The organism is Streptomyces vulcanius (assembly GCF_042653945.1).
Lineage (GTDB): Bacteria > Actinomycetota > Actinomycetes > Streptomycetales > Streptomycetaceae > Streptomyces > Streptomyces mangrovi.
Window position 1 is genome coordinate 57,672 of sequence record NZ_JBHSFK010000008.1, and the last position, 57,671, is coordinate 115,342.

Genomic DNA, 57,671 nt, shown 5'->3' on the forward strand with positions numbered 1-57,671 from the left:
GCCCATTTCATGCACCCGCATTCGAGAGCCGACCAGTCGGATCCCGGCGATGTCCGTCCAAACCGCGGTCGAATCACCGATATCTCAGCCGGTGATAATATTCGCGAAAAAGATCCGCCAGACTGTGAAAAATCCGGGGCTTCGGGGGATTCGCAAGCCACCGCTGATAGAAGTCATCCTGCTCCGTCACGCTGCCAATATCACTAAGACTCGCCGGGTCGAATATCCAAGCCTTCTTTCTTGCCCCCCGGTTCGGCTCGAGTAGGTATACGAATTCCCCTTGAGACATATCGCTCAGCATGCCGGACGGGCGCGCGTTCACCATTGACCCCACACACAAAGGTTGGTAACCATCCGCATACAGGGAAATTCGGAGGCTCCTTAGCGCATCAAACCAGTTGGAACCGGACCCGCACCGCTCGACGCCCGCAACATCGTGGGTGACGATGCTGAAGGTGTCTCCGCCGACGCAGTGGAAAACCCAGACGGTTGACCGGCCGTCTGCCCCCACCACCGGAAGGTCCACTGACTCTTTCATCGTTTGCCCTCAAAGTTCGGATTGTAGACCCAGTCACCCGACGGCATTAGCCCACGATATGGACGAGCTCGGTAGATGTACTTTGGATCGATTCTGCCGACGTAGGCTATCTCGTACTCTCCACGGAACACTGATTGATTGCCGAGGGTGGCATTGACATCAATGCCACCCTCGGGTGACCGGATCTCGTACATCCAGCCGTCCCAAATACCCTTCTGCTTGTCGACCGTGAACCCGGCAGCCGAGGTGCGGCGGGTTGAGGTGCTGACGACGTTCGCAGACTGCTTGTACCACACGTAGTCCTTGAGGGTTGCTGTGCCGCCCTTGGCATCGAATCCCTCACTGAAGATGTGGTCCGGTCCCCGATCGGCCCCCCGCTCACCTCGGTAGACCTTCTTGGGAGTGCTGGTCCTGATGGGCTTGCCTGGTACACCGGTGTCGATGTCGCTGGGCTTGGCTGCGGCTGCTTCGGCTTTCTCGGCCTGTCCTTGGGCGTTGGCGCGTTTGAGCGCGGCCAGGTCCGCCACGTCGGAGGCCGCCTCGTCGACGGCCTTGGCACCCGCCCCCGCCGCGGCGGCCGCGTCGCCTTCGACGATTCCCTCGGCCGCTCCTTCGGCGTCGCCCACGACACCGCGTTCCGCCGCTCCGAGGCCGCCGCCTTCGAGACCGCCGCCCGACACGACACCGCCGGCCGTCTCACAGGACGCGTCGTGGTCCGGACCGCCTCCGCTCAGCCAGAACTCGCAGTTGGCCAGGTCATACACCGTCTTCGCGACACTGACGACGATGTCGGTGACGAAGCTGTGCGGGGCAGGGGGGTACGGCCCCGGAGACGGGGGAGCGCCCGGCGAAGGGGACGGAGTCGGCGCCCCTCCGGTGCCGCCGCCAGTGTTGCCGCTGGAGGTGTCGGTGCTGTCGCTGTCCTTCGGCGGCGCGATCGGCGGCTTGTTGCCGTAGGTGCCGTGGTCGCCGCTGCAGTAGACGGGGTAGCAGCTCTCCAGACCGTTCGGGTCGCTGGACGTGGCCGGGTTGTCGCCGGCGTAGGTGTAGCCGCCCATCTGGTTGGGGTCGCCGGACTCGAAGAGCGGATCGGGCGTGAGGAAGCGGCCCAGCATTGGGTCGTAGTTCCGCGCTCCCAGCAGGTCGAGGCCCGTGACCGAGTCGGCCGGCTTGCCCAGGTAGCCGTGGTTCTCGTCCGCCGAGACCCAGGAGGAAGGGCTGGTACCGCGCGCGTTGCCGTACGGGTCGTAGAAGCGGCGGGTGATGGCGAGGGTGGAGGCGTCGACGGCCGTCGTCGCCGTGCCCTGGGAGGTGGCCACCTGATAGGTGACCGACCCCGAACTGGACCGCGTCACCCGCGTCCCGTCCGGCCCCGCGTAGTACCGCAACGCCGTACACGTTTTCGCCGCGACGTCCAGCGTCAGTTGCTCCGCGCCGCCGAAGAGATACAGGACACGCGTCTTGTCGGTACCCCCGACCGACGCGGTCTGCTCCAGCAGGTCGCCGTCGGCGTCGTACAGGTAGGTGCTGGTGCGGCTGGTGGTGCCGGACGGTGTGGTGACCGTCGCCGTGCGGCCCTCGGCGTCGTAGGTGAACGTCTGCGTCTGGCCCGCCGGGAGCGCGCCCGTCGTGACCGTCGTCCAGGTCTGCCCCTTGCCGCCGCAGGTGGTGGCGGTGAGCTGGGTGCTCTTCGTCGCGCTGGCGCTCGGGTCGGTCAGGCAGAGGGTGCTCTTGGCCGCGTTGACCAGGGTGCCGGTCGACGTGACGCGCCACTTCTGGGTGGCGTCGGTGGAGCAGGCCTCCGCGACCACGCCCGCACCGGACGTCGTCGAGTTGGCCGCCGTGTCCAGGCAGAAGCCGGCCGCCTTCACCGTGCCGTCGGTGCCGATGGTCCACTTCTGGGCCGTCGATGTCGAACTGCAGGTGTTGACCTCGACCTTCGCTCCCGAACCGGTCTCCTCCACGCACAGCTTGCCGCCGCCGGTGAGGGTGAAGCCGGTGGTCAGAGGGCCTGTGGTCTTCGTCGCCCTGCTGGCCGTGTCGCCCGCGTTCTTGCCGGTCGTCGCATCCGTGTACGCCGGGGTCTGCGTGGCCGTACCCGTGCCCGGGTTGGTCGTCGTGGTCGCGCCGGCCTGGTCCGGGTGCGTGGCGGCGGTCGTACCGTCCAGCCCCGGGTACGTCGTCGCCTGGGTGGTGTCGGCGAGTGCGTTGCCGCCGGTGTCGTGGTTCACCGTGCCCGTGCGGTCGCCCAGCAGATCGTAGGTGTACGTCTGCCAGTACGGCGCCGGGCCACCGACCGTCTTCGTCTTCACCGGCGCCGCGCTGGTCTGCACGGAGGCCGTGGCACAGCCGCCGACGGCGCCCACCGGTGCGGTGCCGGCGCCGGTGATCCCGGCGGTGTCCGTCCAGGCGGCGGTCAGCCGCTGGAAGGAGTCATAGCTGAAGCACTGCGTGTCGTGGGTGGTGTTGTTCTGGAGGTCGTCCACCGCCGTCAGCTGACCGGCCTGGTCGTAGCGGTAGTTGACGACGGCCAGGGCCGTGGTCGACGTCTGCAGCATGCTGGACGTCTGGGTGGTGCGGCCGGTCGTCGCGTCGTACTGGGCGAAGGTCGCGAGCTCCTTGCCCACGGGGCCGTAGTTGGTCTGCAGGACCCGGCCGAACGGGTCGTGGACCGTGCCGTCCAGGTAGGAGGGGGTGTTGGCGGCGTTGATGTAGCCGCCGAATCCGTCGAGCGCGCCCTGCTGCGTGTAGCCGTAGCCGATGCGCTCGGCGGGCAGGCCACCGTCCGCCTGATACTGGGTGGTCGCCAAGAGGCCGACGTTGGGGGTGTAGGTGGAGCTCAGGGTGTAGGTGACGGTGCCGCCCGCCGTGGCCCCGGGGAAGCCGTCGGCAGCCGGGATGGTGAGGGTGGAGCCCAGCGGCTGGTAGGCGGTGTTGTAGCCGGTGACGGCCTCGGTGTACGCCTTGCCGTTCGCCCCGCCCACGTACCGGGTCGAGGACGTGGGGTAGCCCTTGGCGAGGGTGTCGTAGACCTGGGCGGTCTGCTGCTTGGCCGGGTCGGGCGTCGCCGACCAGGGCGCCGCGTATGTCGCCGTGAGCCGGTTGTCCCAGTCGTAGGCGTACGACATCACCTGGCCGCGCGCGTCGGTGGACTGGAGCAGGTTGCCGAGGACGTCGTACTTGTCGAAGGACGCCGTACCGGTGTTGGGGTCGGTCTGGGAGGCCGGCTCGCCGAGCAGGTCGTAGCCGTACGACCAGGTGTTGCCCGCGGTGTCCTTGACCGTGTCGATCTGTCCGGCGGGCGTGTATGTGTAGCGGGTGGTGGCGTCGGCGGGCGGGACGGCGCCCGCGGTGCCCTGCTTCCACAGCACGGACGTTCCGTTGCCCGCGACGACCGCGACGGTGGAGTCGGCCCGGACCTGGAGGGTGGCACCGGTGGTGGCGGTCAGGCCGGTGCTCCATTTGGAGGCGCCGGCGGTGGTGTACACCGCGAGGTTGCCATCGGTGCCGAACTGGGCGTAGGCGCCCGGGTTTCCGCTCGTGCCGGAGGACCAGACGGTCTTGCCGGTCGCGAGCGCGGCGAGCACCAGGTTGCCGTCGGCCTGCATGGTCAGGCGGACGCTGCCCGAGGTCAGCGAGGTGCCGGACGGGATGATGGTGCCGCCGGCCAGCGTGACCGTCGCACCGGTGTTCTTCACCACCGACTTCACCGTCCGACCGAGGGCGTCCGTGAAGACCGCGGTCGCCCGGCCGCCTGCCGGCGGGGTGGAATCGGTCTCGTCGGCACCCGGGTAGGCGGTGGAGGCGCTCCACTGCTTGATCGCCTGGTGCCACAGGGTGCTCGCGGTGGCGCGGCCCTGACCGTCGTACGTCGTGGTTGTCTCGGCCGGGATCTCGTTCTCGTTGGCCGCGTACAGGGCGGTGGAAGGCGTGTGGTCCGGCTCCGAGTAGGGGGCGTACGACGCGCTCGGCCAGCCGTGGGAGTCGTAGAACGTGTCCGAGATGATCCGGCCGGAGTCGGAGTCGCCGTCGGCGGCCGTCTGGACCTGTCGGGGCTGGAGCATCCCGTCGTAGACGCTGATCGAGGTCGCGTAGGTCCCGTCCTCGCGCAGGGTACGGGTGGTGACGGAGGACGGGTCGCCGGGCTGTGTGATGGTGCCGCCCGGGGCCGGGACCGCGCCGGGGTTGATGGAGTAGGCGAACGTCAGGTCCGCGCTCTGTGTCGCCTTGTCACGGCCGGGCAGCCAGACGGCGGTACGGCGTCCGAGGGCGTCGTAGGTGATGTCGGTGGCGCGGCCGTTGGCGTCGACGTTGCGCAGCGGCTGACCGCGCAGCGGCTCGAGCGTGGAGGTGACCTTCCACTGCTTCTGGTTGGTGGAGACGATGCTGGTGGGGTTGGTGTTGCCACCCGCGCTGCTCCACTTGGGCAGGTAGTCGGTGTGGGTGCCGTTGCCGGTGGCGTCTAGGGCGTCGGTGACGCGGCCCGCGCCGTCGTAGGCGATGCCGCTGGTGGTGCGCCAGTTTTCGGTGCCGTCGGTGGCGAAGCCGGTGGCGATCTGGGTGCCCGTGACGTGCGGGTGGGCGACCGTGCCGTAGGTGCCGAGGGCGGTGATGGCGCCGTCGCCGTCGTAGTAGATCTTCTTGTCGGAGAGCAGGGTGTCGGCGCCGGCTTTGGTGCCGCACGGCCCGGAGACCGTGGTGATGCGGTCCGGGTAGGCGAGCAGCATGGTGTTGTCGGCCGAGGAGGCGGGCGCAGCGTAGTCGGTCGTGCTGCACTTCTCCTGCGCGGTCACGGAGACGTCGCCGTGCGCGTCGACCGTCTGGACGCGGCCCTGGTCGTCGTAGGCCGTGTCGGTGCGGGTGTGCCACCAGGTGGCATCGGCGAGCAGGGCGTAGCCGTGGCTCTGGACAGAGGTGATCCGGCGGGCGGTGAGGTCGGGCAGGGTGGCCTTGTCCGGTTTGGTCTCGCCCGGGTGGTCCTCCTGGGTCCAGGCGGTCCATGAGGTGCGGTCTGTGTGTGCCGTGGTGGCGAAGGCGAACGGGCCGTTGACGGTGGAGGCGTTCACCGAGCCGCCGGAGGCGGTGTAGGTGTCGGACTGCAGGGCGGTTCCGGCGAGTTGGTCGGCATCGGTGACCGTCTCGACGGTCTTTCCGCCGACCGTGGCGCCCACGCTGACCGAGCGGCGGCTGCCGTCGGCCTTGTAGTCGCCGTCCATGCCCTGGAGGTAGGTGGTGGTCAGCTGGGTGACCGGCTCGGGCGCCTTTCCGGTGCGCACGGTGACCGTGCGGAACCCGCGGAACTGGTCCCAGGTGCGGTACTGGTCGTCCGTGAGGTCGGAGTCGTCACGGTGCCAGGCGGGGCCCGAGTAGGCGTACGTGGAGACGTGCGCCTCGGAACCCGCCGGGATCTTGGAGGCGTCCGGGTTGTACTGGGCGGCGATCGTCAGATCGGCGGTGGTGACGCTGTGGACGGTGACCTTGTTGAACCAGTCGGCGATCGGCTTGGAGGCGCCGGGGACCGTCCAGTACACGGGGTAGCAGGAGTTGGTGTTGGCATCGGCGTGCTCGATGTCGAGCGTCTTGCCCGCACACGGGGTCTGGTTGTACTCGACGGTGATCGACTCGCCGGTCTCCGTCTGGACGTTGGAGATCCGCGGCCGGTACAGCGGCGGAGCGGACGGCGAGTCGTCGTCGACCCTGTTGTCGATCTCGGACGTCATCGGTGACCCGGGCGCGCTTCAGGTACCGGTTTCCTGTTTTTGGCGTTTGAAGGCGACGGCCCACGTGCCGGGGTCTTCACGGGATACCACGGCGCCACATCGTCACCGTGGCGGACGTCAGCGGCGACGGCGTGACAGACATGGTGTACCGCACCGACCTGAACTCCCTTGCCGGCGCTGCCGACTCCGCTGATGGAGAGGACAACGTCTACGGCGCCTCGGGCTGGGGCAGCGGCAATACCACCTGCTCATTGACACACCGGACGCCAACGGCGACTCCGTCCCTGATATCTGGACCGTGCACACCAACGGCACCGTACGGTTCTACTCCGGCAGCCGCACGGCCCACCCGGGCTCGGGTACAGAGGTCATCGGAACGGCGAGTTACTGGAAGAACCGGATCGCCATCGGCTGATGGCTCATTCAGGGAGAGCTGAGGAAGAGGGACGGATCACGCCCGTCCCTCTTCTTTCTCACGCCACGGCACACACGGGCTGGCTCATCCTGCCCATCTCGACCGTTGCCAGGTCGGCTTGAGTACACGTCGGCCGAGGTCCGCCGGTCTTGTGCAACCCCACTGCTCACCGGCGCTGGGAAGGCTTCCCTGCTTGCGGCGGGATGAGCTCCACGGGAGGCGAACCAGCAGAGGCCGAGAAGGTGGTTGGACCAGAAGCCGGCCTGCCCCAGCAACGGATCGCCAGGCACCACCGGACAGCAGTCCTACCCCCGAACGAGGAGTAGGTAAACCCGCAATTGTCGAGATGCCACAACAGTCGTTCCCCTGTGTACCGCCAGTTGCGCGACCCGGCCGAGAGCCGGTCTGCACGCTTGGCCACCAAATGGCCACCACACCGATCCGAACCGACCGAGACAGATCGGCAGCGAGGGCAAAGAGGCAGCTCACAACTGGTGCAGAACGGAATCACCACCAACTGTCAACCTCAGACCTACGCATTGCGATGCATAGACCAAGAGCGTCGGACTAGCCCGAATCCCAAGGCCAACAAAACGAAGAAACCCCAGGTCAGAGGCCCGACCTGGGGTTCACCATGGAGCCGCCTTCGGGATTCGAACCCGAGACCTACGCATTACGAGAACGCAAGATCGTTGCCCCAGGTTTCTCTGGCTGTCCCTGTTTTCGCCGTCTATGCAGGTCAACGGGGACAGACGCATCCGGGGCGTGTTGATCGTTCACGGGGTTTCACCGCCCTTCCGGCCCCATCCTGGCCCCAGGGACGTCCTGTCGGCGGGCTGGCCGCACCCCAGCCGGATGGGCCTCCAGTTCGCAGCCGGGCAGCAAAAGGGCGTCCAGCACATCGGCCTTGAGACGCGAAGAGGCCCCGCCCCTGCGCGGGCGGCGTCCTTGACGTTGCAGATGTCCTGTATGGCCGCCTCCTTCACGGCCTGAGAACACCCGGAAATTTGGACCGTGACTCCCGTACCATCTCAACCATGGATGGGGGCTCGTCGTGTGCGATGGACTGAGCGTGCGGAGAGGTGCCCTCGGCACTTGGTGCTCGCCCGCCCGGTTCCAGCGAATCTCCGGAACTGCCGCACACCGAGCAATGTCCATAGCGGGGGAAGCAAGGCTGAGACCCGGCATGACCTACGGCATCGCGCCGCCGGTAGGGATGGTGGCGTCCCCAAGCGCGCTGGGGTACTCGCTCCCGGACGCTTGGCAGACCTGGCCGACAACAGCGTCGCGGCCGAGGCCGGGACCATCGACATCGAGTTCACCTGGGCCGGTGCGGAATCCTGGGTGGCGGTCCTAGACGACGCGCGCGGTATGTCCGAGGCGTCCCTCGTCACCGCGATGACGGTTGCAGCGCGCGGCCCCGCGACCGACAGATCCGCCACCGATCTGGGGGCCTACGGGGTCGGACTCGAGTCCGCGTCCTCCTCGGGCCCGATCAGGCAAGTGGTTTAGACCACAAGCCGGTCAAGGGAAAGAAAACCCAGGTCACGGCGGAGTGAGTCCCAAGTCATATGCCCGGTGCGCCCCCAGGAAGGGAAGGTCGCACCGGGCATGTCGGCTCTTATGAGGCTCTGTCGGCTATCTCGCGCAGAAGGTCCTTGTACTCCGAGTGGCCTCGCACATAGCGGCAGTCACCGCTCTTGGAGTCGACGACAACCCCCGGACTGCCACCGAACCTTGGCCTTCCGTTCGGAGCCGGTGGGCTGACGGTGATCTGAAACAGATAGAGACCGGACCCCAAAATCCCTCGAAAGAGGAATCCCCATCGCAATCCATCGTTTTCGGGAAGATTGCGGGACCTGAATTCTTGTGCAGCCATCGTGGCGGCCTCAATGGTGATCACTGTGCACCCCCCCGTGTGCATGAACTCCCAGCGATCCCAATCAATATCGGCGTATCCGCCTGCCTGCCCGTCAAGGAACTTCACGTTCCCCTCCATGGTTCACCGCGTTGAAGAAGTGGCCTATGCCCCTATGTCCGAACCCTCCTGCCAGGCGAAGACCACTCCTCGTGCTCCGTTGCCTGCCTTGAGCAGCTCGTTCGCGACCCCGGCCGCACCGTTCTCCTGGTACCTGAATGTACTTCCGAAGTAACCTTCCAGAGTCTCGGGAGCCAATATGCCACTGTCCCACGCTTTCACAGGCTTACCCGCGAGCGTGCTGTCGGTCGCGATGGCACATGCTCCGCAGTTGTACCAATTCTTGGGTGCGCCGTGTTCTGCCGAGTTGACGAACTTGAGGGACCCACCCACTGCGACCCCGCCGATTGTCAGACTGCCGCCAGACGCCCCACCGGTCACCGTCTCTGCGATTTTCGCGGCGCAGACCGGGGCCGTGACCAGGCATCCCTCGCCCAGAGCGACGGCCGCCGGGACGCCGACCACGGTGAGAGGCCCGTGCAGAGCCCTTGAGAGGCGCGAAGCGCCATGCCCGGTGCGGACGTCCACGAAGGAACGTCCGCACCGGGGCGGCCACCGGGTTACGGAATGGCCGCGGTGTTCAGTAGCGTCGCCCGCCCACCGGAGCCTTCGATCTCGTCGTGCGGTACCGAAGGGTCACCCGAGAGATTTGTTCTTCTCGGATTGATATAGGTCGACCGCCCAACGCTCTCCATCGAAGAAATCGTCCCAGAAACCCGCCCTCTCCCATTTTTCCGGACCCAATGTGATGTCGCCGCTCGCCGCATGGGAGACAGCCCAGTGCTGTGGCACGCTGCCATCGGTCACCTCGAACAGGCGGGAGTCATAAAGTCCTGGGGTCTCGTCACGGACAGCCTCGACCCGGAACAAGTTCTCTCCGTCCGCTGTGGCAAAGACCTCGAGAACCGGATAATCGTGGTCCTCTCGGAGTCTGCTGGCCCCCCGAGTGATCGGCGCAGAGTACTCGCCAGCCCCCTTGAAACGAACCTTCACTACTGATCACCCCCGACCACACCAGGGAACTTCGCCTTGTAATCATAGTAGAGGACTTCGCCGGTTTCTCTGTTCATATAGAAATGAACCTCAAAATTCATTCCACTGGGAGCCTGATGCCGCTCCGTCGAATACTTACCCCACCGCCCAACTCCGCCTCGGGCCTCGAATTGTTCCACTACTGCGGGATTCTTCATCTGGCTCCCACGCTGGATCATAGTGGAGTTCTTGATGGCCTCTTCAGTAAGAGTCCCGTCCTTGTTGAACATGGAACCGGCTGACTCCAATCGGAGCGTCTCGGCAAGACGGCCGCTGCTCATGACGTTCTGCGCGCTGTCGGCCCCCTTGACTGCCCGGCTCGCGCTTGCAAGCGCAGCGCCCCCACCTACTACCGCGCTTCCGCCGGATGCCCCGCCGGTCACCATCTCCGCGATTTCCGCGGCGCATACCGGGGCCGTGGCCAGGCATCCCTCGCCCAGGGCGACGGCCACCGGGGCGGCGACCACGGTCACCGCTACGGCCGAGACGGCGCCAAGGACGACCTTCTGCCAGGTGGCGAGCTTGCCTGCGTCCGGAATGTCGTTGGCATTCGGATCGTACTGTGGGTTCGTGCCCATGGCCCAGCAGGCGTTGCAGTGGCCGTCGTCCTTCTTGGGCTTGGGATCGGGTCCCTTCTTGAAGACCACCTTGGCCGATTTGACGCCCCCGTCGGTGCGGACGGTGACGGTCATGGTGCCGCTTCCGGTACCGCCGCCCGACTTCTGGTACTGGAACGTCTGGGTGTAGGTCTTCGTATAAGACCACTTCCAACCGCTGCTGCTCTTGGTCCAGGTTTCGGTGCCGCCGTTGCAGGAGCTTGAGGCACCGCCGCACATTCCGTCGGGGCGCAGACCTGTGGGGTCGGCGAGCGTGACGGGCGTGTTGTTGGCGTAGCCGTAGCCGTTGAGGGATTCGTGGTCCTCAGGCGCGAGGACGGGGTCGACGGAGAGGAAGCGTCCGGTGGCCGGGTCGTACTCGCGGGCGCCGACGTGGGTGAGTCCGGTGTCGGCGTCGGCGGGTTTGCCGAGGAAGCCCTTGTCGTCGGGCCAGACCGACGGTGTCGCGCCGCGCGCCTCGCCGAAGGGCTTGGTGTACCGGCGGGTGACGGCCTGCGTGGTGGCGTCCACCGTCATCGAGGCGGTGCCGTGGTGGTCGTCGACCATCCAGGACAGGCCGCTCTCGGTGCGGACGGCGGTGGCGTCGCCGGCCGCGTAGTAGCGCTGGGCGGTGAACTTGTTGGCGGCCGTGTCGTAGTGGAGTTCCTGACCGGCCAGGTAGAGGACGGTCTTGTCAGGACCGCGGCGGATCAGGAGATCACCGTTGGCGTCGTAGAGGTAGTCGGTGGTCTTGGTGCCTTCGGTGAGGCGGGTGAGTTCTCCTTCGATGTCCCAGACGAGGCTCTGCGCAGTGCCGGTGGAGCCGTAGCGCTGGGTGGTGTTGCCCTGCTCGTCGTATGCCAGGGTCTTGGCGGTGCCGCCGTCGACGGTGAGCGAGGTCAGGGTGTGGGGCTGGCCGGTGCCGGAGGCGTTGACGGCGGGGTAGCCGTAGACGGTCGTGGTGTCAGTGGCCTTGTGCTCGGTCTGGGTGTCACGCAGGCCGCCGGGCTTGTAGGTCCAGCTGGTCCAGTACGGGGCCGGCCCGCCGAGGGCGGTCGCCGAGCGGGCGGTGGCGCAGTCGTTGGAGGACGGGGTCCAGGCTTCGGTCAGACGGCGGTAACCGTCGTAGGCGAAGCACTGGGTGTCCTTGCCGTTCGCCTTGTCGGTGATCGACTTGACGTTGCCGGTGGTGTCGTAGACGTAGTCGGCGTCGCTGGTGTAGCCGGTGTTGGTCTGGTCGACGGTGTGGGTGTTGGCCAGGCGGCGGGTGCCGTCCTCGTAGCGGTTGAGGATCTGGAGCTGCTTGGCCCCGGTGGAGGTGCCCAGGCGGGTCTCCTCGATCTCGCCGTACGGGGAGTAGCCGATGTTCTGGACGTAGTCGGTCATGCCTTCGGTGCCGGTGAGCATGCCGAGGTCGTTGTAGCTGTTGGCGACGGTCTCGGCGGGCAGGCCGGCCACCGCGGGCATCGAGGTGGACTGGACGGTGCCGTCCCTGTTGTAGACGGCGGAGGTGGTGAAGGTCTGCGGCGCCTGAGCGTCGGCGACCAAGGGGTCGGTGGCGGCGATGACGGTCTTGGTGCCCTTGGGGCGGCCGAGCGCGTCGTAGCCGGTGACAACCTGGGAGTAGATCTTGCCGGTGGTGCCGCCGACGTAGCGGATCGCGGCGGTCGGCTGTCCCTTGGCGAGGGAGTCGTAGGTGAACTTGGTCAGTTGGTGGGTGTTGTCCTTCGCCTCATCCCAGGTGCCGACCTTGCGGCCGAGCTCGTCGTAGTCGGTGATCAGGGTGCGGGAGACGCCGTTGAGCGTGCTGGTGACCGTCAGCGGCTGGTCTGCGTCGTTGTAGGTGGTGTCGACGCGGCCCTTGTCGGGATCGGTCGAGATGGTCTTGCGGCCACGCAGGTCATAGCCGTAGGTCCACACCGCGCCGTCCGGGCCGGTCAGCTTCTTGAGCTGGCCGCCGGCCGTGTACTCGTACAGCGTGCGTGTGTAGTCGCTGCCGGTCGGTACGGGGCCGCCGTACTCGCGGCGCTCGGTGACCCGGCCGCGGGCGTCGGTGATCGTGAGTGTGCCGGTGCCGCCCTCGGCGGCGGTGACGGTGGTGCGGTCGGCCTGCTCGTCGGTCTTGGTGCGCCACTTCTCCTGGTCGTAGACCCGGAAGATCGATTCGGTAGCGCGCCCGGCGGCGTCGTAGACCGTCTCGGTGGCGGCGGGGACGGAGCCGGGGTAGGTGTTGGCCAGGGTGCCCGAGGGTGCGGTGTTGTCGTGGACCTGGCTGTTGGAGATGTATGCCAGGCCGCGGTCGTCGTAGAGGGTTTCGGAGATCACCCGGCCGCCGTTCGGCGCGGGCACCTGCACCTGGCGGGAGCGCAGCAGGCCGTCGAAGATCTCGTAGGAGCTGTTGTAGGTCTTTCCGTCGGCCTTGAGGGCGTCGGTGCGGACCCAGGTCTCCTTGTCGTTGTTGATGCTGTAGGCGTAGACGATGGTGGCGGCGTCGCCGAGCGTGCGGGAGCGGTCCGGCTTCCAGACCGAGACCAGGCGGCCGAGCGCGTCGAAGGACCACTCGGTGACGTTGAGGTTGGTGTCGGTGGTCTTGGTGGCCGTCCCCCAGGCCGGGTCCACCACGGTGGTGGAGGTGTAGAGCTTGGGGTCGGTGGTGGTCTTGGACGTCAGCGGGCCGTAGCCGGTGTCGTCGGGAGCGTAGCTGGTCTTGACCGTGCTGTTGAGGGCGTTGGTCGCGGTGAGCGGGCGGCCCAGCTTGTCGTAGGTCGAGCCGGAGACCTTCTGGTAGACGGGCGTCTTGTCCACCGGGGCGTAGCTGGCGACCCGGTAGGAGGCGGTGATCTCGCCCAGGGTGGGCGCCACACCGACCGCCTGGCCGTCATAGGCGGTGGTGATGTCGGAGACGACGTCGTCAGGGATCACCGGCGTGCTCGCGCAGGGCACCGAGTAGGTCTCGGTGTGCGAGACCGCATTCACCAGCCAAGCCGTGGTGTTACGGGCGTAGCTGGTCTTCACGCACGTCTCGTCGCCGCTCTTGGCGGCGTCGCCGCTGTCCTCCACGGTCATCGGCATGCCGTACGTGGAGTCGTATGTGGTCTTCTGCTTGACCGTGCGGGTGCCGGTGGAGGCCTTGGTACGGGTGGCGGTCTCCCCGGCCTGGACGATCCAGGAGTCCGTCGTGCCCCAGCCGTAGGTGTGGCTGCCGGTCTTGTGGGACCAGGGGGTGTTGATGGTGCCGCTGAGTTCCTCGGTGCCGTTGTAGGCGATGGTCTCGCGGACGAAGCCGGCGTACTGGCGGGAGTCGTCGATGGCCGTGCCGGTGGAGTCGGTGACCTTCTCCACCCGCGCGGTACCGTCGAGTTCCTTTTCGCCGTTCAGGCCGCGCATGTACAGGGTCGACTTCTTGGAGCGCGGGCCCTCGGAGTCCCCGGAGGTCTGCACCACCTTGCCGTAGCCGCGCCACTGCGACCAGGTGCGGTTGGACGCCTTGGTCAGGCCCTCGTCATCGGCATAGGCCCAGCCGGCGCCGCCCTCGTAGTCGTAGTACGTCTCGCCGGTGTCGCCGTGGCCGTAGGGGTCGTCCTGGAAAACGGAGGTGACCACGTATTTGTGGAACCAGTCGGTGACCGGGGTCGCCCCGGACTGGGACCACTTGACCGGGAAGCAGCGGCGGGTGTTCTTGTCCATGTCCGCCGGCATGCTGGAGCCCCAAATGCAGTCGGGGTCGGAGTAGTTGACGGTGAGGGTCGATCCGGTCTCGGACTTGATGGTGCGCACCCGCCACTTGATGTAGCGCAGGGTGTCCGGGCCGCTGCCCTCGACGTGGTTGGACAGCTGGATACCGCCGAAGACGACCGGCGGCATGGCGGCCGCGGTGGTGTTGGCCTTGCCGGTGTTCTGGATGGACTTCAGCCACAGGCTCGCCGAGGAGGCGTCACCGGTGTCGGGGAAGCTCTGCTCCAGGTGCCAGGTGTCCACATCCCGGCGGGTGGTGCCGGTGCCGGTCCACACCGAGGTGGTGATGTCGGTGAGGCGCTTGCGGGTGAAGAAGGACGGGCCGATCTGAGTGGTGCACTTCGTGCCGGACGCACAGATCATGTCGAAGGGCACGTCGGGCCAGTTGGCCTTGGTGTCCTTGGTCAGGCTGGCGCAGCCGCCCGAGGTGACGCAGCGCTCGGCGTAGGTGAAGCCGACCTGCTGGGCGGCGGGCTTGGCGTAGATCACATCGTTGCGCAGACCGTAGTCGATGCGGTCGAGGTAGCCGCCACGGGTGTAGCCGGTGCCGTTGACCGTGGTGTCGGCATTCTTGGAGTAGTAGTTCGTCTCCCGGCTGTACCAGTAGCTGGAGGCGTTGTTGTGGGTGTCCACGACGTAGTCCAGGTTCCAGCGCCACGCCTGGTTGCAGAAGGAATCGCCGAATCCGGTGGACTTGTAGCAGGGCTCACCGGAGTCGTCACCGAAGACCGGGACGGTCCACACGGAGTTGGTGACCGGGTCGTCGTCGGCGGTGGAAGTGGTGCCCTTGTCGCTCCAGCCGGGCAGGCGGTGCTTGCCGAAGAAGTACTGAGTGCCGGAGGAGTCCGTGACCTTCCAGTACTCGGTGTTGTCGTCGCCGTTGCCGGTGGCGCCCGTCAGGTGCTCGACGCGGGTGCCGTCCTCGTTCTTCAGCTTCCAGGCGCCGCCGGACGCCTGGGACAGGGCGGCGGTGTCGCAGGCCGCCTTGTCGGCGCAGGTGTTGACCAGCTCGACGGCCTTGCCGTTGAGGACCAGAGTGGCATTGGCGTACTTCCAGCACAGGTCGCCCTTGCCGGACTGGCCGTCGTCCTTGCACGAGCCGTACTTGCGCTCGATGTAGGACTCGGTGATCGAGAAGCCTTCACCGATCACGGAGGTCTGGTTGTTCTCCCCGGCCGTGCGGCCGTCCACCGAGGCGGAGTTGTAGGAGATGGATAGGCTCGGGGACGGGCCGGCCGTCGCCGGGGGCACCCGCAGCGGGTAGTTCCAGGTGAAGTCACCCGTACTGCCGCCGCCCTCCCACGTCGCGGTGGGGGACAGCGACGTGGCGCTGTAGTCGCTTCCGCCGCCCGAGCTGTCGGCCGCCGCCGCCAGCAGCATCGGGGTGCCGACCGCGAGAGTGCGGGCGGAGACGGTGCCCGTCAGGGTCTGGGACGCCGCGTCGTTGTCCGCGCCGGCCACCGGGCTCTGGGTGCGGCAGGACTTCCTCTCCGGGGTGGTCAGGGCACACGCCGGCAGCGACACCAGGCTCAGCCGGGGACCGAAGTTGCCGCCGTAGACGTCGTTGAAGGAGGAGTAGTCCAGGGCGACCCGGAGCTTGTCGGTGTCACTGGCGGAGTTCCGGGATGAGGCTGCCACCGGGTCGACGGTGAGCAGAACGCCGTTGACGCCGGCCTTCTTCGCAACCGCTTGAGGGAGGACGCTGAGCGTCACCTTCTCGGCCGGTCCGGTGGCCTTCGCCGCCGTCTTGTTCTTGGCCGACTTGGGTGCCGGGGCAGCGGGCTCCTGGGCCAGCTTGACGCCAAGCCCGCCGACAGTGACCGAGGCACCGCCCTTCACCGGGACTTCGGCGGTGGCCTTCCCGGGCTTCGGCCATGCGGCCTTCTTCAGCCGCTCACGGCTCCTTTGGGAGGCGGGGGCTGCCTTGTCCTTCGGGGCCTTGGACGTGCTGGGCTTGAGCACACCTACCTTGTCGATCTTGGCGTCGGGCCGGTCCTCCAGCTTCTTGCGGGCAGCCGGGGACTGGGCCTGAGCGGTGAAGTCGTAGCCCGACGGCAGCACGACCTGGGGTAGGAGGGACAGAGAGGCGACCAGTGCGCCACGGCCGAGCCAGCGGCGTAGGACCGCCCCTGGCAGGCGCGGGCGGAAGGGTCTTGAAGACACGGTGATCCCCCTGGATTTGGAAATGGGCAGGAGCCGCTCCGGGGCCGGGCCGATACCGGAGCGGAGATCTGGAACGTGCGGGGAGGCCGGGTGGCCGGGCGGAGGTCCCGCCCGGCCACCCGGGAACTGGCTACTGCTCGGTGTTCCAGCGGTCGGCGATCACGCTGGTGGGCGTAGCGCCGGACCAGACGCGGACGCTGTCGATCGTTCCGGGGAAGTAGCGCGTGGCGGTGCCGTCGATCTTTGCGCGGCCCACTTCGAACGCGCCGTTCCCCTGCCACGGAGCGGGGAAGGACACGTCGTCCTCGCTGCCCATGCGTGCGCTGTCGACGTAGAGGATGAGCGAACCCAGCTTCGGGCCGTTGGACGTGTCGACTGCCGTCTGCGCGTCGTACACGACGGTCAGCATGACGGGATCACCGTTGAGAGCAACAGCGCTGACGGCGTCGGACTCATTCTTCGTCCAGGTCGCACCGGTGCCGTCCTTGTCGGGGCGGCCGAAGGTCCAGCGTCCCTGGCTGCTCCCGGAAGGCTGCTCGTACCAGACGCCCCAGGACGACTGGGTCGCCCCTGACTGCCCGAACACCTGCACCGCGTACGACTTGGTCGTGTCGGCGAACTTGGCGGGGTCCAAGGTCACCCAGGCGGTCGCCGTGAACGAGCCGGTGTCGTCCACGATCGGGCCCGTCGCTGAGGCATAGGCAGTGGAGCCGTTCAGTTGCATCGTCTGCCTGGTCGTGCCGGTCTCTCCGGTGTCGGGGTCCGCACCGGTGGTGATCTGGGCCAGCGTTGCCCCGCTGAGGGTCAGAGTGCGGGCGGAGCCGCTGGTGTCCTTGATCGTGGTGCCGGTCGCGTTCACCGTGTCCGTGGCATCCCACTTGGCGACCAGCGCGGGCACCGGATCGCCGGAGCTGCCGTCGCTGCTGTCCTCGTCCTCGAAGCGGGCGTCCTGGAGGACCTCCGAATCGGCGAGCACCCGGGACCACACGTGCACCTCGTCAATGAGCCCGGTGAAGTACTCGACGTAGCCGGTGCTGTTGTGGAACCTCCCGATCTGGAGTGGCCCGGTTGCCGCCCACGGTGTAGTGAAGGCAACGGGAGCCCCTTGCGGGCGGCCGTTCACATACAACTGCACTGTCTGTCCCACAGCGTCATAAACACCGGTGAGGTGCGTCCATACGCCTGCCGCGGGAGCGGCGAGGGAGGTGGAGCGGCTGGCCGTCGGAGCAGCAACGTCACTTTGGTAGCGGGAGAAGGCGAACCGCTTGCTGGTGGCCGAGTAGTGCAGCGCGAAACCCGACAGCGTAGTGGCCTGCTGAGAAACGAAGGTCTGGCTGCGGGAGATATCCGAGAGCCGAACCCAGGCGGAAAGGCTGAACGACTTGGTCGTGTCCACCACCGCCCCGGACGACTGGGCATAGCCTGCGGTGCCGTCCAGCTTCAGGGAAGCCGGCCCTCCACGGCCAGACCCGTTGTACGAAGCCCCTGACCCCGTGGACAGTGCGTGGGGCGTGGCGGCGGTCGTGGAGTCGTTGCCGTCGCCGTCGAAGTGCCACACGCCCGAGGGCTTCGCACCGGGGTTGACGAGGAAGCTGTAGTAGCCGGTGAGGGAGCTGTGGCCGGCCGCGTCGTAGCCCCAGACCTGGACGGTGTTCTCACCGACCTGATCCGGCGTGATGTTCGCCCTGCCGGCCGTGCCCTTCGCAACGGTGATCGGCGCGGACACCGTGCCGCTGTTCAGCCGCCACTTGTAGCTGACGACGTCCGACTGGATGCCGGCCGTGGTGGGGTTGGTGTCGGCAGGCGTGAAGAGGAACGCGCCCGTCACGCCCACACCGTCCGCGGCGGGGTCGGTGGCGGCGGGCTTGTAGCGGCCGTCCGAGCTGGACACCACCGGAGGCGGCGGGGAATCGGTGTCGACCCGGAAGTAGCACCAGGAGGACCAGGCAGAGTCAAGGACGCCTGTCACGCCCCGGTCCGTCTTGTAGTACGCCTGTGTCCTGGCCCGCAGTCTGTAGTCCGTCTGCGGGGCAAGTGCGGAGGACGTGGCGTCACGCACCGCGTTGTCCGCCACCCAGGCGCCGTCGGGAGACACCGCCCACCAGGCGCGGCTGGAGCCGTCCGCCTTCCAGATCTCGAACATGGCCCGCAGCTGCGCCTGCGATCCGTCCGCTGATTGCACCGTGCCGTACACCTTCGGCGTGGTGTCGCTGGTGACCTGCGGCACGGCGGAAGTCCCGCACGCCTTGCCGATGGTGCCTGCCTGGACCTTTGCCTCGGTCGGAGTGGAAGGGTAGGACACGTAGGTGACCGACAGCTTGGCGTCGTTGCGGAAGCGCGCCCAGGCGCCCGCGTCGGACTCGTCATGCGCCGTCAGCGAGAACGTGATCTGTGACTGCTTGTTCGCGGCGTAGGACGCGAGGGTCGTCGTCAGGTTCTCGTTCGTCTCCCCGCCGGAGACGTTGTCGCTGAAGCGCACCCAGTTCGCCGGCTGCGACGGGCTGCACAGGGAGTCCCGCCCGTAGGCCACGTTCCGGTCGCCCATCAGGTCCACCCCGGTAGGCCGGGACGACCAATTGGTGCTGGAGGAGATGCCCTTGTTCACGCGGGTCAGGTCGTACCAGTGCGGGTCGCAGGTGAACGTCCACACCTGGTACACCTCCATCGTCGCGTCCAGGACCTTCTTGCCATGGATCGACGAGAGCGGGTACTCGAAGTACATGCGCTGCGTGTACGGGGTGTTGGCGCAGAGGTAGCCGGCGTAGTTGGAGCAGTGCCCCACGCCCTTGTCCCCGTCGAACTCCCAGTACTTGGTGCCGTTGGAGGCCAGGGCCGTCCAGTCGCCCAGCGCGATGCCCTTGGTCGGCGGGTCGATGTAGAGCGGGAAGACAGTGTCCTGGCCGTGGAGCAGGGCCGGATCGGGTGTGATCTCCAGGATGTCGTCGGCGACCTTGAGCGGGACCTTGGCCACCGTGTCACCGCTGCCGGGGCCCTCCGAAGGGGCCGGCTCGCCCCCGGCGTCGGGCAGCGGGGCCGCCATCGTCGGCTCCGGCTCGCCCTCGGTCTCCGCAGGAGCGGTACGGGCGAGTTGCGTCGTGACGCCGGCCGTGGCGGTGCTGGTGGCCGGAGCGTCACCGGCTGAGTCCCACATCCGCCCCGCCGGACTCTCGAAGACCGGGGTGCCGTTGCCGTCGCGCGCGACGAAACCGCCGTCGGCTGTCGGGGCGATGCCCAGGCCACCGCCGGAGACGGTCATTTTGATCGTCGCGAGCGCCGGGTTCTTCGCCGCCTGAGCGGTCCTGACCACGAGCACCGACGTGTAGCCAGAGCTCAGCGCCGTCAGCTTCAGATCGACGTCCGGGAGGACTCCGGCGTAGGTGGCGGTGGCGCCGTCGAGCCGGGGCTCGGGCAGCGCGGTGGGCCAGCCGAGTTTCAGCTCTTGCCCCTTGTCCTCCAACGTGACCAGTCCGGCCCCGCTGCCGCCGCCCGAGAAGGTGAGGCCGGCCGTCGTGTTCTTCGCCCGCACCGAGCCGTCGGTCTTGCGCACGAGAGTGGTGTCGATAGGCGCCCAGGTACCGTCGTCCTTCTGGGCACGGACGGGAGCCGCGTTGCTCTCCTGCGTGAAGGTGCCATCCGGGTTGGCGAAAACCTGGGACGAATCGGTGGTCGCCGCATCCACGGCCACGCGCTCACCGGTCTTCGCGGCGAGAGCACTCGCCTGCGACTCCGCAGTCCTGTCAGCCGCCGTCGCGGCGGCCCCGTCATCGGCGAGTGCTGAAGTCGCCCCCGCCCCGACCACCGGCACCACGCCCGCTAAAAGCGCGACAGTCATCGCCCCGCTCCGCACCACTCGGTGCCAGCCGTGCCGCCGTCTCTGCGTAAACACGCCCCACCCGCCCCCTTAAATTTCCCTTACAACAAGCTGTGAAGATCATGTGTTGATCGAACACGCGTGTCAATGGCGTCAGGCGGGACATTGATTTCTTTCCAACTCACCAGTCGGGGTACGGCAGTTGAACTGGCACCCCTGGCCTGCGGATACCGCGTGCCAGACATCGCGCGGCACCCACGCCCGGCTCGCCACCACCGCCAAATCCGCCCGGGGCCGGCTCGGGCAGGTAGAGGTCGAGGCGGTCCTGACTGGCACCCGGGCATGCGGAGGCGGTAGCCCAGTTCCACACTGAGCCCGGAGGCGGCCTCGACGAGCATGGCGACGTTGCATTCGAACAGGAGCAGCCGCAGCCGGTGCAGTCCGAGCATCCGCGTCCGCTGGTGCGGTTGGCGAGCGTCGCCAGCCTGAAAAAGCCCTTGAGCGCACTCCCACTCACCCAGGCCATGAGACTGCGGAACGCAGGGTGTCCGGACCACGGTCAGGACGGTCGAGGTTGCGGCGGAACTGCCAAGTCGGAGCAGGATTCAGATCAGCCGGCAATTCTCCCGGGTCGGAGCCCGGTTGCCGCGCTTCCCGCACTCAGGACACCCCGAGGGCTTGACGGTACGGGTCCGAAACTGCAACCGGGCGGGCCACTGGTGACCGTGTCCTTCCGCCGAGCAGCGCAACTCGCACCGGTCCACAGAAGGCTGCGGCATGTCCTCCAGCGCCACACCCGGGCTGGACAGGTTGAACACGATGCGGATACCGACCGACCCGGACCAGACGGTCCGGCCCGAGACGCCGGCCGCGACGGCCTCGACCTTGCCATACCTCGTCACCGCGTCCGGGCAGTGGAGGAAAAAGACCCAGGAAGAAGACACAAAAGACGAAGATGAACGAAAGGGTCATGCGCGGGCCCCAGATCGGGCCCCATCTGGCCCTCTCAGGGCCCGATTAGCAAGCGGTTTAGACCAAAATCCATCCACGGGAATGACAAAAGACCAGGTCACGGGCTACATAACCTGGTCTTCCATAGAGCCGCCTTCGGGATTCGAACCCGAGACCTACGCATTACGAGGTCTATAGCGGCTTCGCGGTGATCAGGGCGAACCCTCGACATACCATCTGACCTGCGCGTTTGCCATACCTGGCTGTCTTCAGCTTTCCCTGACTATCTCGGACTGACGTGTACGGCGTACGTACTGGACCCTCCCGGGGCCGGTCATCACTATCCCGACTCTAGTGTTCACTTTGAACACTTCATCGTGTATGGTGGACACCAAGCCGCTCGAAAAGAGCGACGGCCCCCGCCGGTGCGCTAACACCGATCGAGGGCCTGACGGAACAACCTGACTACAACAGGAGTCCGCTGTGTTGCAGCTTCTCATGTCCCCGCGGCCCGGCCGCACCGTTCGAGCCATGCTCGGCACCGTCGCCGACGCCGTCCGCTCCGTCATCACCCCCGCCGCCCTCGGCGCCGACCAGGCCGAGCCCGCGGTCGTCGAGGCCCCCGACCCGGCCGGCCTCTACGAGGTCGACGAGATCCCCGCCGTCGAGACCATCGAGGCCGCCGCCCGCGAGTACGACCGCGCCGCCGACGCCGCCCGCCGCGCCGACCGCGGCAAGCGCGCCGCGAAGAAGATCCTCGACCGCCTCCCGGCCGGCGTGTACGGCACCTGGAGGGTGTTCCGCACCCCGTCCTCCCGGCAGACGCCCGACCTCGTCGAGATCACCCGCATCTTCAAGGCCAACAACCTCGGCCCGGTCCCGATGAAGGCGTGCGCCCCGTCCCTCAAGGTCGAGCTGTTCGAGGTCGCCCCCGTCGAGGTCGAGATGCTGGCGGGGGTGGCTGCCTGATGTCCATCATCCTCGGGCTCGCCGCCCTCACCCTCGGCCACTGCCTCCCCACCCACCAGACGCCCGCGCACACCCCGCCGACCGCCAAGCCCACCGTGCGCCAGTTCATCGACCAGGCGCCCGACGAAACCCGCATCACCTACGAGGCCGTCGCCGTGTACCTCGCGGGCAAGGTCTACGACGAGGCCGTCAAGCAGGACGACCCCGCCAAGACCCTCGACGGCATCGCGGACGCGCTCCCCGACACCATGACGAACGTCTTCCAGACCATGGGCACCGACCCCGAGTTCAGGGAGGTCCTGCGGCCCGCGGTCGCCGACCAGATCTGGGCGTACACCGCTGTCGAGTACGCCCGCGTCGAGGCGGGCGACGGGTACGGCTACCTGTTCGACTTCCTCGTCGAGAAGCTGCGCGCCGGTGCCGACCCGCACACCGTGAGGGCGACCGCCCTCGACGTGCCCAAGCGGCTCCGCGAACTCGCCGAGGCCGCCGAGCAGACCGGCGGTGACCAGTGAGCCGCAAGCCCGCGGCCGTGCAGGCGCCCACCACCACCGTGGTGGGCGCCCTGCCCCCGGCCTCCTCCGCCCCGGTCCGCCGTCTGGTCGCCGCCGGGTTCATCCGCCGCTGGGCGGGCCGCACCATCACCGTGCGCGCCACCCCGGCCGGCGTCACCGGCACCATTACCCCGGCCCCCGTCCGGGTGGCCAACTACGACAATTACGGCAGCCTCTGGGGCTACGAGACGGCCGCCACCGCCGAGCAGGACATCACCGCCGCCCGCGCCAACGGGGCCACCGTCGACGAGTGGGAGACCACCGACCGCGACGGCCAGCCGCTCCGCATCGTCCGCATGGCCGACCCGACGTTCCTCGACACCATCAGCGTCTTCACCGGAGGCGCATGATGAACCAGCCCTGCGCCAGCATCACCGCGCTCGCCGCCCAGAACGCGGAGTTGGAGACCGCGATCCGCGTCGCCCAGCGCATGCTCGACGCGTACGGCGACCCCACCGGGTTCGACGTCTTCGCGTACGCGCAGGCTCATGGTGGCCTCACGGAGGCGCTCAGGATCCTGCTGCGCGCCCTCGGTGCCGAGCCGGAGTATCGAATCGATACCCCGTCGGGTGAGCGTTGCCCGGCCGCGCATGCTGAGGACCCCACCCCGTGCGGCGGTCCGGTCGTCGTCACCGTCCTCGACGCACGCAACGCGGGCGCCCAGGGCTGCGAGCATCACGGCGCCCGGCTCCTCGCCTCCCTCGACGGCGGCCGGGTCTACACCCTCGGCACCTCGCCCGAGGGCGCCGCCATCCGCGTCTTCAAGGCCGCCGCCGGCATCCGCCCCTTCCCCTGGCTGACCGACGCGCCGCGCACCTGGCCGTCCCAGCTCAGCACCGAGGAGAACCGCCTCCGGGGTGAGGGCCAGTGACCTCCTACGACCCGCTGTACGACCCGGCCACCGACGGCCCGTCCTTCGTGGGCCCCGTCGACAGCGAGCTGCGGAGCGCCCGCCGACTCCTTGACGAGACCGCCTCCGCCAACATCCACGACCACACCGCGATGGTGAAGGCCGCCGTGTCCCTCGACTACCGGCTCCGCTCGATCGTCGCCGCCCTGGACACCGAACGGGGTGAGTGCCCGTGACCAGCGAGCCCCGCACCGTCACCCTCGACACCGAGGACTTCGGCCCGGTCACCCTCCCCGAGCCGTCCTGGTGCGCCGGACATCAGAACCACCTGCCGGACTCCTACCGCATCGACCTCGACCACAAAGGCCCCGAGCACCGCCTCACCCACGACGGGGAACTCCTCTGGACCGCGTTCGTCGCCGAGGCCCCCTACGCCAGCCGCCCGGAGGCGCGCGCCCTCGGCGTGTACGTCGAGCAGGGCAGCTACGCGTACACCCTCAACGCGACCGAGCTGTACGACCTGGCTGCGTCGTTCGAGGCACACGCCGACCGCATCCGCGAACTCGCCGATCAGCTCACCGCGATCCTCGACGGCGGTGAGGACCGGTGACCGACGCCGAGCGCGACGAACTCTCCCGCAAAGTCCGTGAGGCCAACCGGCGGTCCGAGGAGCGGCCCCGGTGAACAGCACCCGCCCGATCCGCCGCCCGACCGAGGTGGCCGCCCTCCGCGCGGTCGCCCGGTCCGGCCGGCGCCTCCCGCCCGTCACCGCATTGCTCGCCGCCCTGATCGAAGCCAACGACCGCCGCGACCGCGAAGGCGTCCAGCTCGCCGCGCACCTCGTCGTGCGCGCCGCCGCCCCGGAGGTGGGCGAAGCATGAACCACATCAGAAAAGCCGCGCCCTGGGCGCTCCCCGCCACCCTCACCGCCATCGCCGTCGTCTGGGCCGTCGCCGCCATCGGCGACACCCTCACCGCCCAGGCGCAGCCCGGGTTCGCGTACTCCGTCGCCGTCCTCTACGACGCCGTCTGGCTGTACGCCCTCGCCCAGGAAACCGCCCACCGCCGACAGGGCTCCAGCGCCCGCCTGCCCAAGGTCATCGGCTGGACGTTCCTCCCCCTCACCGTCGCCGTCCTCACCGTCCACGGCCTCCTCGCCGGTGACGTCCTCGCCGCAGTCGTCGGCGCCCTGATCCCCGTCCTCGCCAAGGTGACGTTGGTGATGGCCATCGACCGCGACCGCACCCGGATCAGCGCCCGCGCCCAGGCCGCCATCGACCGGACCCGCGCCGCGACCCGTGACCGCATCGCCGTGACCCGCGCGGTAGCGGCGGCACGGGCCGACGAAACGAAGGCCGCCGCCGACATCGTCAAGGCCGCCCGAGAGGCCGAAGCCGACGCCGTCACGGTCACCCACGACGCCTACCAGGCGTACGCCGGCGTCATCGAGCAGCACCCCCTCCCGGAAGCCGTCGAAGACCTGCCCGGGCTGATCTCCGACGGCGAGTTGGAGGCCCTCCTCGCGGGGGGTGTGCCGGACGGTATTCCCGCACTTGGCACGGGGGTTTCCGACCCTTCCGGCACACCCTCCGGCACGGGTGGCGGCACGCCCTCGCTGGAGGCGTCGAAGGAGGCCAACCATCAGGCGGTCGCCCTGCTCGCCGCGCAGATCTACGCGGTCGATCCGCCGCCGTCGAAGCGCAAGTTCAGGGAGGTCATGCGGGCCGCGATGAACGCCCGCCGTCTGACGGGGTCGTGGGACACCATCGACGCCCTGTACGACCGGGAGAAGGCGCTCGCTGAGCCTGCGGCGGGTGAGGAGTCATGACCGAGCCGACCCCCCTGGACCGGGCGGAGTCCGCGGTGCGGGCCGCCGAGGTGGACACCGTCGCGGTGCAGCTCGCGCTCGCCGCGGTCGAGTTGGCCAAGGCCGCCACTGCCCAACAGCAGACCGCCCCGCCGGCCGCATGCGGACACGACCACAAGCGTGGCCGCACGGCCGGCGAGTGGCTGGCCATCGGGTGCGCGGTGTGTGTCGGCAGCCTCGGTCTGGCCTTCGCCTCGATCGCCCTGGCTATCGCCGCGTGCTGCGCCACCGGATGCTTCCTGATCCTCCACAGGCTGTGGACGGCCCTGCGCAACCCCAAGGGCTGACTGGCCCTTCCGTCCCACAGAGGTTCTTCCGGGACCTCTGTCGGGCGGTGGGGCCGGAACGGTCCGGCCCGCCAGGGAGGACACCCCCACGTGAGCTTCATCGCCGACAAGACCCGTGAACTCCGAGCCGCCCTTCAGGCCGGAGACACAGCTCGCGCCGCCCAGGTCATCAACGAAGTCGTGCTGGAAAACGACCAGCCCTTCGAAACCACCATCACCCAGCTGACGGACCTCTACCGCCAGCAGCAGCGCTGAGCCGAAAGGAGCCACCCCGTGACCAGCACCAACCAGCAGCAGATCGAGACCTACCAGCAAGGCGCCGCCGAATGCCGCGCCCTCCAACTCCAACAACAAGCCGCCGGAAACACCGACGTCGCCCGCCTGGCGGCCGAGGGTGTCGACGCCAACCTCGACCGCATCAACGAACTGAACGGCCAGCAGTGAAGCGCCGCCTGGTCTTCGGCTTCCTCAACGGGGAGATCGTCACCCCGCAGGAGCAGGGCCTGGAGCCCGACGGGACCTTCACCGTCGAGGCGGGCCAAACCGTCACCGACGCCAACGGCAACACCTACACCTCCACTGCGACGCCTGCCGACGAGACGGAGACGGAGAACCCCGATGTCTGAGCCGAAGCTCACCCTCGGCGAGAAGGCCGCGATCGTGCGCCTGGAACTCAAGGGCCTGCGCCGCGCCGCCGCCGGCATCACCGTGCAGCCCGACATCGACCGCGGCATCGAACGCATCAAGGACCGCGCCCGGCGCCGCGCGCAGCAGGAGCAGTAGCTCCACCCCGGGGACGGCCCTTTCCGCCAAGTCAGCAGCCGTCCCCGGGCCTCCCAACCCTCCGCAGAAGGAAAGGAATCACCAGGATGACCGACACCGTCCCCGAGCGGGTCAACGGGCACGCCGAACCGAAGATCTCCGTCATCAAGTTCGAGCCCGAGACGTCCACGGCCGTTACGACCGTGGTTGACCCCGCCGCCCCGCGCTCCCGCCGACGGGTACGCATCGACCACCTGCGGCGGGTCGTCGTCGAGGCCCGCGACCACAACACCTATCGCGTCCTCGTACGGCACGGCTCGTACGTCGTCGGCGGTACCCGGATCCTCACCCGCCGCGCCTGGGACTCCCGTACGACCGCACGGCACGAGCGGATGATGCGGGCCGCCGAGGCCGCGGGGAACGAGGAGTTGGTGCGCCAGTGGGAGCAGCGGGCGTACGCCTACCGGTTCGCCCGCCACAAGCGGCGCATGGACTTGCTACAGATGGCGCTCAACGCCCCGAAGGCGATCGCCTCCGCCGCAGCCAGCGCGGGCAGCGTGCTGCTGATCCTCGGCATCATGCTCGCCTGCTACAACCACGACGTCCGCGACGTCCTCACCCCGGTCAACACGGTCATCGAGCTGATCGGGTGGGTCGCGTTCATCGCCGGCGTCGTATGGGAGCCGCTGCTGTACTCGCTGCCCGTCCTCGCGGTGGCCGGCGCCTGGACCGTCGGACGCACCCGGCAGACCGCCCCCACCTGGGCGCTCCCCGCCGGTGGTGAGGACCGTGACGTCGTGCCCGACGAGAACGCCATCCTGCGCGCCCTACGCAACCTGGGCATCCCGCCGCTGAACAAGGCGTTCAAGGAGGGCTGGCAGCCTCGCTGGGTGCAGCCGTCGACTCGTTCCGGGAACGGCTGGCATGCCCAGCTGCAGCTCCCGGAGGGCGTCCCTGTCGAGATGATCGCGGACAAGAAGGAGGTGCTGGCGCACAACCTGATGCGCAAGCCGATCGAGGTGTGGCCGACCGAGCCGCGCGACCAGGCCGGCGTCCTCGACCTCTGGGTCGCCGACCCGGGCGTTCTCACCAAGCCGGTACCGCCGTGGCCGCTGCTCACCGAGGGGACCGCGGACTTCTTCCGGGGCGTCCCTGTTGCGCTCAACGCCCGCGGCGAGCAGGTCGTAGGCCGGCTGATGGCCGCGAACTACCTGGTCGCCGGGATCATGGGCTCTGGTAAGAGCAGCCTGGTGGTGTGTCTGCTCCTCGGCGCGATGCTCGACCCGCTGGTCGAGATCGACGTGCACGTCCTGGCGTACAACAGCGACTACGACCCGATGCGGCCCCGCCTGCGGAGCCTGGTGAAGGGCGACGACGACGAGCATGTCGTTGCGGCCATGGACACGCTGCGCGCCCTGGCCGGTGAGGTGTCCCGTCGCGGGCAGGAGTTGGAGCGCCTCGGCACGGACACCAAGGTCACTCGCGAGATGGCGGAACGCGACCCGTCGATGCGGCCGAGGATCGTCGTGTTCGACGAGGTCCACGAGTTGTTCGGGCACAAGGAGCACGGCAAGGAAGCCAAGGAACTGGCGCTGAAGGTCACCAAGAAGGCCAGGAAGACGGCCATCATGCTGCTGTGGGTCACCCCGGATGCGGATGCGGCGAGCCTGCCGCGCGGCATCTCGAAGACGGTCTCCCACCGGGTCGCGTTCGCGATCAACGATCACCAGGGCAACGACGCGATCTTGGGTACTGGAATGCACAAGAACGGGTACTCGGCGACAACCCTCGTCGCAGGTGAAGACGTCGGAACCGCCATGGCCGCAGGCTTCGGGAAGACTCCCGGGCTGATCCGCTCCTACTACGTGCGCAAAGAGGCCGGCGTCGACGAGGTCACCCCGGTCGTCGAGCGGGCCATGGCCCTGTACGAGGGCACGGGGCCGGAGGACGGGCCGACGTTCGAGCCGCTCGACCCGCTCGCCGACGTCGCCGCCGTCCTCGGCGACGACCTGCGGATGCTCACCCAAGAGGTGCTGCACCGTCTCGCCGAGCGCCGGCCGGACGCGTACCGGGAGTGGGGGCCGTCCGATCTGAAGCGGGCCCTGGAGCCCTACGGGGCCGAGCCGTACAAGTCCGGCGGGAAGTCCACGGTGTCCCGCGACCGGGTCCAGGACGCCATCCTGGAGCGCCTCGCGGAGGACCTCGACGACGAGGGAGGCGACGAGGACTGAGGGAGTTCTCCCCGCCAGGCTCCCCGGCCTGCCTCCCTCGACATGACCTGCGGGAATGTCCACCGAGGGAGGCAAGGGAGGCAACTTGCCGGGTCCCGCCAGGACCCCGCAAACGGCCTCTCCGGCTCCCCTTCGCCGCCTCCCTCCCTGCACGACCTGCCTCCCGCTGATACGGTGCCCTCGTACATGGCATGGACGTGGCTAGGCGAGGCATGGTCAGGCGCGGTGCGGCAGGCACGGCTTGGCGAGGACACATGAACCTCGACCAGGAAGAGAATCGCCATGTTCGACGCAGAGATCACCTTCGACGCTGGCATGCCGACTGACACCATCTACATGTCGCTCTCGGTGGACCAGACGACGGTGTACGTCACGCTGTCTCCCAAGACGAGGAACCCGCATTTCCTCGCCCTCCTGGAGCCCTCCCTCAGGGCACCGATCGTCGATGCTCACGACGGCAAGATCGCCGTGGAAGGCCTGCCGCCGGAGGGCCTGCCGAAGTAGCCGACGGCCCCCGCCTCGCACGTCGAGGACGGGGGCCTTCTGCGTTCCGGGGCGAACGCTTTACGGCCCCCGTGTGTTCACGGAGGCCGTATGTTCCCGGAGCCGACCGGGAGTAGCGTTCTGAGTGTCGAGGTCAGAACGGAGCCAGCATGCCACACCCAACTCGCGCCGGCACCGGCGGAATCGGGACCCGAATCCAAGAAGTCGCCGCCCTGCGCGGCTACTCCCTCAGAGAACTCGGGCGCCGCGCCAACGTCTCCCCGGCCATGCTCTCCCGCATCGTCAACGGCCAGCGGCAGGCCAGCCCCTCCATCGTCTCCGCCGTCGCCCGCGCCCTGTCGGTGAGCATCTCAGTCCTACACGGACAGCCCTACATCCACCAGCTCCAAGCCGACCAGCTCGACCGGCTGATAACGCCCATCAGCATGGCCCTGGACGACTGGGACATCCCCCTCGGGGAAGGCGACCCCCCGCCCCGCACCCTCGGCGACCTCCAGGCCGCTGTGACCGAGCTGGAACGCAAGCGCGCCCGCGCCGAGTACATCGAGATCGCCCACGAACTCCCCTCCCTCCTCGCCGAGGTCAACGCCCACGTCCTCACACAGCGGCCCGGCCACACGCTCGAACAGGCGGCATGGCTGCAAGCCGAGCTCTGCCGCACCGTGTACGTGGTCGGCCGCCAGATCGGGTTCATGGACCTGGCGCGCCTCGCGCTCTCCCGTATGGGGGTCGCCGCCCCGCAGTCCGGCGACCCGCGGCAGGTGGCGATCGAACGGTGGGACCGGGCGCAGCTGATGGCCGACGCCGCACGCCACGACCGGGGCATCCTCCTCGTACGGCAGGCGCTGAAGGATCTCGACGACGACGGGCAGCAGGCCACGAAGGCGGTCCGCGGCGCGCTGCACCTGAAAGCGGCGATCCTCTCCAGCCGCCGCGGGGACACCGCTGGCGCCGACGAGTGGCTGACGGCGGCCGGGGAGATCGCCGAGGAGACCGGGGAGACCCGCGACTACGGGCTCGTGTTCGGCCCCGTCAACGTGGTGATCCACGCCATGTCCGCGTCCAGCGACCGGGACAAGCATGCGCGGGCCTTGGAGAAGGCCCGCAAGGTGCGCCTGCCGGACGACTACCCGGAGGCGAGGGCCGGCCACTACTGGGTGGACCGGGCGCGGGCGGAGACGTGGACGGCGAAGCACGAGGACGCGTTCAAGTCGCTGGGCCACGCGCGGAAGGCGGCACCGCAGCAGACTCGGTATCACCCGGGCGTGCACGAGACGGTGGCGACGCTGCTGCGGGCGCGGACGCGGGCTTCGGGGGATCTGCTGGAGTTCGCGAACTGGTGCGGCGTGTAGCGCCCGGACCAATGCGGGTCAAGGGGTCGGGTGTTGCCAACCTGTCAACGCCAGGCCCTTGCTCGGTCGGCACGATGTGACGGTACCCACATTGTCTGTACATGGAGCCGACCATGCCCAGCCGCAAGCCGACGACGGATCCGCCCGCCCCCACAGCCCAGCCGGCCGAGGAGTCCCCAGCTATCCCGCGCGCCGGTATCGCGTTCTGCGCCTGGCACGAGTCGTACAGCAACACCGCCCGCCCCGTCCGGGACACGTCCGGCGCCCGGCTCTTCGCGTGCCAGTCGTGCCGCGACATCTACGACCTCGTCCCCATCGCGGACCAGCCGTGAACACCGGCTTCGTCTCCGCCGTCGAGATGCTCCCCGTCCCCAGGGGAGCCGCGCTGACCCGCGACCAGGTCGACGGGAAGGTGTGCGTGTGGTGCTGCGTGCAGACGGATGACCACATCGACATCGGTCTGCGGCTCTCCGTTATCGGTGGGGAGCTGAAGCGCTGGCAGCCGCGCGCCTGCCGCGCCTGCACCGGGCGTAAGGCGGTCCGCGTCTACCAGCTGCACGTCCGCACCTGCGCCCGCTGCACCCACCGCGACTACTGCCCAGACAGCCGGGCCCTGCACGTCCTCGCCATGGAGTGCCGGTAACCCTGAGATCTCCCGCCCGCCCAGTACCCCATGCCAGTTGGGGCGGGCGGGAACCGCGGCCCCGGCCGGTGACCCCCGTCGCCGACCGGGGCCGCACCCATGCCTGGCGGGCCGCCGGTTTGTGAAGGACGGGCCGCCCGTCTCAACCTGGTGCAGGGAAAACCATGCCGGTCACCAGAGGGGTACTCACTGACGGGTATCTCTACCCCAGGGGTACCCGTTGCGCAGGCGGACATGGGGTGCCGGTCTACAAGAGCAGCGAGGATCCGGATGAGACGCAATGCGTTCACAGAGTCTTGGCTCTGCGTCCACTGGCCACGGAAAGCATTGATCGGCCTCTCGGTTCGAGCGACGATCGCCGTCAGTTGGATCTGCGCATTCACCACCCTGGAGGGGACTTTCAATGCGGACGAAGAACCGAGTGTTCACGCTATTGGCAGCCAGTGCACTCTTTGCCGGCACTTGTCTCACTCTCGGGGCGACCAATGCGGCGGCTGCCGACTGGACCTTCTCGAAGAGCGAGGTGTCCGAGGACGGGAGCTTCTCCATCACGGCCCGCAACCCCAGCGGCACTTACGCGGGCGCCATGGTGTGGAACGCCGATCCGGGGTGCTGTGGAATCCCCGGCGACGCGTTTCAGGTGGTAGACCGGCTTGCGGATGGATGGGGCATGGAAGCCAAGATGATCTCTCCAGTGACGGGGCGCAAGGCCACCACGCGCGGGCACGAGGCCGTTTACTCCAGCCCCTGGAACACCGGCGATCTGACAGAGGGCACCCAGGTCGCCATCCAGCTCTGCGCGGTCGCGGGCACATCCTCACACTGCAGCATCGCGTACACCGGCCGCGCGTAACCACACACCGGCCATCCACCTCAACACCCATCTGCCCGAACCGCGCGGCCGGCCCGCGCGCGGGCGGACGGGAAGACGTGCGTCTCACACGTCATGGGGGCGGGCGGGCTCGTCGCGTGCGTCAAGGTGTAACCGAGTCGAGCCCGGTGGCGGGTCGGGAAACCCACCCCGGGCACCGGTTGCGAATCGCAGGCCAGGATAGATATCCACCTTCGATTCAAAGGCGACGTCGATGAGTGTCTCCGTCACCCCGCGCACCGAGAGGCGTGCCAAAGACGTGCCAACAAGACCCATCACTGCACGTCAAAAGCCAGCACACCGCATCCCTTATGCGGTTAGGGGGTGGTCGGGATCTCCTCCAGCTTGCCGTGCTCGTCAAGCCGCCACTGCACCCCGGCATCGTCCGTGAAAGTCGCGCTGACAGGTTCACTTCTGTCCTCAGGGCGGTGACAGCCAAGCTGTCGTCCGCTACCGAGGACGGGATAGGGCATCTCGACTGGGTTGAGGCCAATGCCGGCCAGATTGGCGGCGGACTCAACGACCATGCCCATCTCCAGCAGCCCGGACGGGTGATCCATGCACACGTCAGTGATCGGCGCACCGCTGTGGTTAGTCAGGACCAGGGTCCACCCGCGGATGTCCCACACGATGGTCATGGCCTGCTCGCGCTTACGGTCCTCGGCGGCGTCGATCAACGCGGCGCGTTCGAGGGCGAGCGTCGCCGACTGGTCAGCGATCAGGGTGCGCTGCTCGGCGATGAAGTCCCGCTGTTCATCGATCTGGTCGCGCTGGCTCTTCAACGTCCAAATCGCTGCTGCTGCTGCCGCCGCAGCGAACACGGTCCCGGCCCACGTGGGGGCGTCACCCCAGTTGATCGCGCTCATGAGGCGCAGCCTAGACCGCCGTCTGAGTGACAGCCCCAGCCGCACAGACGAGCGCCCGGCCACCGTGGAGGCAGCCGGGCGCAAATCATCGAACGATGAATTCAGACGATGGTGCCGCCTTCGGTCCGGACGGACCGGGTCCCGGCCCCCCAGCTCCCGCCACGGCCCGCAGCCGGCTCCTCCTCGGTCTCCTCGACCTCGTCCGGGTCCTCGCCGTCCACCGCACTCGCCCGCCGCGCATACCATTCCGCGGTCTGCATCCCGGCCGGCTTCGCTGACTTCCTGGGGGCGACCATTCGGGCAGCGTGCAGCGCCGCCGACGGTGTGAGGTCCACCTCGATCGCCTCCGGGTCCGGCTGGCCCAAGAAGCGGGCGGCGTGGATCTCCGCCGACGTCGGCCGGCGCGTCCTCGTACTCGGTTCCATCGGTCCGCTCCTCTCAGTCCAGGTCGGCCACGGCCGGCAGGTTGGCGAGCGTGTCCGCGATCAGCTGCAGCTGCATCACAGCCTTCGACCGGTCGCGGCGGTCCGCCCGGAACCCGATCCCCACCGGGTTGTCGTACTGCTGCGCGTGGTCGGCCATGAGCTGTACCGCAGTCTGGACCTCGTCCAGCGCGCGGGCGAGTTTCGCGGCACCGTACCCGTAGCCCTCGTGGCGGTGTTCGCGGTCCGCCCGGCTGGTCGAGGCGGCCCGGTCGTACAGGTCGCCGACGGCTGTGCGGATGTTGTCGGCGGCATCCTGCCTGGCCTTGGGGGTGGTGGCCTTGGCGGCGGCGTCCACCGCGTCCTGCATGGCGGTGAGGGCGGCCAGGGTCTTCGGCGGGATCGTGGACTGGTCGCGCGGCAGGAGGAAATGGTGCTCGCGGTCGCCCGCGACGTTGGCCGATACCGGCGTGCCGTTGAAGTCGACGTGCATGTGGTTCTCCTCGGGGTTGGAGGGGTCCGCGCCAGTGCGGACCCCTCGGGGTTATGCGGCGTCGGGTCCGTCGCCGCTGTCGCGGTTGAGGCGGGCGAGGATCGCGTCACGGAACCGGGCCCGGCCCTCGGGCGCTGGCCGCTTCTGCGGGGCCGCCTGCGCCGCCACCTTGGCCGCCCAGCCCACCGTTCCCGGCCGGGAGGCCGCCCGCGCCTCCTCCACGTCCGCCGGGTCGGGGTCCTGCCCCATCGCCCGCGCTGCGAGTACGCGCTCCCATGCCTTCATCTGCCGCTCCGCCATGACGTTCTCCTTGGTGTCAGCTGTCGATTGCGTCGGGGAGATGACCCGCCGCTTCCTGGACCAGGCCGACGGCGAACAACGCCGCCTTCCTGCCCTGCGACTCCATGCCGCGCTCGGAGTTCACGCACGGCTTGCCGTCCCGCACGCTGCCGTGAACTGCGGCGTGCCCGGCCGCCGCCCGCAGCTCTGCCTCGGCGGCCTGGAGGTGTTCGCGGGCCCGCTCCACCGCCGCGGCGAACTTCGCGTGGGAGTACTCCCGCATCACCCCCGGCTGCTCCCTGGTCCCTTCGAGCAGCGCCACGTGTGCGGCGGCGGCCGTCCGGTTGGCGTCGTCGAGCGGGGCCTGAAGCATGTGCTTGTCGCGGATGCCCGCGATCCGGAAGTCGTTGGCTGCGGTCCGTGCTGCGCCCTGGGCTTCGACGAACGCAGCGAGCAGGGGACGCAGCTGCTCCGGCAACTGTTCGGCGGTGATGTGTACGTGGGTGGTCATGGTGCTCTCCTTCGATCAGGCGCCGGAGGCGCTGAGGGTGGTGTTGTCGAGGGCGGTCGCGGCGCTGCGGCGGAGCTTGGCCGCGTGCCGTCGGGCGAGCCCGGCCTGACGTGCGGCGGCGAGTTCGGCGCGGCGCTGCTGCTGCTCCTCGGCCTTGCGACGGGCCGCAGCGATCCGGGCGGCTATCTGCTGCTCGACATGACTGGTCACGGCCGCTCACCCCGGATCTCCGCCTCCATGACCGCGTTCTTCGCCTTCGCCTCGGCGATCAGCGCGGCCGTCTCGCGGTTCCGTTGGGCGATCTCCGCCTCCGGGACCCGCTCATGCGCGTTGACCGCCCACAGCTCGCGCGGGTGCGGGGCGACGGGGAGCCCGGCCTTACGGCGCCCCTGGGCGATCAGGTCGAGGAGTTCGTCCATCTGCACCCCGGTGGAGTCGACGACCGCCCGGTCCAGCGGCCAGTACGCACCCAACTGGCAGTGCACGCCGTGATACCGGCACTCGGGTACACCGGTGGTGACGGCCGTGATCCCGAGCCGGTCGAGGCGGGCGCGCAGGCTTCGAGAGCTCATGCCGGCTTCACCTCCTCGGCGTTCTCCGCCAGGCCGAACATCTCCAGCAGCTCGGCCGGGTCGCCGCCATCGGCGAGGTACTCGTCGACCAGCGCGAGGACCTCGGCGCCGAGCCGACGGGCCTCGGGGGTGCCCTGCTCCAGCCGTGTGAGCCGCGCCTGCAGCCGACCCCGGCTCACGAGAGGCTCCCGAGGCTGACGCCGACCACCTCGTACACGACCGATCCGGCCGCCCCGACGACCGCCAGCCGGGCCCCGTTCGGGGCGTCCTGGGCGTAGCAGCGATAGCCGGGAACGGACCACCGTCGCGGCCCGTACAGGGCGGTCTCGGCGTCCAAGTCGGGGGTGGTGCCGAGGTGTCGTTCGAGGCGTTCCAAGCGCCCGTTGAGGCGACGGTTCATGCTGCGTTCCCTCCTGTGATGGACACTTCCAGCGCGGCGAGGCGCTGCTCCAGCTCGATGTGTTCCGACACCGCAGGCAGCGCGCCGAGGATGCCCAGGGCGGCCCGTACGCGGATGGCCGCAGAGTCGTCGGTGAGGGCGGCGCCGAGGACGTGTACGGCGTCTCGGGCTGCGGCTCCGAGGGCGGTTGCGGTTTCGGCGAGGATTGCGCGCCGCGCGCTCTGTACGCCGGCCTCGAAGGTGGGGTCTTCGCGCCAGCGGCGGATGGTGCGCCCGGATACGCCGACCTGTTCGCCGGTTTTGTCGGTGCTGGTTCCTCGGGCGAGGAGTGCGGCGGCCTGTGCTTTTCGGTCCAGGTCAGTTACGGACATTTTTGGTCACCTCCGAGGGGTGTCGATCGGTGCCCGGCCGCCGCGTGGACGACCGGGCGAGGACGGCTCAGTGCCAGTTCAGGTGCTGGCCGAGCACGTCGTGGGCGTTGATGCCGTCCGGCCGGAGCCGTTCCGTGAGCGCGTAGTACAACTCGTGGGTTGCCGCGCAGCGGTGTGCGTCGCAGGAAACGACGCCCTTCGGGATCCCGTCCTCGGTCTTGGCCAGGACGAAGCCGGTGTCGTCGCCGTCGATGACGACTTCTTCCACCGCGAAGGTCGCGAGTGTCGCGGGCTTGGTGCAGCCGTCCGGGTCCTGGCAGAGGATGCCCCTGCGCAGGCGTCGGACGCGTTCCACGCGGGTCTGGAGGATGGCGTATTGGTGGTCGCGGATGTCGTCGGCCATTGCGTCGGGCTGGCCGTGGGTGAGGGTGCGCTTGGTCACCGGAGTCTCCTCGTGGTCTGCTTTGGGTAGCCGGCCCCGATAGCTGCGGGGCCGGCCGTCGTCGTCTCGGTCACGCTGCTGCCGGGAACTCGCGGACCCGGAGATCCTCCGGCCAGTCGTCCGGCTCGCCGCCCTTCTTGTCCGCGGCCCCGTTCGCCTTCGCCCACACCGTGCCGAGCTGCTTCACGAACGGCGTGACACCGCTCGTACGGCACCGGTCGACGACATCCCGGATCCAGTCGACCTCCAGCGGGCGGGCGCCAGACTTGGACTCCCCGCCGAGGATCACCCAGTCGATTCGCTGGAGATCGAGGGACGGGAGCGGGCCGAGGAGCGGCTCCGCCGAGATGAACCGGACGGCGGCCGGCGCCTGCCTGAGGGCGTCCGCGCGGCGGACGTACTCGTCGGACTCGATGCTCGTGCCGAGCCACACGTTCGCCAGCGGCTGGGTGAGGCCGAGTTCGGCGTGCACCTTGTCCAGGACCCGAGCCACGCGTTCCGGGCGCTTGGTGAGGATCTGGTAGGTGTGCCGGGGTGTGTCCTGCATGGTGCGCCAGATCTTCGTGACGTAGTCGACGGGGACGCGGGCGGCGAACACGTCGCTCATGCTGTTGACGAAGATCCGCTCCGGCTTGCGCCAGTGCTTGGGCTGGTCGAGGCGGCCGTCGAGGAGGTTGATGCGGCCGGTCCAGTCGGTGCGGCCGTCAACCTTGTGTGCGGTTCCGGCGTACGCGGCGGCAACCTTCGGGTTGGACGCGTGCATGTGCCGCCACGCTTCGGGGATGGCGTAGCAGTTGTCGCAGCCGGGGCTGACGCGGGTGCAGCCGAGGGTGGGGTTCCACGTTTTGGTGGCCCACTCGATGGTGGTGTCGGTCACGGTGTTCTCCTTCGTTGGCCGGCCGCCGGTCGACAGCCGGAGTCTGTTTCGCCTATGGGGTGGGGTGTCGTGCGCAAAAGCGGGAGCGGCGGGAGCGGCGGTCACATCCGCAGGCCAGGGGACGTCTCTTCTGCTCCCAGTCACTGGGGCGAATCGGGAGCAGAAGTGGGAGCAGAAGTGGGAGCGGGGCCGCTGCTCCCGGTCTTCTCCGCTCCCGCTCCCAGCGCCGAGGAGAAAGCGGGAGCGGTTCAGTGGGCTGCTGACCTGCGGCAACATGGATCCCGCTCCCGCCGCTCCCGCTGCTCCCACTTCTCCGGGCATAGGGGGGAGCACTGGCGAACGCATTACGCGCTCTCTCCGGTGATCCGGTCGGCGTGGACGTGCAGCACGCGCGTGTTCCCGCCGACGATCCTTCGCCTCACGGTCGGCCGTTCGTTTTCACCGGTGGACGCGAGGTGTCCGCCCTCCTTCAGCCGCTTGTGGATCGTGACCTTCGTGGTGGCGAGCGGTTCGGCCGAGCGCCCGGCGTGATCCCGTGCCACCTCGAACGCCACATCCGGATGCAGGAGGACGTCACCGGTGCTGGAGATCCAACCGATGCGCTTCCCCTTGGAGCGGTACTCGCCCGTGTGGGACTCCCACCCCCACTTCTCCGGCCTGGCGGGCTCGCGCCCCGTCTCCTGATCGGCCAGGTACGCGCTCCCGCCGGCCAGGGCAGCCCGTAGCGCCCGCAGGTAGACCTCGGCAACGGACATGCCCTTGACGTAGGCGGCCTGTTCGAAGGCCACCTGAAGGAGCGCGGCCTTGATCTTCTCCATCTGCGCCGCCGCTTCGTCGGCCGTGAACGCGCCCACCTCGACCGCGAAGGTGAGGAACTGGCGGAACCCCGTCAGCAGACTGGCCGTCGCTTCAGGCACCCGGGCATGCCCGCCTGTGGCCCTGGCCAACTCCGTACGCCGCTCGGCGATCTGCTCCCGCAGCCGATCGGCGTACCCGTCGTCCGCGTCCAACTCGGCTGCGAGATGACGTACGTACCCGGCCATCGCGAGTTCGTACACCCCAGACGCCCCCCGCTGCTGCGCATCGGTCAGCTTCACGGCGTCGATCGCGTCCGCGTTGGCGATGGTCAGCCGGGCCCGCAGAGACTCACCGGGCGGCACGTCCTCACCGGTCGCCGCGAGTTGAGCCTTCGGCGGACGTGCGGGGCGGGGGGTCCCGTCCGGGCGCAGACGTCCGCGTCCAGCACTGTTCGCCGAGCCACGGAAGATGCGGTCGGCCGCGATGGCCAGCCGCCGCGGGTCGTCTGCGGACTGCGGCGCGTAGTCGTCGATGATGAGGAGGACGTTCGCAAGCTGGTTGGCGAGGGACTCCAGCGCGTTCCCGGTGAACGTCCAGTTCGCGGGGAAGTGTTTGGCGTCGAGCCCACGCCCGTAGTGCTGTTGCACCGTGGCGGACATCGCGCTTTTCATTGATCCGGAAGTACCTACCAGGAATGTGCTGGTTTCCGGGAGCAGCGGGAGCGGCGCGCGGTAGGCGGCCCCGAGCATCGGCGCGGTGACGTTCAGCGGCGCCACATCGAGCAGGGCGACCGACGCGCGGACCGCTTCGACAAGCACCTCGACGTCCACCGCGGTGGGGTCGGGCAGCGCGTACATGTTCAACTGCTCCGTCCCCAGATCGACGGTGACGGACGTGTCCAGACCATCCGCACCGAGAGCACCGGAGGCGGTGAGGAACCGCCACGTGCCGTCGATGTCCGCCCTCCACCCGGTGTGCGCATAAGTGGTCTGGCTGGACCACTGGCCGTCGCCGAGGTACTGCGCGGCCGTGGCGACGTGGGCTTCGTCGCGGGACATCGGGGTGATGACCGCGTGCGCGCCGACTGCCTGCGCGGCCCATCTCCGGGCCTGGGGGAGCCGCTCTGCGGGCACCTCGACCTCAACCGGGTGACCGCCGGGCCGCGTGACCCGGATCTTGATCAGGGTGGTGATCTCGGCACCGTCGTCCCGGATCACCTGCGCCACGACCTCGGGAACGAAGCGGGCGAGGAGCATCTGACCGCCGTCCGGTGTGGCCAGGTACAGGCACCCGTTCTCGGCGGTGTACGGGCAGTCCGAGCGGACCGCCGTCCGGATCTCCGTGACGCGTCGCTTCTTGGCCTCCGAGGCGAGGGAGCGCCAGTCTCCGGGACCGATCAGCTTCGCTTCGACGATCGCCTTCCGGTATCGCTGGAGTTCGATCTCGCCGCGTCCGGCCAGCCACGCCACCAACTCGCCGATGCCGTCGAGCCGCTCGCCGTCCCCCATCGCGTCGAGCTGCTTGACGGCCTCCTCGGGGGTACCGAGCGGGCACTGGTCGAGCTGGTCAACGTCGATGCCGTTGTCCTGGAGGAACTCGCGGGCCTTCTCATCTGTGCTCATGCGCTGTTCCTCACGGGTGCGTTTCTGGCGCTGCTGACAGTCCGCTCGGCGGCGCGTTCGGGGTGGCCCAGAGAGACGGCGGCATCGACGAGGGCGCGGCTGATGGCGTTGGCGTCCACGCCCGTCTCGTACGCCCGGCAGGCCGACCAGTAGAGCCGCGTGTTCAGTTCGCCCTCGGGTGCGTCCAAGACGAACTTGACGAGGCCGACCAGGACGGCACCGCGCCGTGGACCGGGAACGTGGATCGGGGTACGGCGTGGCTCCGGCGGAGGGAGCATCAGTGAGAGCAGGGCGTCGGGGAGTTCAGCGGCGGGGTGTCGCTCGGCGAACCGGTAGATGCCCTTGGGAGTCCAGGACCCGGGGCCGACGAGATATCCGCCGTACCCGCGGACGTCGATCCCCGGACCGAGCTTGCCCGCGCTGTTACGGACCGGGGCGCCGGCCGGGCCGGTAAACCATCGGTGTTCGCCGCCGGACGGGGTGGCGATGACGGTCGTCTCGGGCACGGTGAATCCGTGCTGCTCGGCGAGGGTGGCGAGGGATGCGACGCCGTCGACGCCGTTCTTCCGGTCGAGGTCGACACCGAGGAGCGGCTCGTTACCGCGGCCGCAGGCGATCCCGTATCCGGTGGCGTAGGGCGCTGCGTCGAACAGTTCGTCGAGGCGCTTCGGGTCGGTCGTCGCATCGTGCACGCCGTGCCCGAGACGTTCGCAGGCTCCGCGGCAGGGCGGTGTGCCTGGCGGGTCGTCACGGTGAGGAGACCGGATCGCGGGGAGCTTGGCCCGGCCGATCGGAAAGACGTTCAGGCCACGTTGTGCCGCCTGGTGTGCGCTTTCCTGGGCGCGCAGCCAGGCGGCACGAGTGGGACCGTAGTTCACGCGTCCCTCCTGGCGCGTCGCCGCCGGGCGGGAGTGAGGTTGTAGCGGCGCCCGCAGGGTGTGCTGACGACACCGAGGTGAATGTGGCGGTGCCAGCCGCCGCAGTGCGGGCATCGGCCGGTGAACTCGACTCGTCCCCGCGTGGTGAGAACGATGGGTCGTACGACGGGCAAAGGCGGTACGGTGGTGTCAGTCCCGCCGCCAAAGAGGACTTCCTGAGACCCGCCGGCTTCCCTCCGGCGGGTCTTTGCGTTGGTCGTCATGCTGCGGCGCCTCCGGTCTTGACGGTCTGGGCGCTCAGCCATGCCTCGATGGCACTGCGGCGGTACTTGATGCGGCCGCCCTTGCCGGGGGTCTGCTTGATGTAGTCGGGCCCGATGCCGGTCCACCGCCAGTTGGCCAGCGTCTGCGGGCTGAAGCCGTACTTCTCGTGCACCTCGCGGGGTGTGAGCAAGGTGTCCTCTGCGGCCTTCTCGACCTTCGTGGCCTTCTCGACCTTGTCGGCCATCACTATCTCCTTCGTAGTGTTCACATTGAACACCGTAGTAGATACAGTGAACACGTGACAGAGACGAAGGTAGCACCCCAGGGACAGAAATGGACACTCGCGCGCCATACCCTGTTGGTCATGACCGACGAGAAGCGCCGACCGCGCCCCGCAGCCCAGTACGGACCGGTTGCAGAGGCCGTAGCCAAGAACGTCGAGCGGCTCCGCAAGACCCGCAACAAGACGATCTACTCGCTGTCGGGCGAGCTGAGTGAGGTCGGCCGGCCGATCACCCCGTCGGCCATCGCCAAGATCGAGAAGCAGCAGCGGCAGGTGACCGTCGACGACCTGGTCGCACTCGCGGTCGTCCTCAACACGAGCCCGATCTCGCTGCTCCTGCCCCCCGAGTGGGGGGACGGCCCCGTCGACCTGACCAGCGAGCGCCGACTAACAGCGCGGACCGCGTGGCGGTGGATCCGTGGCTTGTCGCCCGCCAGCGACTACGGCGTAAGCCCGTCAGAGATCGTCGTGGGCCCGGACGACGACGAGTGGGAAGACGAACTCGACCGGAAGTACTGGCAACTCCGCCAGGAGTACGACGCAGTCACCCTGCCGCTCGAACTGCGGCGCGTCCGTGAGAATCCGGCGAGCCGTGATGCTGACGCCGTGACGTTTCAGGTCGAGCGGCTCATCCGCATGGCTGGCGGCAAGGCGGCCGACGATGCCTTCGAAGATCAGATGGCCACCACGAGGGGTGCGGTCGATCGGCTGCTGACCGAGCTGGATCGGCTGGCCGAGGAGCGGACCCGCCGGCGGACGCAGGCAGGGGGAAGCTGATGGCACGCGTGTGGATCGAGGACCGGGCCAATCACGCCGACTATCAACAGGCTGTGGAGAAGTGGCAGGCCGCGAAGAAGGAGGGCAGCAAGCGGCAGCCCCCGGGCCGATGGAGGGTGCGGTGGTACGGCCCGGACGCGAAACCGAAGGCGAAGACGTTCGCCAAGCTGCCGCAGGCCGAGGCCGAGAAAGACGCGATCACGGCCCGCCTCGACAAGGGCTCGTACCGCGACCCGAAGTCGGGGAAGGCCGCGGTGAAGGTGGTCGCCGAGGAGTGGTTCGGTTCCAAACGGAAGATCGGCCGGACCACGAAGCGCGACTATCGGGACCTGCTCGACAACTACGTCATCCCGAAGTGGGGTGACTGGCAGATCGCGGCCGTCGCGTGGGAGGACGTCGACGCATGGCTGACCGAGCTGGAGACGAAGCCTGGCAAATCCGGGCGAGTGATCGGCGCGGCGCGCATCATCAAGGCGTACCGGGTGCTGTCGATGGTGATGAAGCATGCGGTGTTCTCGAAGCGGATCTCGGTGAGCCCGTGCCACGACCACGAGTTGCCGCGGCCGGACGACGAGGACGAGCACGTCTACCTCACGTACAGCCAGCTGGAGAAACTGGCCCTGGCGGCGGGTGAGTACCGGCTATTGATCCTCACCCTGGGGTATTGCGGGATCCGGTGGGCGGAAGCCTCCGCCGTGAAGGTAGGCCGGCTGCAGGTGCCGCAGCGACGCATCCGGATCGTGCAGAACTACACCGACGTCAGCGGACACCTCGCCCTCGGTCCGGTGAAGAACCACGAGAAGCGCAGCGTGCCTCTCCCCCGGTCGTTCGCCGACGAGCTCGGCAGTCTGGGCGTCGGCCGGAAGTCGGACGACTTGCTGTTCACGGCGCCCGAGGGCGGACCGCTCAGGTACGCGAACTTCCGGTCGAGGGTGTTCGATCCGGCCGTGAAGGAGGCGGGCCTCGAAGGCATGGGCGTCACGCCGCACAAGCTGCGGCACACGGCGGCCTCTCTCGCCATCGCGGCCGGCGCCGATGTGAAAGTCGTGCAGACCATGCTCGGACACAAGGACGCGTCGATGACGTTGAACGTCTACGGCCATCTGTTCCCCGACCGGCTGGACGAGGTCGCCGACGCGCTCGACGCGGGTCGAAAGGTCGCACTGGCTTTGGCGGATGCTTCGCTCACCGACGCGTAGCGATCAAAGTGACGTGTACTAAATGTGTATGGCCCCTCGACATGATCTTGTCGGGGGGCCATCGCGTTAGGCTGTTGACCAGCCACTTTGCCTCTGAGCCGCCTTCGGGATTCGAACCCGAGACCTACGCATTACGAGTGCGTTGCTCTGGCCATCTGAGCTAAGGCGGCGCGCTGTGCACACTATGGTGCGATCAGCAACGTCGGTAAGTCTACACAGTTTCCGGGGGTGCTCCGAACCACCCCCGGAGGGGCCCGCTCCAGGGGTGGCCGTAGGGCTATGAGCAGCGTTTCTTCGGTGCGGGAGGGGTGCCCCGCAGGAGGTAGGCGTTGATCGTGGAGTCGATGCAGGCGCTGCCGCGCCCGTAGGCGGTGTGGCCGTCGCCGACGTAGGTGAGGAGGCGCGCCGAGGTGAGCTGGCGGGCGAGGGACTGGGCCCAGCGGTAGGGCGTCGCCGGGTCGCGGGTGGTGCCGACGACGACGATCGGGGCGGCGCCCTTCGCCTCGATGCGGTGCGGCTCCCCCGTCGGCCGCACCGGCCAGTACGTGCAGTTCAGAGACGCCCAGGCGAGGCCCTCGCCGAAGACCGGGGAGGCTTTCTCGAAGGACGGGAGTGCCTTTTCCACTTCGTCGGGAGTGGCGAAGGCGGCGGGGAGGTCCAGGCAGTTCACGGCCGCGTTGGCGGACATCAGGTTCGAGTAGTCGCCGTCGCCGTCGCGTTCGTAGTAGCTGTCGGAGAGGGCGAGGAGGCCCGCGCCGTCCTTCTCTTTCATCGCTGAGGTCAGCGCCTCGCGCAACTGCTCCCACATGCTCTCGTCGTACATCGCCGCGATCACTCCGGTGGTGGCGAGCGCCTCGCCGAGCCTGCGGCCGGCCGCGTCGCCGGTGGGGACGGGATGTGCGTCGAGCCTGGTGAAGAATGCTTTCAGTCGCGTGCCCACCTCCGCTTCCTTCCTGCCCAGCGGGCAGTCCGGCCGCCGCGCGCAGTCCTTCGCGAACGACTTGAACGCCGTCTCGAAGCCCGCCGTCTGTTCCAGGTTGAGGCGCCGGGCGGGCAGCGACGGGTCCAAGGCGCCGTCCAGGACCAGCCGGCCCACCCGATCCGGGAACAGGCCCGCGTATGTCGCCCCGAGGAACGTCCCGTACGACGCCCCCACGTACGTCAGCCGTGCGTCCCCCAGCACCGCCCGCACGATGTCCATGTCACGGGCCGCCTCGACGGTGGAGACGTGCCGCAGGAGCCGCGCCGAGTGCGCGCCGCAGGATTCCGCGAACTGCTTGTACCCGTCTACGAGTTCGTCCGTCTCCCGGCGGTCGTCGGGGGTGCTGTCGGTCTGCGTGTACGCGTCCATCCGACGGCCGTCCAGGCACTCCACGGGCTCGCTGCGGGCCACGCCGCGCGGGTCGACGGCGACCATGTCGTAGCGGGCGCGGACCTCGGCCGGGTAGCCGATGCCGGCGAACGCCTGGACGTAGCCGACCGCCGAGCCGCCCGGGCCGCCCGGGTTCACCAGCAGGGAGCCGAGCCGCTTGCCCGGGCCCGTCGCCTTCCTGCGGGAGACGGCGAGCCGGAGGTCGCCCGCGTCCGGACGGGCGTAGTCCAGCGGCGCCCTCAGCGTGCCGCACTCGAAGCCGGGGACGCCGCAGGAGCGCCAGTGCAGCTTCTGCGTGTAGTACGGAGTGAGCGCCGACGGCGTCGCCTTCGGCAGCGCGGCCAGCTCCGCCCGCACCGCCGCCGTGCCCGGGTAGCTCGCCCCGCTCCCGGAGGAACAGGCGGGGACGGCGGCCAGCAGCAGGGCGAGAGAAGCGAGGGTGACGCCGGTACGGGACCTGTGGGGGGAGCGCCTGGTGTACATCCAGCGAGCGTAACTCTGGGCGATCGGGTGAACGCCCTGCGTACACATACCGCCACGGATGAGTGACGCCGTCAGCCCACGCTTGACCCCTCGCCCCTCGCCCCTGGGCCCACGGTGACGGCAGACGCCCGTCAGCCCGCTCTCAGCGCCATCGTCATCGCCTCCACCGCCAGCAGCGGCGCCACATTGCGGTCCAGGGCCTCTCTGCACGCGCCGATCGCCTCGATGCGGCGCAGGGTGGCCTCCGGGCTGCTGCCGCGCGCCAGACGCTCCAGGGTGTCCTCGGCGTCCGCGTTGGCGATGGCGATGCGAGAGCCGAACTGGAGCGCCAGGACGTCCCGGTAGAAGGCCGTGAGGTCGGTGAGCGCGAGGTCGAGACTGTCGCGCTGGGTGCGCGTGCGGCGGCGCTTCTGCTTGTCCTCCAGGTCCTTCATCACACCCGCCGTACCGCGTGGCATCCGGCCGCCCTGGCCCGCGCCCATCGCCGTCTTCAGCTCCTCGGTCTCCTTGCCGTCCATCTCCTCGGCGAGCGCCTTGGCGTCCTCCGCCGCCGCGTCCACCAGCTCCTGCGCGGCCTTGAGGCAGCCGCCCACGTCCTCGACGCGCAGGGGGAGTTTCAGCACGGCGGCGCGGCGCTCGCGCGCGGCCGGCTCGGTGGCCAGGCGGCGGGCCTGGTCGACATGGCCCTGGGTGGCGCGGGCCGCCGCGGCGGCCACGGCGGGTTCGATGCCCTCACGCCGTACGAGCATGTCGGCCACGGCATCGACGGAGGGCGTCCGCAGATTCAGGTGGCGGCAGCGGGAACGGATGGTGGGCAGCACGTCCTCCAGGGAGGGCGCGCACAGCAGCCAGACCGTCCGCGGGGCGGGCTCCTCGACCGCCTTGAGGACGGCGTTGGCGGACTTCTCGTTCAGCCGCTCGGCGTCCTCGACGAGGATCACCTGCCAGCGGCCCGTGGCGGGCGAGGTGTAGGACTTGCGGACCGTGTCGCGCATGTCCTCGGCAAGGATCTGCGTGCCCACGGCGGCGACGGTGGTGACATCGGCATGGGTGCCGATCAACGCCGTATGACAGCCGTCGCAGAAGCCGCAGCCGGGGGCTCCGCCGAGCGCACGGTCCGGGCTCACGCACTGCAGCGCGGCGGCGAAGGCGCGCGCCACCTGGGTGCGGCCGGCTCCGGGCGGGCCCGTGAACAGCCACGCGTGCGTCATCTTCGACGCCTCGGGCGGCGGGGTCGCGGAGGCGATCGCGGTGACGAGCGCGTCGGCGTCCCGGGCGGCGCCGGCCAGCGTCTCGCTCACCTTCTCCTGCCCGACGAGGTCGTCCCACACGGTCATCGGTCACCCCGCCCTTTCATCTCGTCCTGCCCGACGGTGCCGGATTCCATTGTGCGGGCCGCCACTGACAACGGGCGTCACCCGCACACGGCCCGCCCCCGAGGTCCATGCGGCCCGCCCCCGCCGTCAGCGGCGCCGGCCCCGCCCCTCGTCGTGCCCGTCGTCCTCGCCGTGCGGGCCCAGCAGCTCGTCCGCCAGGGTCGGCAGGTCGTCCAGCGGGGTCTCCTCGGCCCAGTCCGGCCGGGGCCGCCGACGCGGTGTGCCGTCCTCGTCGACCTGCGGCAGCTCGCGCGTACGGTCCTCGGAATGCTCCGCTCCGCCGCGCTCCTCACGGAAGTACCCGGGCGGCACCCGGTCCGCGGGCCTCTCGCCCCGCACCGGCGGCAGTACCGCCGTCTCGTCGGCGGCACCGGCCGGGGGCACGGGCGGCAGTACGGCCGTCTCGTCGACCGCCCCGGCGGGCGGCACCGACGGCTGCGGCAGCTCCGCGGTCGCCTCGGAATCCGACGTCTTCCCGGACGAGCGGGGAGCGTCCGCCGAGTCCTCGGAGTCCGCCCGGTCCGACGCCCGGTCGGCCGGACTCGCCTGGTCCTCCGGGTCCTTGTGCGTCCGCACCCGACGCAGCACGGTCGTCTCCTCGACCGGCCGCCGGCCCGCCGCGTCCTCCGGCTTCACCATCGGGGTCGGCACGGTCATCGCTTCCGATCCACCCGCTCCCGCCGAGCCACCGGGTCCGCCGGATCCACCCGATCCCGCCGATCCCACCGGTCCAGCCGCCGGAGGCGTCTGCTTCGGCCTCAGCTGCGCCGCAGCAGCAGCCCGCTCCGCGGCGCGCCGTGCCTCCTCGGCCCGCAGCAGCGCCTCCTCGGCCTTGCGCTGCTTCTCCAGCCGCAGTGCCTCGGCCTCGGCACGCCGTCGGGCCTCTTCCTCGGCCTGCTTACGGAGCCGCTCCTCCTCGACCCTGCGCCGCTCCTCCTCCGCCTTGCGCCGGACCTCTTCCTCGGCCTTGCGCCGCGTCTCCTCGGCCTGGCGGCGGGCCTCCTCCTCGGCGCGCAGCTTCTCCTCGGCGAGCAGCCGCTGCCGCTCCTCCTCCGCACGCCTGCGTGCCTCCTCCGCGCGCAGCCGGGCCTCCTCGGCCTGGCGCTCCGCCTCGCGGCGCTGCGCCTCCTCCAGCTCGCGCCGCTTGCGCTCCTCCTCCTCGGCGCGCAACTTGGCGAGCTGCTCCTGGCGCTCACGCTCCAGGCGCTCCTCCTCGGCCTTGCGGGCGGCCTCTTCCTCCGCCTTGCGGCGGGCGTCCTCCTCGGCCTTCTTGCGTGCCTCTTCCTGGGCCTTGATCTCGGCCTCGGACAGCGGCAGCATCCGGTCGAGCCGGTGGCGTACGACGCTGCCGACGGCCTCGGGCTCCTGGCCGGCGTCGACGATCAGGTAGCGGCCGGGGTCGGAGGCGGCCAGGGTGAGGAACCCGGAACGCACGCGTGCGTGGAACTCCGCGGGCTCCGACTCGAGTCGGTCCGGCGCCTCCGTGAACCGCTCGCGGGCGGTCTCCGGGGCGACGTCGAGCAGCACCGTCAGATGCGGCACCAGGCCGTTCGTCGCCCAGCGCGAGATACGGGCGATCTCGGTCGGGGACAGGTCGCGGCCCGCGCCCTGGTAGGCGACGGACGAGTCGATGTACCGGTCGGTGATCACCACCGCGCCGCGCTCCAGGGCGGGCCGTACGACGGTGTCGACGTGCTCCGCGCGGTCCGCCGCGTACAGCAGCGCCTCCGCGCGGTGGGACAGACCGGCGGACGACACGTCCAGGAGGATCGAGCGCAGCCGCTTGCCGACCGGCGTGGCACCCGGTTCACGGGTGAGGACGACCTCGTGGCCCTTGGCCCTGATCCACTCGGCGAGCGCCTCGGCCTGGGTGGACTTGCCGGCGCCGTCGCCGCCCTCCAGGGCGATGAAGAAGCCGGTCGCGGCCGGGGCCTGCGCCGGGTCGTCGCCCCCGAGCAGCGCGTCCCGCAGGTCGTTGCGCAGGGGGACGCCGGAACGGTCGTCGACCTTGGCGAGGACCAGCGCGGCCACCGGCAGCAGCAGGGCGCCGACCAGCATCAGGGTGAACGCGGCACCGCCGTGCGCGAACACGAACTTGCCGTTCTCCAGCCGGTGCGGGCCGATCAGCGCCGCGAGCAGCGGGGCGGCCAGCGCGGCCAGCGCCACGAAGACCCGGACCACCGCGTGCAGGTGTTCCGTGATCCGTGCGCGGCGGTGTTCCTCGGTCTCCTGGTCGAGCAGCGCGTGTCCGGTGTTGGCCGCGACGCCCGCGCCGACGCCGGCCAGGCCGGTGATCAGCAGCACGCTGGTGACGTCCGGGACCAGCCCGGCGGCCAGCAGGGCCACGCCGGTGAAGGCGATCGCCAGCGCGAGCAGCCGGCGCCGCGACAGCGCCACCAGCACCTTCGGCGCCGTACGGATGCCGATGACGACTCCGCCGGTGAGCGCCAGCACCAACAGGCCGTAGAGCACCGGGCCGCCGCCCAGGTCCTTGGCGTGCAGCACCGATACGGCGACGGCAGCGGCGATCGCCCCGGCGACGGCGGCGCAGGCGGGGACCAGCAGCGGGATCGCGCCGGTGCGGCCCGCGTCGGCGCCCGTGGCCGCCTTGGGGCGGCGCAGTCCCTCCAGCGGCGACCTCGCGCGCGGGGTGCGCGTCGCGGGCAGTTCCAGGAAGACGACCACCGACAGGGATCCGGCGAACAGTCCCCCTGCGACGTACGAGGGGAGGGCTGCCTGGTGCTGGGCGAACCACTCGATACCGGCACCCAGAAGATTGTTGAACAATGCGGCGACGACCAGGGTGACGGCGCCCAGCGGGATCGCCAGGAAACTCGTGCGCAGCGCCAGTCGGCGCAGGGCGTCCATGTGGTCCGGCAGCGGCCGTACCGTCGCGCCCTCCAGGGGCGGGGTGGGCAGCAGGGCGGGGGCGGCGCTCTCCCGGGCCACGGTCCAGAAGCGCTCGGCGACGCCGGTCACGAAGACGGTGACGAGCAGCAGCGCCAGCGCGTCGTCCGGCGTCCAGTCGATCCACAGCGGCGCGACGATCAGCAGCCCGGCGCGCACCCCGTCCGCTCCGACCATGGTCCAGCGCCGGTCGAGCGGGCCGTCCGGGGAGGTGAGCGAGGTCAGCGGGCCCAGCAGGACCGCGCCGAAAAGCACAGTGGCCAGAATGCGTACGGCGAACACCGTCGCCACTGCGAACGCCACGCCCCGGTAGCCGCCTCCGAAGGAGCCCTCGGCGATGGCCGCCTGGAGGACAAGGAGGACGAACACCAGAAGGGCGAGGGCGTCACCCACTCCGCCCACCAGCTGCGCACTCCACAACCGCTTGAGCTGCGGCTCGCGCAGCAGGGCGCGCACGGCGCGCTCGCGGGAGTCCGCCACCAGGGTCTCGTCGGGTGCCGGGTGGTCGGCCGTCGGCTGCTCGGCTCGCGTCATGCTTTCAGCCTATCGGCAGCGACTGACAGTCAAGAGCGCCCGCCCGGACGTACGACCGCCCCGACACCAAAGTGATGCCGGGGCGTTCGCATCGCGAAGCCGATGTGGCCGCTGTGGAGGAACGGTGACCGGAGTCAGTCCTCCGACGCGGGGGCCGAGGACGACGACGTCCTGGCCGCCGTGGTCTTCTTCGCCGCCGTCGTCGTCTTCTTCGCCGCGGTCTTCTTGGCGGCCGTCTTCTTCGCCGGGACCGCCTTCTTCGCCGCCGTCGTGGCCTTCTTGGCGGGCGCCTTCTTCGCCGTCTTCTTGGCGGGGCTCTTCGCGCGCTTCTCGGCGAGCAGCTCGTAGCCGCGCTCCGGGGTGATCGCCTCGACGCTGTCGTCGGAGCGCAGGGTCGCGTTGGTCTCCCCGTCGGTGACGTACGCCCCGAAGCGGCCGTCCTTGACGACGACCGGCTTCCCGCTGACCGGGTCCTGGCCGAGCTCCTTCAGCGGCGGCTTGGCGGCGGCCCGGCCGCGCTGCTTGGGCTGGGCGTAGATCTGCAGCGCCTCTTCGAGGGTGATCGTGAAGAGCTGGTCCTCGGTCTGCAGCGAGCGCGAGTCCGTGCCCTTCTTCAGATACGGCCCGTAGCGGCCGTTCTGAGCGGTGATCTCCTGGCCCTCGGCATCGGCGCCGACGACGCGCGGCAGCGACATCAGCCTGAGGGCGTCCTCGAGCGTGACCGTGTCGAGCGACATCGACTTGAACAGCGAGGCCGTACGCGGCTTGACGGCGTTCTTGCCGGTCTTCGGGGTGCCCTCGGGGAGCACCTCGGTGACGTACGGGCCGTAGCGGCCGTCCCGGGCGATGATCTGGTGGCCCGTTTCCGGGTCGGCACCGAGCTCGAAGTCGCCGCTCGGCTTGGCGAGCAGTTCCTCCGCGTGTTCGACGCTCAGCTCGTCGGGGGCCAGGTCCTCGGGCACGTCCGCGCGCTGGTGGCCCTCCGCGTCCTTCTCGCCGCGCTCGATGTACGGGCCGTAGCGGCCGACCCGCAGCACGATGCCGCTGCCCACGGGGAACGACGACACCTCGCGCGCGTCGATCGCGCCCAGGTCGGTCACCAGTTCCTTGAGGCCGCCGAGGTGGTCGCCGTCGCCGTTGCCGGCGTCCGCCGCGCCGCCCTTGCCTGCGCCCTCACCGAAGTAGAACCGCTTCAGCCACGGCACCGACTGGGCCTCGCCGCGTGCGATGGCGTCGAGGTCGTCCTCCATCTTGGCGGTGAAGTCGTAGTCGACGAGCCGCCCGAAGTGCTTCTCCAGGAGGTTGACGACGGCGAAGGACAGGAACGACGGGACGAGCGCTGTGCCCTTCTTGAAGACATAGCCGCGGTCGAGGATGGTGCCGATGATCGACGCGTACGTCGACGGGCGGCCGATCTCGCGCTCTTCGAGCTCCTTGACCAGCGACGCCTCGGTGTAGCGGGCCGGGGGCTTGGTGGCGTGCCGGTCGACCGTGATCTCCTCGGCGGACAGGGCGTCGCCCTCGTTGACCTGCGGCAGCCGGCGCTCGCGGTCGTCCAGCTCGGCGTTCGGGTCGTCGGCACCCTCGACGTACGCCTTCAGGAAGCCGTGGAAGGTGATCGTCTTGCCGGAGGCGCTGAACTCGACGTCCCGGCCGTCGGCCGCGGTGCCACCGATCTTCACCGTGACGCTGTTGCCGGTCGCGTCCTTCATCTGGGAGGCGACCGTCCGCTTCCAGATCAGCTCGTAGAGCCTGAACTGGTCGCCGGTCAGGCCCGTCTCGGCGGGGGTGCGGAAACGATCACCCGAGGGGCGGATCGCCTCGTGCGCCTCCTGGGCGTTCTTGACCTTCCCGGCGTACGTGCGCGGCTGGGCCGGCAGGTAGTCGGCGCCGTACAGCTGCGTGACCTGCGCACGGGCGGCGGCCACGGCGGTGTCGCTCAGCGTCGTGGAGTCCGTACGCATGTACGTGATGTAGCCGTTCTCGTACAGCTTCTGCGCGACCTGCATGGTGGCCTTGGCGCCGAAGCCGAGCTTGCGGCTGGCCTCCTGCTGGAGCGTCGTCGTACGGAACGGGGCGTACGGCGAGCGGCGGTACGGCTTGGACTCGACGGACCGGACGGCGAAGCGGGTGTTCTCCAGGGCGGCGGCGAGGGCGCGGGCGTTCGCCTCGTCGAGGTGGAGGATGTTCTCGCTCTTGAGCTGTCCCAGGGAGTCGAAGTCGCGGCCCTGCGCGACCCGCCTGCCGTCGACGGCCTGGAGGCGGGCGACCAGCGACGACGGATCCGACGAATCCCCCGCGCGGCCGGTCGCGAAGGTGCCCGTCAGGTCCCAGTACTCAGCAGAACGAAACGCGATGCGCTCGCGTTCCCGCTGCACGACGAGCCGGGTCGCGACGGACTGCACACGGCCGGCCGACAGACGCGGCATGACCTTCTTCCACAGGACCGGCGAGACCTCGTAGCCGTAGAGGCGGTCGAGGATACGACGGGTCTCCTGGGCGTCGACGAGCTTCTGGTTGAGCTGGCGCGGGTTGGCGACGGCGGCCCGGATCGCGTCCTTGGTGATCTCGTGGAAGACCATCCGCTTGACGGGGATCTTCGGCTTGAGGACCTCCTGGAGGTGCCAGGCGATCGCCTCGCCCTCGCGGTCCTCATCGGTGGCGAGGAAGAGCTCGTCGGACTCCTTGAGTAGGTCCTTGAGCTTCTTGACCTGCGCCCGCTTGTCGGCGTTGACCACGTAGATCGGCTGGAAGTCGTGCTCGACGTCCACGCCGAGGCGGCGCACCTCGCCGGTGTACGACTCCGGCACCTCCGCGGCGCCGTTGGGAAGGTCACGGATGTGCCCGACGCTGGCCTCGACGATATAGCCGGGGCCGAGGTAACCCTTGATCGTCTTCGCCTTGGCAGGCGACTCGACGATCACGAGTCGGCGGCCGCCCTTCGCGGTCTCGCTGGTCGGGGACAACTTCGCTCTTCTCTCCGGTCGACGCTGGGGCCTCCCCAGGCCTTGCTCCCGGGGTCGGGTCATGGTGACGCTGCGGAGTGTGACGGTACATCCCGCCCCCGTGTCAAACGGGAAAAGCCCGCAACGGCCACTCGAACGGTAACCCGACTACCGCCATTCCTGCCGCCCGGAGTGTCGACCGGTCCTTTGTGCCGGACCGGAACGCGACCACTCTTTTACCGGCGCGGCCCTGCTCAGACGGTGCGGACAGGGGCTCCGGCAGGGTTCCGGAGACGGGTCCGAAGGCAGATCCGAGACGGATCCACAGCGGATGCGAAAGGGGATCGGAGACGCATCGCGGGCGGCGTCAGAGACGGGTGAAGCACCACGCTCCGACGGCCAGCGCGAGCACTCCGGCGAGCGTCGCGAACGTCGCCGAAGCGACCTGGCCGACGCCCTGCGCGACGGGCTGGCGGTGCCGCACCCGGACCGCGGTCCACACCAGCAGCGCGCCTCCGAACAGGGCGAACACCAATCCCGCGAAGATCGCAGGCCCGCTTTCCATGATCTCCCCGCCCCTTTACCTTCCGCCCTCGCATGCCCCCGCCCCGGGAGGCTGACACGCACGGGCGGCGCCCCGGCGAACCCGAGGTGAACGCGAGGTCTCCGGGTGGGAGCGGGGGCTCGCCGGCCCGCTCCGCCCGACCGGTCGTCGATCATGCCCCCGTCACCACCCGCCCCGTGCCGCACAGGACCTCACCGGGCACCACCAGACACCACCGGATTGCGACGCGCCTCACACCGACACCGGCACGGATGTCTTTCCGGCCGTCCTTGCTCGACCGACGACATCAGCGCTGTTGCTCGCGCGGCCGACGTGCTTCTTGTCCGCCATTTCGTCGGAGGGGCGCATGGTGCGACAGGAGACGGATGTTGGCCGGTTTCACGTCTCGGGCGAGCCGGACGCCGGCGCGTTCACTCCGCCGGTTCCAGGAACCCCTGCTCCACCAACAGGCGGATCTGGGCCGGCGTGCGGTCGCGCAGCAGCACCGGGTCCTCGCCGACGAGCTGGGCGATGGCGTCCAGGATGCGGCCCGCGCTGAGCGAGCCGTCGCAGACGCCCGCGAAGCCCGCGCCGACCGTGTCGACCTTGGTCGCGCGGCGCATCCCGCGGTGCTGACGCAGCACGACGTGCTCCGGGTCCTCGGCGCCGGGCATGCCGACCTGCTCCTGGACGATCTCCCCGGCCAGCCGGAAGCGCCCGGCGAGCAGGGCCGCGTCGTCGCGCGACCGCAGATAGTCGAGGAGCTCGAAGTGCGCGCGGACCGTGTCGCCGAGCGGCTGCTCGACCGGGTGCGGCCACTCCTCCACGGTGACGACGGGCTCGGCGGACGCCGTCCTGCGCAGAGTGATCCAGCCGAAGCCGACGGCCTTCACCTTGCGCGCCTCGAACTCGTCCAGCCACGCGTCGTACCGCGCCTGGTACTCGGCCGGGTCGCCGCGGTGGTCACCGGCGTCCCTCAGCCACAGCTCCGCGTACTGCGTGACGTCCTGGACCTCACGCTGCACGATCCACGCGTCGCACCCGCGCGGCACCCATGACCTGATCCTGTCCTGCCAGTCCTCCCCTTCGACGTGCTGCCAGTTGGCGAGGAACTGCGCGAACCCGCCCTCGTTCAGTCGTTCCCCCGCTCCCTGAACGATCGAGCGGCACAGATCGTCCCCGCCCAGCCCTCCGTCCCGGTACGTCAACCGGGCGCCCGGCGAGATCACGAACGGTGGGTTGGAGACGATCAGGTCGTACGTCTCGTCCTCCCGGAGCGGCTCGAAGAGGGAGCCCTCGCGCAGGTCCGCGGCCGGGGCGCCGGACAGGGCGAGGGTGAGTGCGGTGATGTGCAGCGCGCGGGGGTTGAGATCGGTGGCCGTCACCCGCGTGGCGTGCCGGGCCGCGTGCAGTGCCTGGATCCCGGAGCCGGTGCCGAGGTCGAGGGCGGCGGAGACGGGCGTACGGACGGTGATCCCGGCGAGGGTTGTGGACGCGCCGCCCACGCCGAGTACGACACTCTCGTCGTGGCTGCCGATGCCGCCGGCGCCGCCCACCGCGCAGCCCAGGTCGGACACGATGAACCAGTCCTCGCCGTCCGGTCCGCCGTACGGCCGTACGTCCACGGTCGCGGCGACCTCGCCGGCGCCGACGCGCACGAGCCAGCCGCTCTCCACACACGCGTGTACCGGCAGAAAACGCTCCACGCGCGCGTGCGGCACGGGCTGTTGGAGCAGGAAGAGCCGGGCGAGCGTCTCCAGCGGTGTGTCCCCGCGGGTCGCCCGGAACGCGGGCACGGTCTCGCTGCGCGCGAGCGCCGCGTACGCGGGGGCACCGAGCAGGTCGAGCAGCCCGTCGGCGGTGAAGGAGGCGGCGAGCAGTGCCTCGCGGAGCCGGGCGGCGACCTCGGGACGGTCGGCGGAGGGCAGGGGCGACGGGGACGAGGTGGAGTTACTCACGCCCCCATTGTGTCCCGTAAGCCCCTGCCGGGGTTCCCCCTCAGCTGGTCGTGGCGCGCGCCGAGGCCGACGCGGCGACCTTCTTGCAGCTGTCCTGCTCGGCCATGGCGTTCTTGACGTCGCCCTGTTCCAGGTTCTGCAGTGCGGTGTTGCCGGTCTTGCTGAGGGTGCCGAGCTGGGTGGCGATGTCGGCCAGGCCGTCGGCGAACTTCGCCTGGTCCTTGATGTTCAGCTCGTCGACCTGCTTCTTCAGGTCCGCGTAGGAGGTGGAGAGCGTGGTGAGCGCCGTGACGGCGTCCTTCTGCTTCTTCTCACCGCCCTCGACGTCCGGCGGCGTACCGGCCTTCTGGACCGCCTGGGCGAGCGCCGCGTAGGCGTCGGACATGTCCTGGAACGCCTGTGAGTCGGTTTTCTGGACGTTCGCCGGAGCGTTGTCGTCGGTGGCGGCCTGCTTGATGGCGGCGTTGGCGGCATCGACCTTCGCGTCCTGGGCGGGCAGCGCGTCACAGACCTTCTTGGCCCAGGCGTCGAGCTCCTTGTTGCCGTCGTCACCGCCGCATCCGGTCAGCGCCAGTACCAGTACCGCACCGCCGGACAGTACGGCCGCGAGCTTCTTGTTCACCGGTTTGGTCCCTTCCATGGCTCTCGGCCCCGGAACATACACGCCAAGCGGGCGACAACCCCAGGCCGAATGTCCACTCCATCTACTTTTGGGGCTATTTGCCCCACGGGAGAGAAGGCTCACGGGCGGGACGGCCCCCACAACGCGCCGGGCGGACGGCGCGTCAATCCGCGCCGCCCGCCCGCCCTTTGAACTGGGCACCGGCAAAGAGCACCGAAAGAGGTGCTAAGAAACCACCGCCGGATCCACCGACTTGGACGACGAGTCGGCGTTGTCTTCGTCACCCACGGCGATCCCCCGCCGCTTGGAGACGTAGACCGCGCCGACGATCACGACCAGCGCGAGGCCCGCGATCAGGATCCGTACGCCGATGTTCTTGTCGTCGCCGTAACTGAACTTGATCACCGCGGGCGCGATGAGCAGGGCCACCAGGTTCATGACCTTCAGCAGCGGGTTGATCGCGGGCCCGGCGGTGTCCTTGAAGGGGTCTCCCACCGTGTCGCCGATCACCGTCGCCTCGTGCGCGGCGCTGCCCTTGCCGCCGTGATGGCCGTCCTCGACGAGCTTCTTGGCGTTGTCCCAGGCACCGCCGGAGTTGGCGAGGAACACCGCCATCAGCGTGCCCGAGCCGATCGCGCCCGCGAGGTACGCGCCCAGGGCGCCCACGCCGAGCGTGAAGCCGATGAAGATCGGCGCCAGGACGGCGAGCAGACCGGGGGTGGCCAACTCCCGCAGGGCGTCCCGGGTACAGATGTCGACGACCTTGCCGTACTCGGGTTTCTCGCTGTAGTCCATGATCCCGGGGTGCTCGCGGAACTGCCGCCGCACCTCGAACACCACGGAGCCCGCCGACCGCGACACCGCGTTGATCGCCAGCCCCGAGAAGAGGAAGACGACCGCCGCGCCCGCGATGAGGCCGACCAGGTTGTTGGGCTGCGAGATGTCCATCATCAGCGTCATCGGCGCGCCCTCCCCCGAGAGCTTCTCGCCGACGTCCTGCGCGCCGGTGGTGATGGCGTCCCGGTACGACCCGAAGAGCGCCGACGCCGCGAGGACGGCCGTGGCGATCGCGATGCCCTTGGTGATCGCCTTGGTGGTGTTGCCGACCGCGTCCAGGTTGGTGAGCACCTGCGCGCCCGCGCCCTCGACGTCGCCGGACATCTCCGCGATGCCCTGGGCGTTGTCGGAGACCGGTCCGAAGGTGTCCATGGCGACGATCACACCGACCGTGGTGAGCAGGCCGGTGCCGGCCAGCGCCACCGCGAACAACGCCAGCATGATCGACGTACCGCCGAGCAGGAACGCGCCGTACACGCCCAGACCGATCAGCAGGGCGGTGTAGACGGCCGATTCCAGGCCGAGGGAGATGCCGGCCAGGATGACGGTCGCGGGGCCCGTCAGGGACGTCTTGCCGATGTCCCGGACCGGACGGCGGGTGGTCTCGGTGAAGTAGCCGGTGAGCTGCTGGATCACGGCGGCCAGCAGGATGCCGATCGCCACCGCGACGAGGGCGAGGATCCGCGGGTCGCCGCCCTTGTCCTGGATCGCCGCGTCGGTGACGCCGTCGAGGTCGGCGTACGTGCCCGGCAGATAGACGTAGACAGCCACGGCGACCAGCACCAGCGAGATCACCGCGGAGATGAAGAAGCCCCGGTTGATCGCGGACATGCCGCTGCGGTCGGAGTGGCGCGGGGCCACCGCGAAGATGCCGATCATCGCGGTCAGCACCCCGATCGCGGGTACCAGCAGCGGGAACGCGAGACCCGCGTCGCCGAAGGCCACCTTGCCGAGGATCAGCGCGGCGACCAGGGTCACGGCGTACGACTCGAAGAGGTCGGCGGCCATGCCCGCGCAGTCGCCGACGTTGTCGCCCACGTTGTCGGCAATGGTCGCGGCATTGCGCGGATCGTCCTCCGGAATGCCCTTCTCGACCTTGCCGACCAGGTCGGCGCCGACGTCGGCGGCCTTGGTGAAGATGCCGCCGCCGACCCTCATGAACATCGCGATGAGCGCCGCGCCCAGGCCGAAGCCCTCCAGCACCTTCGGC

51 protein-coding genes and 2 tRNA genes (1 of these 53 only partly in view) are annotated in these 57,671 nt (G+C 69.3%); 22 read left to right on the forward strand and 31 right to left on the reverse strand.

What is annotated here, in order from left to right; translation table 11 throughout:
* Positions 1–534: 534 nt before the first annotated feature.
* Both ACFPIH_RS14075 and ACFPIH_RS14080 read right to left on the reverse strand, forming a co-directional pair.
* A complete protein-coding gene (locus ACFPIH_RS14075; protein ID WP_381171587.1) occupies positions 535–6,258 on the reverse strand; it encodes a scabin-related ADP-ribosyltransferase in 5,724 nt (1,907 codons plus the stop codon).
* Between the two features lie 1,050 nt (positions 6,259–7,308).
* A tRNA-Thr gene (locus tag ACFPIH_RS14080) sits at positions 7,309–7,385 on the reverse strand.
* 548 nt (positions 7,386–7,933) lie between these two features.
* On the opposite strand from ACFPIH_RS14080, the gene ACFPIH_RS14085 reads away from it, so the two are divergent.
* On the forward strand, positions 7,934–8,185 hold the full coding sequence (locus ACFPIH_RS14085) for an ATP-binding protein (protein WP_381171589.1): 252 nt from the start codon (positions 7,934–7,936) through the stop codon (positions 8,183–8,185).
* A 511-nt stretch (positions 8,186–8,696) separates the two neighbouring features.
* Here the strand turns inward: ACFPIH_RS14085 and ACFPIH_RS56500 are convergent.
* The 5 genes from ACFPIH_RS56500 to ACFPIH_RS56505 form a co-directional block, all read right to left on the reverse strand.
* Complete coding sequence (locus ACFPIH_RS56500) at positions 8,697–9,179, reverse strand: toxin glutamine deamidase domain-containing protein (RefSeq protein WP_465270370.1); 483 nt, start codon at positions 9,177–9,179, stop codon at positions 8,697–8,699.
* 108 nt (positions 9,180–9,287) lie between these two features.
* Complete coding sequence (locus tag ACFPIH_RS14090) at positions 9,288–9,521, reverse strand: hypothetical protein (RefSeq protein WP_381171591.1); 234 nt, start codon at positions 9,519–9,521, stop codon at positions 9,288–9,290.
* 122 nt (positions 9,522–9,643) lie between these two features.
* On the reverse strand, positions 9,644–16,177 hold the full coding sequence (locus tag ACFPIH_RS14095) for an RHS repeat domain-containing protein (RefSeq protein WP_381171593.1): 6,534 nt from the start codon (positions 16,175–16,177) through the stop codon (positions 9,644–9,646).
* A 130-nt stretch (positions 16,178–16,307) separates the two neighbouring features.
* Positions 16,308–20,009 carry a LamG domain-containing protein gene (locus ACFPIH_RS14100; protein WP_381171595.1) on the reverse strand — a complete coding sequence of 1,234 codons (3,702 nt, stop codon included), beginning with the start codon at positions 20,007–20,009 and terminating at the stop codon, positions 16,308–16,310.
* A gap of 584 nt (positions 20,010–20,593) precedes the next feature.
* On the reverse strand, positions 20,594–20,767 hold the full coding sequence (locus tag ACFPIH_RS56505; protein WP_465270372.1) for a zinc-ribbon domain-containing protein: 174 nt from the start codon (positions 20,765–20,767) through the stop codon (positions 20,594–20,596).
* 703 nt (positions 20,768–21,470) lie between these two features.
* Here ACFPIH_RS56505 and ACFPIH_RS14105 point away from each other — a divergent pair.
* The 19 genes from ACFPIH_RS14105 (at position 21,471) to ACFPIH_RS14195 (ending at position 31,811) form a co-directional block, all read left to right on the forward strand.
* Positions 21,471–21,908, forward strand: coding sequence for a hypothetical protein (locus ACFPIH_RS14105; protein ID WP_381171597.1), 438 nt, complete (start codon positions 21,471–21,473; stop codon positions 21,906–21,908).
* Positions 21,908–22,423, forward strand: a complete 516-nt coding sequence (locus tag ACFPIH_RS14110) for a hypothetical protein (RefSeq protein ID WP_381171599.1) — start codon at positions 21,908–21,910, stop codon at positions 22,421–22,423. Before ACFPIH_RS14105 ends, ACFPIH_RS14110 begins: the two co-directional genes overlap by 1 nt.
* Positions 22,420–22,812, forward strand: a complete 393-nt coding sequence (locus ACFPIH_RS14115) for a hypothetical protein (protein ID WP_381171601.1) — start codon at positions 22,420–22,422, stop codon at positions 22,810–22,812. The genes ACFPIH_RS14110 and ACFPIH_RS14115 overlap by 4 nt, the downstream gene beginning before the upstream one ends.
* Positions 22,809–23,333 carry a hypothetical protein gene (locus tag ACFPIH_RS14120; RefSeq protein WP_381171603.1) on the forward strand — a complete coding sequence of 175 codons (525 nt, stop codon included), beginning with the start codon at positions 22,809–22,811 and terminating at the stop codon, positions 23,331–23,333. The genes ACFPIH_RS14115 and ACFPIH_RS14120 overlap by 4 nt, the downstream gene beginning before the upstream one ends.
* Positions 23,330–23,548 carry a hypothetical protein gene (locus ACFPIH_RS14125; RefSeq protein ID WP_381171605.1) on the forward strand — a complete coding sequence of 73 codons (219 nt, stop codon included), beginning with the start codon at positions 23,330–23,332 and terminating at the stop codon, positions 23,546–23,548. The genes ACFPIH_RS14120 and ACFPIH_RS14125 overlap by 4 nt, the downstream gene beginning before the upstream one ends.
* Positions 23,545–23,922 (forward strand): DUF6907 domain-containing protein, encoded by a 378-nt coding sequence (locus tag ACFPIH_RS14130; protein WP_381171607.1) that lies wholly within the window; start codon positions 23,545–23,547, stop codon positions 23,920–23,922. The genes ACFPIH_RS14125 and ACFPIH_RS14130 overlap by 4 nt, the downstream gene beginning before the upstream one ends.
* 70 nt (positions 23,923–23,992) lie before the next feature.
* Positions 23,993–24,193 carry a hypothetical protein gene (locus ACFPIH_RS14135; RefSeq protein WP_381171608.1) on the forward strand — a complete coding sequence of 67 codons (201 nt, stop codon included), beginning with the start codon at positions 23,993–23,995 and terminating at the stop codon, positions 24,191–24,193.
* Positions 24,190–25,140, forward strand: coding sequence for a hypothetical protein (locus tag ACFPIH_RS14140; protein WP_381171611.1), 951 nt, complete (start codon positions 24,190–24,192; stop codon positions 25,138–25,140). Before ACFPIH_RS14135 ends, ACFPIH_RS14140 begins: the two co-directional genes overlap by 4 nt.
* The gene (locus ACFPIH_RS14145; RefSeq protein WP_381171613.1) at positions 25,137–25,466 is read left to right on the forward strand and encodes a hypothetical protein; all 330 of its coding nucleotides are present in this window, start codon (positions 25,137–25,139) and stop codon (positions 25,464–25,466) included. Before ACFPIH_RS14140 ends, ACFPIH_RS14145 begins: the two co-directional genes overlap by 4 nt.
* Positions 25,467–25,556: 90 nt before the next feature.
* Positions 25,557–25,721 carry a hypothetical protein gene (locus tag ACFPIH_RS14150; RefSeq protein ID WP_381171616.1) on the forward strand — a complete coding sequence of 55 codons (165 nt, stop codon included), beginning with the start codon at positions 25,557–25,559 and terminating at the stop codon, positions 25,719–25,721.
* Positions 25,722–25,739: 18 nt separating this feature from the next.
* On the forward strand, positions 25,740–25,910 hold the full coding sequence (locus ACFPIH_RS14155; RefSeq protein WP_381171618.1) for a hypothetical protein: 171 nt from the start codon (positions 25,740–25,742) through the stop codon (positions 25,908–25,910).
* Entirely contained in the window at positions 25,907–26,092 is a 186-nt protein-coding gene (locus tag ACFPIH_RS14160) for a hypothetical protein (protein WP_381171620.1), read from the forward strand. Before ACFPIH_RS14155 ends, ACFPIH_RS14160 begins: the two co-directional genes overlap by 4 nt.
* Entirely contained in the window at positions 26,085–26,249 is a 165-nt protein-coding gene (locus ACFPIH_RS14165; protein WP_381171622.1) for a DUF6257 family protein, read from the forward strand. Before ACFPIH_RS14160 ends, ACFPIH_RS14165 begins: the two co-directional genes overlap by 8 nt.
* Before the next feature lie 86 nt (positions 26,250–26,335).
* Entirely contained in the window at positions 26,336–28,459 is a 2,124-nt protein-coding gene (locus ACFPIH_RS14170; RefSeq protein WP_381171624.1) for a cell division protein FtsK, read from the forward strand.
* Positions 28,460–28,741: 282 nt separating this feature from the next.
* On the forward strand, positions 28,742–28,963 hold the full coding sequence (locus ACFPIH_RS14175) for a hypothetical protein (protein ID WP_381171626.1): 222 nt from the start codon (positions 28,742–28,744) through the stop codon (positions 28,961–28,963).
* 149 nt (positions 28,964–29,112) lie between these two features.
* Positions 29,113–30,315 carry a helix-turn-helix domain-containing protein gene (locus ACFPIH_RS14180; protein WP_381171628.1) on the forward strand — a complete coding sequence of 401 codons (1,203 nt, stop codon included), beginning with the start codon at positions 29,113–29,115 and terminating at the stop codon, positions 30,313–30,315.
* 113 nt (positions 30,316–30,428) lie between these two features.
* Positions 30,429–30,647 (forward strand): hypothetical protein, encoded by a 219-nt coding sequence (locus ACFPIH_RS14185; RefSeq protein ID WP_381171630.1) that lies wholly within the window; start codon positions 30,429–30,431, stop codon positions 30,645–30,647.
* The gene (locus ACFPIH_RS14190; protein ID WP_381171632.1) at positions 30,644–30,958 is read left to right on the forward strand and encodes a hypothetical protein; all 315 of its coding nucleotides are present in this window, start codon (positions 30,644–30,646) and stop codon (positions 30,956–30,958) included. The genes ACFPIH_RS14185 and ACFPIH_RS14190 overlap by 4 nt, the downstream gene beginning before the upstream one ends.
* A gap of 403 nt (positions 30,959–31,361) precedes the next feature.
* Positions 31,362–31,811 carry a hypothetical protein gene (locus ACFPIH_RS14195; protein WP_381171634.1) on the forward strand — a complete coding sequence of 150 codons (450 nt, stop codon included), beginning with the start codon at positions 31,362–31,364 and terminating at the stop codon, positions 31,809–31,811.
* A gap of 335 nt (positions 31,812–32,146) precedes the next feature.
* Here the strand turns inward: ACFPIH_RS14195 and ACFPIH_RS14200 are convergent, their stop codons facing one another.
* The 15 genes from ACFPIH_RS14200 to ACFPIH_RS14270 all read right to left on the reverse strand — a co-directional run bounded on the left by ACFPIH_RS14200 (position 32,147) and on the right by ACFPIH_RS14270 (position 40,892).
* Positions 32,147–32,695, reverse strand: a complete 549-nt coding sequence (locus ACFPIH_RS14200; protein WP_381171636.1) for a hypothetical protein — start codon at positions 32,693–32,695, stop codon at positions 32,147–32,149.
* Between the two features lie 101 nt (positions 32,696–32,796).
* Positions 32,797–33,120 (reverse strand): hypothetical protein, encoded by a 324-nt coding sequence (locus tag ACFPIH_RS14205; protein WP_381171638.1) that lies wholly within the window; start codon positions 33,118–33,120, stop codon positions 32,797–32,799.
* A 13-nt stretch (positions 33,121–33,133) separates the two neighbouring features.
* Positions 33,134–33,610, reverse strand: coding sequence for a hypothetical protein (locus ACFPIH_RS14210; protein WP_381171640.1), 477 nt, complete (start codon positions 33,608–33,610; stop codon positions 33,134–33,136).
* Positions 33,611–33,661: 51 nt separating this feature from the next.
* Complete coding sequence (locus ACFPIH_RS14215) at positions 33,662–33,910, reverse strand: hypothetical protein (RefSeq protein WP_381171642.1); 249 nt, start codon at positions 33,908–33,910, stop codon at positions 33,662–33,664.
* Positions 33,911–33,926: 16 nt separating this feature from the next.
* Complete coding sequence (locus ACFPIH_RS14220) at positions 33,927–34,400, reverse strand: hypothetical protein (protein ID WP_381171644.1); 474 nt, start codon at positions 34,398–34,400, stop codon at positions 33,927–33,929.
* Between the two features lie 15 nt (positions 34,401–34,415).
* Complete coding sequence (locus tag ACFPIH_RS14225) at positions 34,416–34,610, reverse strand: hypothetical protein (protein ID WP_381171646.1); 195 nt, start codon at positions 34,608–34,610, stop codon at positions 34,416–34,418.
* Positions 34,607–34,972, reverse strand: a complete 366-nt coding sequence (locus ACFPIH_RS14230; RefSeq protein ID WP_381171648.1) for a hypothetical protein — start codon at positions 34,970–34,972, stop codon at positions 34,607–34,609. Before ACFPIH_RS14230 ends, ACFPIH_RS14225 begins: the two co-directional genes overlap by 4 nt.
* Complete coding sequence (locus ACFPIH_RS14235; protein ID WP_381171651.1) at positions 34,969–35,151, reverse strand: hypothetical protein; 183 nt, start codon at positions 35,149–35,151, stop codon at positions 34,969–34,971. The genes ACFPIH_RS14230 and ACFPIH_RS14235 overlap by 4 nt, the downstream gene beginning before the upstream one ends.
* Positions 35,148–35,372 carry a hypothetical protein gene (locus tag ACFPIH_RS14240; protein ID WP_381171652.1) on the reverse strand — a complete coding sequence of 75 codons (225 nt, stop codon included), beginning with the start codon at positions 35,370–35,372 and terminating at the stop codon, positions 35,148–35,150. Before ACFPIH_RS14240 ends, ACFPIH_RS14235 begins: the two co-directional genes overlap by 4 nt.
* Complete coding sequence (locus tag ACFPIH_RS14245) at positions 35,369–35,743, reverse strand: helix-turn-helix domain-containing protein (protein WP_381171654.1); 375 nt, start codon at positions 35,741–35,743, stop codon at positions 35,369–35,371. The genes ACFPIH_RS14240 and ACFPIH_RS14245 overlap by 4 nt, the downstream gene beginning before the upstream one ends.
* Before the next feature lie 67 nt (positions 35,744–35,810).
* Complete coding sequence (locus ACFPIH_RS14250; protein ID WP_381171656.1) at positions 35,811–36,185, reverse strand: hypothetical protein; 375 nt, start codon at positions 36,183–36,185, stop codon at positions 35,811–35,813.
* Positions 36,186–36,255: 70 nt separating this feature from the next.
* Positions 36,256–37,062: a DUF5131 family protein gene (locus ACFPIH_RS14255; RefSeq protein ID WP_381171658.1), complete on the reverse strand. Its 807-nt coding sequence runs from the start codon at positions 37,060–37,062 to the stop codon at positions 36,256–36,258.
* A gap of 344 nt (positions 37,063–37,406) precedes the next feature.
* Positions 37,407–39,482: a hypothetical protein gene (locus ACFPIH_RS14260; protein ID WP_381171661.1), complete on the reverse strand. Its 2,076-nt coding sequence runs from the start codon at positions 39,480–39,482 to the stop codon at positions 37,407–37,409.
* A complete protein-coding gene (locus ACFPIH_RS14265; protein ID WP_381171663.1) occupies positions 39,479–40,474 on the reverse strand; it encodes a bifunctional DNA primase/polymerase in 996 nt (331 codons plus the stop codon). The genes ACFPIH_RS14260 and ACFPIH_RS14265 overlap by 4 nt, the downstream gene beginning before the upstream one ends.
* Before the next feature lie 145 nt (positions 40,475–40,619).
* Positions 40,620–40,892 (reverse strand): helix-turn-helix transcriptional regulator, encoded by a 273-nt coding sequence (locus tag ACFPIH_RS14270; protein WP_381171665.1) that lies wholly within the window; start codon positions 40,890–40,892, stop codon positions 40,620–40,622.
* Between the two features lie 30 nt (positions 40,893–40,922).
* Here ACFPIH_RS14270 and ACFPIH_RS14275 point away from each other — a divergent pair, with 30 nt between their 5' ends.
* Positions 40,923–41,684, forward strand: coding sequence for a helix-turn-helix domain-containing protein (locus ACFPIH_RS14275; RefSeq protein ID WP_385876862.1), 762 nt, complete (start codon positions 40,923–40,925; stop codon positions 41,682–41,684).
* Entirely contained in the window at positions 41,684–42,883 is a 1,200-nt protein-coding gene (locus tag ACFPIH_RS14280; protein ID WP_381171669.1) for a tyrosine-type recombinase/integrase, read from the forward strand. Before ACFPIH_RS14275 ends, ACFPIH_RS14280 begins: the two co-directional genes overlap by 1 nt.
* Before the next feature lie 96 nt (positions 42,884–42,979).
* Here ACFPIH_RS14280 and ACFPIH_RS14285 read toward each other — a convergent pair.
* The 9 genes from ACFPIH_RS14285 to ACFPIH_RS14325 form a co-directional block, all read right to left on the reverse strand.
* Positions 42,980–43,053: transfer RNA gene (locus ACFPIH_RS14285), tRNA-Thr, on the reverse strand.
* A gap of 107 nt (positions 43,054–43,160) precedes the next feature.
* A complete protein-coding gene (locus ACFPIH_RS14290; RefSeq protein WP_381171671.1) occupies positions 43,161–44,738 on the reverse strand; it encodes an alpha/beta hydrolase in 1,578 nt (525 codons plus the stop codon).
* A gap of 131 nt (positions 44,739–44,869) precedes the next feature.
* Positions 44,870–46,075 carry a DNA polymerase III subunit delta' gene (locus ACFPIH_RS14295; RefSeq protein ID WP_381171673.1) on the reverse strand — a complete coding sequence of 402 codons (1,206 nt, stop codon included), beginning with the start codon at positions 46,073–46,075 and terminating at the stop codon, positions 44,870–44,872.
* A gap of 126 nt (positions 46,076–46,201) precedes the next feature.
* Complete coding sequence (tmk, locus tag ACFPIH_RS14300) at positions 46,202–49,555, reverse strand: dTMP kinase (RefSeq protein WP_381171675.1); 3,354 nt, start codon at positions 49,553–49,555, stop codon at positions 46,202–46,204.
* Positions 49,556–49,689: 134 nt separating this feature from the next.
* Complete coding sequence (gene topA, locus ACFPIH_RS14305; protein ID WP_381171677.1) at positions 49,690–52,521, reverse strand: type I DNA topoisomerase; 2,832 nt, start codon at positions 52,519–52,521, stop codon at positions 49,690–49,692.
* A 346-nt stretch (positions 52,522–52,867) separates the two neighbouring features.
* Positions 52,868–53,065 (reverse strand): hypothetical protein, encoded by a 198-nt coding sequence (locus ACFPIH_RS14310; RefSeq protein WP_381171679.1) that lies wholly within the window; start codon positions 53,063–53,065, stop codon positions 52,868–52,870.
* 410 nt (positions 53,066–53,475) lie between these two features.
* A complete protein-coding gene (locus tag ACFPIH_RS14315) occupies positions 53,476–55,002 on the reverse strand; it encodes a DUF7059 domain-containing protein (RefSeq protein ID WP_381171681.1) in 1,527 nt (508 codons plus the stop codon).
* A gap of 40 nt (positions 55,003–55,042) precedes the next feature.
* Positions 55,043–55,642 (reverse strand): small secreted protein, encoded by a 600-nt coding sequence (locus ACFPIH_RS14320; protein ID WP_381171683.1) that lies wholly within the window; start codon positions 55,640–55,642, stop codon positions 55,043–55,045.
* Positions 55,643–55,849: 207 nt separating this feature from the next.
* Positions 55,850–57,671, reverse strand: partial view of a sodium-translocating pyrophosphatase gene (locus ACFPIH_RS14325; protein WP_381171685.1) — the 3' portion only. Its footprint extends 584 nt past the window's final position; the window shows 1,822 of its 2,406 coding nt (coding positions 585–2,406); its start codon lies off the right edge, out of view — the gene reads right to left on this strand; the stop codon is at positions 55,850–55,852.

Coding starts and splice junctions, on each gene's coding strand:
- ACFPIH_RS14075 (WP_381171587.1), bottom strand. CDS start 6,258: ATGACGTCCGAGATCGACAACAGGGTCGACGACGACTCGCCGTCCGCT.
- ACFPIH_RS14100 (WP_381171595.1), bottom strand. CDS start 20,009: ATGACTGTCGCGCTTTTAGCGGGCGTGGTGCCGGTGGTCGGGGCGGGG.
- ACFPIH_RS56505 (WP_465270372.1), bottom strand. CDS start 20,767: ATGCCGCAGCCTTCTGTGGACCGGTGCGAGTTGCGCTGCTCGGCGGAA.
- ACFPIH_RS14105 (WP_381171597.1), top strand. CDS start 21,471: ATGCTCGGCACCGTCGCCGACGCCGTCCGCTCCGTCATCACCCCCGCC.
- ACFPIH_RS14110 (WP_381171599.1), top strand. CDS start 21,908: ATGTCCATCATCCTCGGGCTCGCCGCCCTCACCCTCGGCCACTGCCTC.
- ACFPIH_RS14120 (WP_381171603.1), top strand. CDS start 22,809: ATGATGAACCAGCCCTGCGCCAGCATCACCGCGCTCGCCGCCCAGAAC.
- ACFPIH_RS14140 (WP_381171611.1), top strand. CDS start 24,190: ATGAACCACATCAGAAAAGCCGCGCCCTGGGCGCTCCCCGCCACCCTC.
- ACFPIH_RS14145 (WP_381171613.1), top strand. CDS start 25,137: ATGACCGAGCCGACCCCCCTGGACCGGGCGGAGTCCGCGGTGCGGGCC.
- ACFPIH_RS14165 (WP_381171622.1), top strand. CDS start 26,085: ATGTCTGAGCCGAAGCTCACCCTCGGCGAGAAGGCCGCGATCGTGCGC.
- ACFPIH_RS14170 (WP_381171624.1), top strand. CDS start 26,336: ATGACCGACACCGTCCCCGAGCGGGTCAACGGGCACGCCGAACCGAAG.
- ACFPIH_RS14175 (WP_381171626.1), top strand. CDS start 28,742: ATGTTCGACGCAGAGATCACCTTCGACGCTGGCATGCCGACTGACACC.
- ACFPIH_RS14180 (WP_381171628.1), top strand. CDS start 29,113: ATGCCACACCCAACTCGCGCCGGCACCGGCGGAATCGGGACCCGAATC.
- ACFPIH_RS14185 (WP_381171630.1), top strand. CDS start 30,429: ATGCCCAGCCGCAAGCCGACGACGGATCCGCCCGCCCCCACAGCCCAG.
- ACFPIH_RS14195 (WP_381171634.1), top strand. CDS start 31,362: ATGCGGACGAAGAACCGAGTGTTCACGCTATTGGCAGCCAGTGCACTC.
- ACFPIH_RS14200 (WP_381171636.1), bottom strand. CDS start 32,695: ATGAGCGCGATCAACTGGGGTGACGCCCCCACGTGGGCCGGGACCGTG.
- ACFPIH_RS14205 (WP_381171638.1), bottom strand. CDS start 33,120: ATGGAACCGAGTACGAGGACGCGCCGGCCGACGTCGGCGGAGATCCAC.
- ACFPIH_RS14210 (WP_381171640.1), bottom strand. CDS start 33,610: ATGCACGTCGACTTCAACGGCACGCCGGTATCGGCCAACGTCGCGGGC.
- ACFPIH_RS14215 (WP_381171642.1), bottom strand. CDS start 33,910: ATGGCGGAGCGGCAGATGAAGGCATGGGAGCGCGTACTCGCAGCGCGG.
- ACFPIH_RS14220 (WP_381171644.1), bottom strand. CDS start 34,400: ATGACCACCCACGTACACATCACCGCCGAACAGTTGCCGGAGCAGCTG.
- ACFPIH_RS14230 (WP_381171648.1), bottom strand. CDS start 34,972: ATGAGCTCTCGAAGCCTGCGCGCCCGCCTCGACCGGCTCGGGATCACG.
- ACFPIH_RS14240 (WP_381171652.1), bottom strand. CDS start 35,372: ATGAACCGTCGCCTCAACGGGCGCTTGGAACGCCTCGAACGACACCTC.
- ACFPIH_RS14245 (WP_381171654.1), bottom strand. CDS start 35,743: ATGTCCGTAACTGACCTGGACCGAAAAGCACAGGCCGCCGCACTCCTC.
- ACFPIH_RS14260 (WP_381171661.1), bottom strand. CDS start 39,482: ATGAGCACAGATGAGAAGGCCCGCGAGTTCCTCCAGGACAACGGCATC.
- ACFPIH_RS14265 (WP_381171663.1), bottom strand. CDS start 40,474: ATGCCCGCACTGCGGCGGCTGGCACCGCCACATTCACCTCGGTGTCGT.
- ACFPIH_RS14280 (WP_381171669.1), top strand. CDS start 41,684: ATGGCACGCGTGTGGATCGAGGACCGGGCCAATCACGCCGACTATCAA.
- ACFPIH_RS14290 (WP_381171671.1), bottom strand. CDS start 44,738: ATGTACACCAGGCGCTCCCCCCACAGGTCCCGTACCGGCGTCACCCTC.
- ACFPIH_RS14295 (WP_381171673.1), bottom strand. CDS start 46,075: ATGACCGTGTGGGACGACCTCGTCGGGCAGGAGAAGGTGAGCGAGACG.
- tmk (WP_381171675.1), bottom strand. CDS start 49,555: ATGACGCGAGCCGAGCAGCCGACGGCCGACCACCCGGCACCCGACGAG.
- ACFPIH_RS14310 (WP_381171679.1), bottom strand. CDS start 53,065: ATGGAAAGCGGGCCTGCGATCTTCGCGGGATTGGTGTTCGCCCTGTTC.
- ACFPIH_RS14320 (WP_381171683.1), bottom strand. CDS start 55,642: ATGGAAGGGACCAAACCGGTGAACAAGAAGCTCGCGGCCGTACTGTCC.